Below are 52560 nucleotides of genomic sequence, written 5' to 3' on the forward strand. Positions count from 1 at the left end.
GCCCGCTTGCTCGAGCTTTCGGGCCGGGGAGATGTTGGCCTGCCCATCAAAGCGGGCTAGAACCCGGCTGCCGCCGTCGTATGCTGGTGAAAAGTACCGCTACTGCGCAGGCGCAGGCGCCGGGACCGGGAAGAAGACCCGGGGATCCTGAAGCAGTGCGGGGTAGTCGAAGTCGGTGCGCTTGATCACGTTGGTGACCTCGAAGTTGCGTGCGAAGCGGCCATCAACAGTGATGGGGCGGCCCTGAATCAGACCAACAGCGAAGATTTGGCCATCGTCAAAAGGCACAGCGAGTTCGGTCTTGCCAGGCAGGGTGTTGAAGGCCTGCTCCTGTGCCTGGCGCTTGCGCGTGGGCTTCTTTTCCTTCTGCACCACCGGGCGCTTCTTGGGTCCACCCACTTGTCGGCGGGACTTCTCCTCGGCGTACACAAACTGGTACTCGTCGGGGTCTGCCGGGGCCGCGGCACGTGCTTTGCCATGCGGCGGCATGGCGACGGTGGTGAGCTGCTCCGGGCGGAGGTCATCAACGTTGGCGCGCAGAATCAACAGGCGATCCTCTTCCGGGTCTTCCGGGTGGAACTCATGCTTGGGTTCCGGCCACACATACTCAAGCTTTTCCTCAGTGCCGGGAAAGAGCTGGGAGTAGTGCTTTGGATCCTTGGTGATCAGCTTGGAACGGTGGCTGAGGTGCAGGTCCTCGTGTCCAAGCCACGGCGGCATGATGATCCTGGAAGCGTAATCCGGGTGGGCAGCCTGAGGCGCGAACTCCGTGATGTTGGTGCGGGTGTTATCCGGGTGCCCACGCGCAATCCACTCATCAGCCATGGCCAGGCCGTACATGGTGAGCGCCGGGACGTGGCCCATCCACATGCGCACGGCGGGGTGGGACTGCCAACCGTACTCCGGGATCACCAACGCGCGGAGAACCTGGAGGGCTTCGACGCGCTGTTTGCCGAGCCTTGAAGTGTCGAGCGCCGCGGCACTCTCACGGAAATCGGCGAAAGGGAGGAAAGTCTGCATCCTTTCAGTTTGAGGGTGCCGGGCTTGAGAACCAAGTTGAGTGCTCCGGGACACGTGCAGGTGTTGGGGCCTAGAGTTGTCAGGTGGAAACTTTTGGCGAGAAAACTACACCCACGGCGCCCCCGGTTGCCGAACTGCACCTGCACATTGAAGGGACTCTCCAGCCAGAGCTGATCTTTGCCCTAGCCGAACGAAACGGCATTGACCTGCCGTACCAAGACATTGAGGAACTCCGGGAAAAGTACCAGTTCACTGACCTGCAATCTTTCCTGGACCTCTACTACGCCAATATGGCCGTCCTTCAGACCGAGCAGGATTTCACCGACATGACTCGTGCTTATCTGAAGCGGGCCGCCGCCGGGGGCGTGCGTCACGCGGAAATCATGATGGATCCCCAGGCACACACTTCCCGGGGTGTGGCGCTTGAAACCTGTGTCAACGGCGTAGCCAACGCCCTGGCTACCTCCGAGGAAGACTTCGGCATCTCCACCCTCCTCATCGCGGCATTCCTGCGCGACATGTCCGAGGATTCGGCGCTCGAAGTTCTGGACCAGCTCCAGGCGATGCACGCACCGATCGCAGGCATCGGCCTGGACTCCGCAGAGGTGGGCAATCCGCCGTCGAAATTTGAGCGACTGTACCAGCGCGCCGGCGAGGCGGGCTTGCGACGGATCGCGCACGCGGGCGAGGAAGGACCGTCCTCCTACATCACCGAAGCGCTGGATCTCCTCCATGTGGAACGGATCGATCACGGCATCCGCTGCATGGAAGACACAGACGTGGTGCAGCGGCTCGTTGCTGAGCAGGTTCCCCTGACGGTTTGTCCCCTCTCCAACGTGCGTCTCCGTGCGGTGGATAAGTTGGAGGACCACCCGTTGCCGGAGATGCTGGCGATCGGCCTGAACGTTTGCGTGAATTCTGACGACCCCGCCTACTTTGGTGGTTACGTGGACGAGAACTTCGAGCAGCTGGTGAAGGTACTGGAGTTCTCGGTTCCTGAGCAAGCCACCTTGGCAGCGAACTCCATCCGCTCCTCCTTCGCCAGCGACGCCCGGAAAGCGGTGCTGCTGGACGAGGTCACGGAGTGGGTCAAGGCGTCCGTCTCGGCGGCCTAAAGCACAGCAGCCGAGACCCGCACATCACTTGCGGCGTCCGGCATGTCACACTCAGTCACGACACACGGTGTTTACCTTCCGCAGTCGCGGGAATTAACAATTCATTGGCAAACTTCTATGGAGTATCCACCGTTGAAGGAGAAGCATGGGCGCGAATACCGCCGAAAACACCAACCTTCGTCTGAAGGCCGTACTGGACATCCTCGCTGAAAGCGTATGGTCCGGTGCAACGCTGAACGCCGGCGAGGTGCTGGCCGAGGCGATCGTCCGGGTACCTTTCAATGACCACGAGGCTGAGCTTCTCAGTGGCGGCATCCCCCGCGGACACAAGACCTTGACGTCGGCTTCGGCCAAACTGGTGAAGGCCGGTTGGTTGGTCAAGGGCCGTTCCGGCTGGACCATTCCGGAAGATGGTCTGCGTGCCACGGTCGCCTTCGCGGATGCCGAGGCATTTGGTGCAGCGCTCGACGCCGGAACTCCGGTTCCTGCCGACGTCGCCGTACCGACGGCCCCGCCCGTGAAGCCACAGGCCAAGAAGGCGGCGGCGACCAAGCGGGCCGCTGCGAAGAAGCTCACTGCGCCCAAAGTGGCAGCGGCCGATGTAGCTGAGCCGAAGGTCGCTGCGGCCAAGGTCTCCGCGCCGAGGGCCAAAGCTGCAACAGCCAAGGCTTCCTCCGCGGCGGCTGAACCCGCCGCTAAGAAGTCCCCCCGTAAGGTGACGGCCAAGACGAAGGCGGCCTCCGCCGTCGAGACCCTGCCGCAGCCGGACGCCGTGGCGATCGCGGGCGACTTCAACAAGATCCTTGGAGCACCCGAGGATTGGGCACCGCAGTACGACGAAGCCCAGATGGAGTTCAACCCCATCGTCCAGCTGTGGACGCTCACGGCTGAACTGCCTGCCGGTTTCTACACCTACAAGATCGCGCTGAACCGTTCTTGGGACGAGAATTATGGTGCGTTCGGTGCCCGGGACGGCGCGAACCACGAGTTGAACCACCACGGCGGACCCGTCACCATCACGTACAGCCACGCCACGCGGGACATCGTGATCGGCTAGTTCGTTCAAGGCACGAAACCCGCCCTTGTTCGCTCTCCTCTCCGTTCGACGGGGAGTGGGACGGACGAGGGCGGGTCTGCTTAAGGTGGTTCCATGACTGACGAAACCGTTCGCCTGACAGCCCGTATCACCGGCGTGGTCCAAGGGGTGGGATTCCGCTACTGGACAGCCCGGAAAGCTGATGAGCTGGATTTGAAGGGGACGGTGCGCAACAGCACGGACGGTTCCGTGGAGCTTGTGGCCGAAGGGGAAGTCGGGAACGTCAGCGACTTCACGGACTGGCTTCACTCGTCGCGCGTCCCGGGCCAGGTGGCGGACGTTGAGTTCCAGGTTTCCGAGGCCACCGGGGCTTTCGACGACTTCCGGATTATCGATTAGCGCTTGAGCCGCTGCTAAGCCCCGGGCGATGCGGTGGTTATCCCTGATTCGGTGGCGGCCAGAAGTAATTCGTGATCGTAGGCGACCAAGCTGTCGGTTTGCAGTCGAATGGCTGTTGCTAGGTGAATAGCATCCGCACTTTTCAGCTGTCCCGGAAGTGCTGCCGCGCACGCAGCGAAATCGCGGGAATGCTGCGAGTTCGCCGTCCCTCTCCGGCGATCACGCACCCTTCCCGCGACCTGGGCGGGCTGCCCGGGGCTACAGGTTGGAGCGCACAACCGCGCCCTGGGCGATCACGGTGCTCACCTTTTCCAAGGGCCGGTCTGCATCAAGGATTTGTTCACGCAGGATCTCCGCGTGCCCGCAGTGCTGCGCCAGTTCCCGCAGCATGTGGAGGTACACCCAACGGAGGGGCAGAGGGCCACGGCGGTTTCCCAGCAGGAAATCATCAAGGCTCAGCTTCGCAACCGCGCGCCGGGAGGCCGCGCAAGCTTCCAGATAAGCCGTCTGAATGCTGGCGATGGTGTCGTTGCTGTCCAGGATGAACGATTCGTCTGGTGACGCCGGGATACCAATCTCTGCGCGGGACCTTCGCGTGACGGCTTCGTCGAACCACACCTTCTCCACGAAAGTAGCGTGCTTCACCAAGCCCAGCAGCGTGGTCCGCGACGGAACCAGCCGGCGTCGTGCTTGTTCTTCCGTGAGTCCATCCAAACTGGCGCTCAGAGCTCTGCGGTGCTCGTCCAAAAACGTGTCGAACTGTACCCGGCCGCTGTGGTTGATGACGTCGTCGGCGACCGTCGGCGGGAGTGCGCTCATCCGAAAACCACCGTGCCGTCGTCGTTAATGCGCCAGCCGGGATTGTGCGCGATCTCCCAGACGATGCCGTTGGGGTCCTTGACGTGTCCGTGGAAAATTCCGCCAAACGCGCCGGCCTGGGCGGGTTTCAGCACAGTGGCCCCGGCCGCGACCAATGCGTCGATGGTACTGGCGACCTCCGCCGGGCTGCCTACGTTGTGTGAGAGCGTCACACCGCTGACTCCCTGTGTAGGAGCAGTGGCACCGAGGTCCTGATCGAACTTTTCGGCGTCGAACAGGCCGAGCATCAGCCCCGGCGCAATCTGGAAGAACAAGATCTCGCCGGGAACGTCCATGGCCGGATCCCAGCCAAGCCCTTCCTTATAGAAGGCGCGCGCGGCGTCCAGATCCTTGGTGGCGAACGTGAGGAAATGCAGTCGCTGGTCCATGAGGGAAGCCTAGCGGGATATGGTTGCCCGACTTGGCCAGTCTTGTTGAGACCCGGTCCGCGCCGGTGGGAGGATGGAGCAGTGGAACCCCTCTTCGACTTCCTTGGCAGTTACTGGTGGCTCATTTTCCCTATCGGCGGGATGGCTGGTGGCTGGGCGAGGTCGTGGTCCAAAGCCAGCGAAGAGCGGCACCGGCGCAAGGTGGAGTTGTTGAAGCTGCAGAACCAGCTGGCGGTGCACGAGGAAGCCAACCAAGCAGAGGTAGTCTCGCTCATTGCTGCGCACGATTCCGTGAACCACAGGTGGCTCGAGTACGAGCTGGACGTAGGTAACCTCATCGATTTCCCGCTCATGACGGACGTCCGCGAACCGCTCACGGTCGCGTTCCTGCGGGCCAAGAAAGAGGCCGACAGCTTACGTCCCGCCACACCTGAAGAAATTTCGACGCCGGCCAGGCTGGCTGAGTATCGGGCGGCTGTCCACAGCTACGAACTCGCTTTTGATGTTGCCGAACGGGAAGCCAGACGCATCAAGGACGGCAACTTCACCGGCCCGGAGCGCCAACGACTGGCGACTGCGAGGAAGCTCTTGCGCATCGCAGAGGACACAGCCGCCACTCCCGCCGAACGTCAAACGGCCTATAAGCGGGCCCGGAAGGAACTTGATGGCTTGATCGTCCTGCCGGAAGCAACCGTTGCCGCACTCGAGAGCAAGATCATCAGCATGCTGGACAGCCGCAAGGACCCGGACACGGACGTCCGATTCGCATGATGCCCAACGGAAGGCTGGCAGTCATTACGGGTGCCGGCCGTGGACTCGGAAGGTCGTTAGTAGACGAATTTTCCGAGGCCGGTTGGGCGGTAGTTTCGAAGGATCCACGGCAGGCGGCTCGCGAACTAAGGGAACTGGTTGATTCGCCGGACCGTACCTCGCCACGCTTCGTCTCGCTCGGAGCCGCCGACCTCAGCTGGTAGCACTCCAGTGCGCTTCACAGCCCGTGGCTGGCGCTTCACCACCTTCTTTGAACCAGGAAAGCCCGCAAAACAACCAGTTTTTGCTGATCTTGGACCTCCCAGCAGCCAAAGTCGGTGGTAGCGGCACACCTGACTAGCCCCCGGCTACCTCAGTTCGATGCCCATCACGGTCCGCACCATGGATCCGCCCATGTCGTCCTCGAGCTGCTGCATTCCCATCCGCTCAGCAACCCTCCGTGAAGCCACGTTGCCCGGGTGAATGATCGCAACAAGGAGGGGGACCCCCAGGACATCGCGTGCGAAGTCCCGGGACGCCAATGCTGCCTCCGAAGCATATCCGCGCCCCTGCACGTCCCGACGAACGTGGTAGCCCACCTCAAGTTCAGCCCGCCCGTTGACGTGTTGCCACGTCAGCCCGCAGTCGCCGACGAACTCGCCGTCGCGCGTTTCTACGATCCACAACCCGTATCCGTGGCGAGCGTAGTTGTTCTGGTTCCACTTGATCCAGGCTGCTGATTCATCCTGCGACTTAGGCGCCGGGTAGTACGTCATGACGTCGGGATCACCCAGCAAGGAGCTCATCAGATCGAGATCGGCGAGAGTCATCTCCCGGAAGCGCAGCCGGGCGGTCGAGTTGGGGAGCATTCCCGAAGCCTATCTGCCCTTGAGATGTACCGTCCTCACCTACTTTCGGCCCAAGAAGTCCCAAAAACAACCATTTTCGGCTGAATTTTGGCCCTTCAAGAATCAAAGTGGGTCGTGACGGTACAAGCTGGTGAGTCTTCCTAGCCACGGCCCATGCTCGTTGAGGGGTCGCCCCCGCTTTCCGAGGGATCTGCGCGCAGGTCATCGGGGTCTCCACTGGGCAGGCCGGCCGGTCCCGCTGCGTCACTTGAGCCGACAGCAGTGCCATCGTGCGGTTTGCGGCCCTGAGTGTCGCCGTCGGTTCCCGGCCTCGGTGAGGTGGTTCCGCCGTCGGGTTCTCCATCCGCACGGTGGCGGCCCTTTGCCCTGGTGTTGGGGGAGTGATCTTCGTCGATGGCGTTTGAGCCTTCGCTTATGGAGGAGTGGACCTGGATATCGTCGTCCTTCTCGCCGGGCGCTGGAACCTGCTGATCATTCACCGGCTTGGAGGTCCCGGCCAGGTCTTCCATAGCGTTTTCGGTGGCCTTACGGATGCTGTCTTCAACGCCCATCTGATGACTCCTTTGTACGAATAGTCCTTATGACGGATCTCAGATCCTTTTAGTAAGCCTACTTACTTTTGGGGACGCGTGAAACCCTTGCCTTAGTTGACAAAATGCCATATCCGGAGTCGCGTATCCGCAGGTCAAGCCGTTCCGTGCAGCACTTTGTACCGGTGATCGTTGGGCGATAAGGTATTGCCAGACCGTTTTGCAGAGGGCGGCAATTTTCGCTCCTTTGCTGTCTGCTGGGGACGCATTTCAGTCAGTAGGAACGTGCATGGTCAACCCCCGCCCCGAGCAGGAAGCTCTCAAGAACGGTTTTTTCTTGGATCTCGTCCTTGGCAGCGAAGACGTCGAGGCTTTTCTCGGCGAGCTCGCGGCTTTCTCCGCCGAAAGCCTCTCGCGCCCGGAACCCGTCTTCTGTGGCATCACCGTATTGCGTCGTAAGAAGTCGGCCACCACTGCCAGCAGTGATGATCGCGCCAGAGCAATGGACGAACTTCAAAACGATTTTGATGGTCCCTGCCTCACTGCCATGGATAAGCTCACCCCCGTGATGGTGCCGGATCTTCTCCAGGAACATCGTTGGCCCGAGTACGTGCAGGCTGCTTCGCACCAAGGCCTGCGATCCGTCCTGAGTGTCCCCCTTCTGGTTGAAGGCGATACACGTGCAGCGTTGAACCTCTACTCCGAGCAGCCGGACGCGTTCAGCGATGACGACGTAGAGAGTGCCGAGGAGTTCGCCTCCCACGCCTCCAAGTCGTTGCGCCTGGCCCTGAAGATCGCGCAGCTCAGCGACGCCCGGAATGATCTTGCCGCAGCAATGCAGACCCGCACTGTGATCGACCTTGCTGTGGGGGCCATCATGGCGCAGAACCACTGCAGCCAGGAGGAGGCCTTCACCATCCTCCGCACGGCGTCCAGCAACCGCAACATCAAGCTGCGCCACCTGGCCAAGTCCATCATTTCTGCCGTCTCCTCCGGGAAGATCACCACGCACTTCGAGGAGTAGCCGCCTCCGACGTTTGCCGCCGTCGGGGGACTTAAGACTCTGACGCGCCGCTCCTTGCGGGGGGATAGTGGAGGCCGGGAGCACGGACGTGCCCGCTGGTCTGAAGGAGTAGCCATGATGTATTGGGACGGAAACATGGGCGTCTGGGGATACGCACTCATGGCTGTGAGTTTCATACTGTTTTGGGGAGCGATCATCACAGCGATCGTCTTTCTTGCCCGGTCCATGAGTGCCGGCAGCCGGAGGTACGCTGGCGGGCCGCACCGTACGGGCGGAGCGGAGGAGCTTCTCGCGGAAAGGTTTGCCCGCGGTGAGATCGACGATACTGAGTACAACGCCCGCCTGAATGCCCTGCGGCGGAGCAACTTCGGTTAAGCCCCTGGCCCCTACCCGGCATGGATGGTTGGCCAGAGTTTGGGCGGAGGCGTCCGCTCTGTGACCCGGTGTGGTCACCCGGGTTCGTGACCCGAGGCAACCATGGAGCAGACTTGGACGGGTGACCGCCAACAAACCACGCCCCGGCCTTGCGATTGCTGCGCTGAGCCTCGGGACGGCGCTGAACCCGTTGAACTCGTCCATGATCGCCGTAGCGTTGGTGGTCTTGCGGGAGCATTTCGAGCTCGACGTCGCCACCGTCACCTGGGTGATCACCTCGTTCTATCTCGCGTCCGCGGCCGGTCAACCGCTGATGGGTCGACTCGCTGACCGCTTCGGCCCGCGGCGCCTGTTTATGTTCGGTATGGCGTTGGTGGCGGTGACGTGTGCGATCGCGCCGTTCCTGCCCAACTTCGCGCTGGTATGCGTGGCCCGCGCGCTCATGGCTGTAGGGACCGCGACGGCGTACCCGTCCGCCGTCGTGATGGTCACCGAGCTGAGCCGGCTGGCTAACTTGCCCTCAACACGGCCGTTGGGCCGGATCCAGATGGCCAACACCTCGGCAGCTGCCGTCGGACCCGTCGTGGGCGGGTTGCTGGTGAGTCTAGTCGGGTGGCAGGCGCTGTTCGCGATCAACGTTCCCATTGCTTTGTTGGCGTTGATTGTTGTCCGCCAGACCGCGCCCGCAGATGCCGGGCGCGAGACCGGCAAACTCGGCCAGCTGATCCGCGATTCCGACATCCCCGGCATCCTCGCCTTCGTGGTATCCCTCATGCTCGCCATGATGGCGCTGCTCAACGTGCTGCCCGGCTACCGCTGGTATCTGCTGGGTGCGGCCACGGTGATCGGAGCGCTGTTCGCCTGGCGTGAGCTGCGATTCCAGCCTCCGTTCCTGGACCTCCGCCTGCTGGGCCGGAACCGGCCGCTGCTGTTGGTGTACTTGCTGTTTGTGGTGTTCAGCGGCGTCTACTACTTTGCGTTCTTCGGCCTTCCGCAGTTGCTGCAGGAGGCAGGGAATTACGACGCCGGTGTGGTGGGCCTGCTGATGCTGCCCCTTGCGGCGTTGTCGGTTGTGGTGACGCCACTGACCGTGCGGTTCATTGAGCGGTTCGGCGTGCGACCCGTTCTGATCACCGGGGTGCTGATCCTGACAATTGCGGCAGGCACGCTCGGGTTCCTGACCCTGAGCTTGTGGGCGCCACTGGTGTTCGTGCTCACCGCTTTGATGGGTGTTCCGTACGGCGTGGTGAGTACGGCCTCAAATCAAGGCCTCTACGTTTCGGCCCGGCCCGAAGAGAGGGGAGTGGCTGCCGGTATTTTCCAGACATGCCGCTACCTCGGGGCCATCACCGCCACTGTACTGATCGGCGTCCTCTACGGCCCGGGCGTGAACCAGGCCAACTGGGGGATCATGGTCATGGTGATGCTGGGGCTCAGTGCTGTGGTGCTGGGGCTGGCTGTCATGTGGCGGAAGCCCGCGGTTTAGGGGAGGCGCGGCCCCGGTCGCCACAAGGCCCGGTATCGTCAGCTCCGGCGCCGCTGCTCCGCAGCCCAGGTGTGGTTCACAATGGCAGCCGCGAAGCTACTGGACAACATGGCGCGGTCAGGCCCCCGGTAGAGGTCTCTCCGAAAATAGGGAGATTCCTCAGTGTGGGGGCCGCTCTTATCGATTCGCTTGGCGAGGTCGGAGACGTAGTTGTGGCCACCGGTCCTATAGGCATCGGTTTCGGCCTGGTCCAGGCGAAGCAGGGCCGTTGAGTCCACCATCGTATTGATGCAGTACCTCGCTTCGAGAAAAAGAGATCCTTGCTGTTCAACCAGGAACCATGAGCCCGGCTGGTGGTCCACGTAATGCATGGCATCGCGATCCTTGGCTATCCTCAGGTGGTCTCCCCACTGCTCAACCGGCGGAATCGCTTCGAGTGGCCGTTGCCGGGCTTCGTTGAGCACCGCGTATTCAAACGTCGGGGATGATTCGCGGTAGAGCGTCAGGCAGATGATTCGCAGGCACGCCGAACAGCTAAGCTGGCTCTCCACCCGTTCCATCAGTTGTGACGCATGGAGTTGTTGGAGGTCTGCGAGCGGGACCCAGCTGGGGCTTTCAGTGATCAGGCCCGCCGCTGCGGCTGAGGAGAGTGCAGCGATGGTTTGTTCCACGTCCATCCCGCCGGTGTGGGCTCCGCGAACCAAGAGATCGCTGCATGTTGGACAATCGTCATCTTCGGGGCGGCAGGCATGCTGCGGAGCCTCCGCCCTGAAACTAAGGCTGAGAAGATTGCCGGGCTCGTTCCAGCCGCGGTTGTTCTTGAAGCGGGGTTCCACGTAGGCACCGTCCAGTACGAAGCCCATACCTCCGGGAGCGCGGGGAGCATCGAGGGCTCCCTTGAGGTCGCTGAGGGTAGCGTCCTTATCCAGGCCGGGGATCCATGAGGGCAGGTGAAACCCGCCAGGTGCAAAACCAGTAGGTGCTGCGTGCAGCACGACCGCCACCGTGACGCCGTCGTGCATGATCATTTGGCCGCCCGAGGCGAACTGCAGCCGTCGCGATCGGTACGCGGGTTCGCCCACCAGTTGATCCTTGGCCCTTGCCGCGGGCCCGCCGAAGGCATCGATCAACTGGCGCACGGCTGGCTCTTCTTCGGATCCCAGGAGGGCGTCCAGGATGAGTGGCAGCCGTGTGCTGGTCCGCCATGGTTCGTTCACGCCGTCATCGCTCCGCTGTCCCATCCGACCATTATCCAGCGGAGAACTCTTGCTAAATTTACTGAGTGCACTCATAATTGAGTTAAGTCAGTATTGGAGTCCAGGAGAACCCCCATGAAAGCCTTCGTCCTCAGCCAGTACAAGGAACCCCTTCAGCAGCAGGACGTCCCCGAACCCGTGCTCGGAGACCACGATGTTCTGGTGGAGGTTCACGCGGCAGGCCTGAACCAACTGGACGAGGAGATCAGGCAGGGGGAGTTCAAGCAGATCCTCCCGTACAAACTGCCGCAGATACTGGGCCACGACGTTGCCGGTGTGGTCCTGAAGATCGGATCGAAGGTGCGGTCCTTCAAGCCCGGCGACGAGGTGTTTGCGCGCCCCGGAAATGACAGCATTGGCACGTTTGCGGAACGGGTCGCCGTTGCCGAGGAAGACCTTGCCATCAAACCGGCCACCATCAGCATGGAAGAGGCCGGCTCGCTTCCATTGGTGGCATTGACTGCCTGGCAAGCGCTGGTGCAGCGGGGCAATGTTGGCCCCGGGCAGAAGGTACTCATCCATGCTGGAGCCGGGGGAGTGGGATCTATTGCCATCCAACTGGCCAAGTATCTCGGGGCGACGGTGGCAACTACGGTCAGCGCCGGAAACAAGGACTTTGTCCGGGACCTTGGCGCGGACGTGGTGATCGACTACCGGACTGAGGATTTCACGGAAATTCTCAATGACTATGACTTCGTTCTGGATAGCCTCGGCGGCGAAAACCTGGAGCGGTCCCTGAAAGTCCTGAAGAAGGGCGGCAAGGCCATTGGTATCGCCGGACCGCCGGATGCCGGTTTCGCCCGACAGCTGGGCGGAAACCCGGTTCTGCTGGGGTTGATGACCCTGCTCAGCTCGGGGATCCGGCGCAAAGCCCGCCGCCTGGGAGTCACGTACGAGTTCCTCTTCATGCGCGCTAATGGTGGCCAGTTGAGGGAAATCGCAGCACTCATCGACGCCGGAGACATCAAGCCAGTGGTGGGACGTGTGGTGCCTTTCGACCAGACGGCCGATGTACTTGCGGCCCTCGACAACGGCGGCGTCCGCGGTAAGACCGTTGTCAGCCATCTCTAACCACCCCTACCGACAGGACGAACATCATGAGCAGTGAACAGCAGTCGTATTTACAGGTGCCCGCGAAGACGCTGACAGCCAACGGCGTCAGCTACGCATACCGCGAAATGGGGCCTAAAGGTGGGGTTCCGGTAGTTTTCCTGATTCACCTCGCCGGGACCATGGACAACTGGGATCCGAGCATCATCGACCCCATTGCTGAGAAACACCACGTGATCACCTTCAGCAACCGCGGAGTCGGTGCAACCACGGGGTCGGTTCCGGACAGCATCGAAGCCATGGCGGATGATGCTGCCGCCTTTATCCAGGCCCTCGGCTATCCGGCAGTGGATCTCTTTGGATTCTCACTCGGCGGCATGATCGCCCAGTCGCTGGTGGTCAAACACCCCGGCCTTGTCCGCAAGCTCGTCCTGGCTGGCACGGGACCTGCCGGTGGTGAGGGCATCCAGAAGATCATGGGAACCACGTACTTTGACGTAGTTCGGGGCGCCCTCACCCGGCAGGACCCCAAGGAGTTCCTGTTCTTCAACCGGAATGCCGCCGGAAAACCCGCTGCGAGGGCATTCATGAATCGGCTCAACCGACGGACCACCAACCGCGAGGCACCCATCTCGCTCAAAGCGTTCCAGACGCAACTGAAGGCCATCAGGCGGTGGGGACTGTCGCCGTCGGCCGATCTGGGTGTTATCAACCAACCGACGCTCATCGCCAACGGCGACAACGACCGCATGGTGCCCTCGGTGCTTTCCAGCGACATGCACCGCCGGATTCCGGGCAGCGAGCTGGTCATCTACCCGGACTCCGGTCACGGTGGCATCTTCCAGTTCCATGACAGGTTCGTCCCGGTAGCGCTCGAGTTCCTGGGCCGCTGATACGGACGGCCCGCTGATGCATCGGCCCGCTGATACGGTAGCTAAATGCAGCCTGCGCCCCAGACACTTGGCCGACGTGAGCGGAATAAGCAGGAAAAGCTTGACCGCATCACCGCGGCCGCACGCGAACTTTTCACCCAGTACGGAGTGGACGAGGTCACCACCCAGCAGGTGGCGGAAAAGGCCGACGTCGGATCGGGAACCTTGTTCCTGTATGCCAAGACGAAGGCGGAGCTGCTTTTGTTGGTGCACAACGCCAAGTACGCCCAAGCGCTCGACGCGGGAGTCGAAGCGGCCGCCGCTGAAATCACGGTGCTGGACGCGGTGATGGCCATCATCCGGCCCATCATTGAGTGCAACCGTGTTCAGATCGAAAACGGCCGAACCTACCTGCGGGAGATCGTCTTCGGTGACCCTGCCGAACCTCACCATGCAGAGGCGTTGTCCCTCACGATGCGTACGGAAGAGGCCATTGCCGGAGTGCTGGGCCGCGACGGTCAGTTGTTGGCCCGCGACCCGGCGAAACTGGCTCGGATCGTCTCCGCCATCATGTTCGTCAGCATGGCATCCTCAGCGACTATTGACATGACAGACGCCCAGGTTGGCGACGAGATCCGGGATCAGATCAGCGTGCTCCTGGGCGCCTGACTTGGCAGTGAGCCTTAGCGTTTTGGTGAGACTTACCGTTTGAGGAATTCCTCGTGCTGACGGTGTGCCTCGGCCACTTGCTCGCGGATGGTCTCCACGTCCTTGGCCTTGTTCCGGTACTTCAGCGGCATCTGCACAATCTGCGCTTCCTCGGCGGTCAACGCGCGGTAGATGCGCTCGCGCTCGTTGGCGTCGGCGGTGTAGTCGAGGTCCAGATAATCGACGGCGTGACGGCGGGCGTTGTTGATGGCCGTCTGGGCCTTGCCCGCAGGGCTGATCAGGGAGAGCACCACGGTGATGATCAGGACGCCGATGATGACGCTGAGCGAGAGGCCCGTGGTGATTTCAATGACGTTGACGTGCTCGCCGTCGTTGATGAATGGAAGGTTGTTCTCATGCAGGGCGTGCAGGATCAGCTTGACGCCGATGAAAGCGAGAATGGCCGCCAAACCGTAGGAGAGGTAAATGAGGCGGTCCAGCAGTCCGTCGATCAGGAAGTACAGCTGGCGCAAGCCCATTAGTGAGAACGCGGTGGCGGTGAAGACGATGAACACGTTCTGCGTCAGGCCGAAGATTGCCGGGATGGAGTCCAGCGCAAAGAGGATGTCCGTGCCGCCAATGGCCACCATTACGAGGAGCATGGGAGTCAGGGCGCGCTTGCCGTTCACCACAGTGAAGAGCTTGTCGCCGTCGTACTTGTCCGTGGTGTGGAAGAGCTTTTTGGCGAGCCGGATGATGAAGTTGTTGGCCTGACCGTCACCGTGGTCGCCGGGCTTGAGCAGGTTGCCAGCCGTGAGGAGCAGGATCAGTCCGAAGATGTAGAACACCCACGCGAACGAGTTGATGAGTGCTGCGCCAAGGAAGATAAAACCTGTACGGGCGATCAAGGAGAACACGATGCCGAACAGGAGGACCTTCTGCTGATCCTCACGTGGCACCCTGAAGCTCGCCATGATGATGAGGAACACGAACAGGTTATCTACCGAGAGGGCCTTCTCCGTGATGTAGCCGGCGAAGTACTCGGACCCCATTTGGGCGCCGCCGAAAATCAGGACCAGGACGCCGAAAACTATTGCGAGTCCAACGTAAATGGAGGACCAGACGGCCGCTTCCTTGAGCGATGGGACGTGGGCCTTGCGGATGTGGAAGAAGTAGTCAAAGGCCAAGAGCGCCAAAATGACGACGATGGTGATACCCCAGATGAGGGGAGAGACGGTCATATGATCCTGCTTTCGTGAGGCGCGCGAGTGGTGTTGCTCACCGAGGGTCAAACTCTTGGAATCAAATTTACCGGGACTGGCGGGGTTGTTGGTAACTCGACTGCCATGGGAAAGTACTTGACAACTTGGAAAGTACTTTCTTAGGGTGGGGGTATCGATCCGCACAAACTTGGGGGACACCATGAACGAGACCACCGGCAATATGTCAGCAGCCGAAGCACGGGAACTCCTTGCACGGGCCGATTCACTGGGCGCCTCCTCCATCAACGCGGCAGCTTGGCCGGTGGCTGTAATGTTCACCAGCCTCGCGATTATGGGTTCGCTGCTGATGATCGGGATGCACATCGTTCTGGTCGGCGGCTACGGCGCGGCATTGTTGGCCTGTTCTGTGGGAGCCTGGGGCGCAATTACCGCGAGCATCTGGCCAATGTTCCAACGGTCCACCAAGGTCGGCTTCACCAAACGGTTCCTGACGTCTCTTCTGGGGTACTTCGCGCTGTACGTCGTGGCGCTCGTGGTTGGCGCCTACTTCTTCCGGGACGGCAACCTCTGGTTCTACATCCCCGCGGCCATTGCCCTGGCAGCCATTGGCCTTGCTGCTGCCTTCCGTGAGCTGCGCGCATGAGCGCCCCGGCGGAACACCCGCGTCACAGGCTCAACGAGCTCGTCCACTCACCGGTCCGGTTCTCCATCATGGCTGCGCTCGCGAAGGCTGAGTCGTTGGACTTCAAGGACCTGAGGGACGCCATTCAGGTCAGCGATTCGGTGTTGAGCAAGCAGCTGTCCATCCTGGAGAAGGCCGAGTTTGTGAAAGTCAAGAAGAGCTTCGCCGGGAAGTTTCCGAGGACTTCCGCGAGCCTGACGGGTACCGGACGGAACGTGTGGGCGGCGCACTTGCAGACGTTGCGGGAGATCGCGGGAGGCTAGGTCCTTTGGTGCCGGCTCAGTTCGAGTTGCCCTCGTGGAGTTTCCGCTTAAGCCACTCCGGCTGCTTGTGCTCATCTCGCGAAGGGTCGATCACGGTGGAGCTCGATCGTAAAGTCGGGTCCTCGGTCAGTGACAGAACGGCGCCGGTTCTTCCAGTCACAGCTTGAACTGGGAACTTAGCTCGCAGAACGGTCATTCGGGATGCCCTTATTGTCGGCTCTGAATGCGGCTTCGTATCTCCGTACAGCCTCAAAGGTCCAGTCCTTGAGGACCGCCAGGGTGCCGTTCTGTAGCTGGCGCAGTTCGACTAGTGGGTCTTCTGGGAGGACGTAGCCGCTGTCGTTAGCGAAATAGGTGACAACGCCAACTGGTGGGTAGATCGAAGAGTTCAACCAAGCGGGCTACGAAGGTTTCCCGACTCGGAATCATCGCCTGCTTGAAGGTGAGCTTGAGGGAGTTGTGGGAAGGGGCGTCACTCGCTCCGTCAGCAATCGATGCACGAAAGGGGCTCACACTGCGGTCGGTCCCGTTTAGAAAAGAGACTAACTGAACGAAGTAACCAGAGCCTTCATAGAACTTGCCCGCATCATCCTTGCGGGCCCCGGATTCCACTAGTGACGTTGCTTCATCAATGTTTCGGGGTAGGAAGTCGCCTCCCGCGGTGGCCGGAGCGGCTCTGGTGACCGTGATCCATTCCATAGGCCTTGGATCGAGCCGCTCCAGTACCGAAACGCTGGCAAGGATTGTCGCAGCAATCTCATGTGCCGAGTCGGCCCTTACACCCAATTGGAGCCTGAGATTCAGCGTATCCAAAGCTGGATCAACGATTGTGGGGCCGTCTTCTTTCACAGTGTCGCTCTTCTCTGATCAGTCTCCCCGCCGGAAACATAGTTCTATCCGGTCCCGGCAGCTCTGCGGGGGATGCCATCGTTGACAGCCCTGAAAGCCTCGCCGTACGCGAGGATGGCATCCAAGGTCCAGTCGTTCAGTATTGCCATCACGCCACTTCGTAACCGTCGCAGTTCAACCAGGGGGTTATCGGGTAAGACGTATCCGCTGTCTTCTGCAAAGTACGTCAGAACTCCAACGGGTGGATACCATGCGGGTTCCCCTCGGTGTAATCGGCTAACTTCGTAGCCGAAGACTCCGCCTCGCGTGGGCTGCCACACTTCTATCAGCGCACTGAAGCTGCTAACGACAGCTTCGCGGCCGGATACGAGCGCGTTTGCAAAAGTTAAGGAAAACGAATCGCTTGAAAATCCGCCGTGGGCTCCGTCGCTGACTGCAGCGTGGAAGGGGCTCGCAGCTCGATCCGACCCCTTGAGAAAGGAAATTAGTTGTACGAAGTAACCCCAACTTGGGTGAAAGCGTTCCGCATCATCCTTTCGGGCGCCAGCCATAACAAGAGTGCCCAGTTCCTCAATGGTGCGTCCTACTTTTTCATGTTCGAGGGTTTCCCCACCACTTCGCGGAATCCCGACCCACTCCATCGGGCGAGGATCCAGTCGCTCAAGAATCTCTAAGGTTGCCAAAATCCTAGCTGCGATATCTGGTGGTCCCGCCTCCCGACCGCCCAACTGTAGGTCGAGGTCTATATCGTCCAGAGCGGAGTCGAAGAGAGCCGCCGAATAGATTTCTGCCACGTTGGACTCCTCATTGTGAATCAAAACTAGCCCTTCATCGGAGCGACATTTACGTCCACTGTGAGTGTCTGCATGCTTCCAGGCATCAACGTAATCTTCCGGTCCAGATCGATACCTTTCCCTGCCGCTAGGCGTTTGCCTAGCCTCGGCGATGACCTTCATCTTCATCAGGATCTAAGGTTCGACGGCGGCGGGCAGGGTTTGGAGGTGGCAGGACTTTCGACTGGCTGCAGTGGCCTAACACCGCTGACCGGTCTCGGTCGTCTATGCTCCGAACAGCTTCTTGCTGATTTTGGCGAAAATGCCCGGCTCCAGCGAGGGGTCGATGACCGTTGGTTCAACCGAAAAGTCGGTTCCTTTGTCAGTGACGGGCCGACGGCGGTTCTTCCAATCCACGGACTGGAACTCCGGGTTGTAAAGGGGAGGAGTCATCTGTTCGGCTCGAAAAATGTCCCACATCCACGCGGGAATATTGTCTCTCGACCGAGGAAACGCGAGAAGCTGTTGCGCCCAGGCTCCTGCCCCGGACGGTCGTGCTCCAGGGTACCAATGCCCGTCTGGCATTCTCTCCAGAAGCTCCTCTTCAAAAAGATCAAGCCTTCCTGGCCTGTCCGGGTAAACGTGAACCTCGGCCGTCGTCCATGTGCCCATGCCTCGCTTATAGGCTCGGACATGGCACTCATCTAGCCACGTTGCCAAGGACTCGTCCGAGAAGTGTGAATCGCTTCCACGTGGGACGCGCACACCGTCGTGGTACATCTGCCCGCGCCAGAATGTGCCGCTGGTTCTGTGCACGAGGACATCGACCAGTTCACTGGCACCGTGAGCGAAGCCCGAATCTCCGAAAGCCTCGTCGTGGAGTCGGTTCAGTCCGCTTTCTACCCAAGGGTCCTGGGTCAGATCAAAGGTGGTCACGCTTTCCAAAGCTACTCGCTTATTTTCAGATTATTGAATCTTGCAATGACTGGGTCCATTGACCCGAAAGAATATTCCAATTTAACGGTCGAAGGAACGGCTGAGAGGTTGTTTCTCGTAAGAGTCATCTCCCAAGTAAGATCTATCGGTTTCCCCTCAGTCAGGTCACGTTTGACCTTGTTGATGACTTCCATTTCGGTGTCGTGAAAATTGTTCGTCTCGTCGATTTCGTTGGGTGTCCCTGCTTTGCGGTTCTGCCATTCGTGCTGGGGGATGCCACCGCCGCGTTCACCTATGAATCCGAAGAAGGATGGGGCTGCGTGGCCGCCGTCGTAGCCGGGGCCGCCGAGCCAGCCTGCTTTGCGCTGCTGGTAGCCGTTTCGGTTTATGTCGCTGGTCAGGGTGGATACGATGCGGCCCTTGGCTGATTCGAGGTGCCCGTTGCTGTCCATCTTGATTGTGAAGGTGTTTTGCAGTCCACCGTCGACTTGGGCCATACGTTGTAGGTGACGTTGGGCATGTGCTTGTTCAGCTCCACGGACCAAGCGCCTCTGACTCCGGCGTAGGTGTTGACGATGGTCACCGTGCCGTTCTCGTCGGTGTAGAACTTCTCCAGGGTATTGGCGTTGTGGCCCCCGTCCGCGTCCTTCATCTCGCGCAATAGGGGACGCGCGCACCGCGGCTGGCCGTCTAGAGGACTTATGGGTCGACGACGGCTGGCTAGGGTCTTGGGCCGGACGAGAGTTCTGACTACCTTCAGTTAGGCGAACACCGTTGAGTGGTCTCGTTGGTCTTACGCTCCGAAGAGCTTCTTGCTGATCTTGGCGAAAACACCTGGCTCCAGCGAAGGATCAATCACAGTTGGCTCGACTGTGAAATCGGTTCCCCTGTCAGTGACCGGCCGCCGCCGGTTGTCCCAGTCCACCGTCCGCAGTTCCGGATTGTATAACGGTGGTGCAATGTCTTCAGCCCTGAAGGCTGCCCACATCCACTCCGGGATGTTGTCAGCCGTCCGAGGAAAGTGGAGGAGTTCTTCTGCCCACACATTGGCATCCGATGGGTGTTCGCCGGGGTACCAATCCCCGTCGGGGTCGCGTTCGAGACGCTCCTCGTCGAATAGTTGCAGTTGGCCAGGGCGGTCAGGAAAGATTGCTACTTCAGCTGTTGTCCAGGTTCCAGCACCACGGCGATAGGCCAGTAAGCGGCACTCTTCCAACCAATCGTTCCAGGCCTCTCGGGAGAAGCGACGTTCGCCGGCCATGAAGCACATGCCTGATTCTGCCTGCATTGATCCGTGCCACGACGTACCCGAGACGTGATGAACAAATGTGGCCGAGGCCGAAGCCATTCCGACGGCAAACCCTGATGGCCCGAACGCCTCCTGCTGAAGTCTCGCCAATCCCTGAATGATCAATGGTGCGTCGGACATGTCGTAAGAGGTCAACTGCCTACACTCTCCACATCTGTCTAGTTGTTGAAAGTTCTGAACGTGGCACGACCTTGGCCAAAGCGATATTCAAGCTCCAGTTTACTAGGTAGGCCGGCTTTGATCCCCGGGAGCATACGCATCTCCCATGTCAGATCAACAGGTGAGCCAGCTCCAAGGGCTTTCTTGACCTTGTTGATCACTTCCATCTCGGTGTCATGGAAATTATTCTTCCTAAGGTCGTTGGGTGTCCCCGCCTTGCGGTTCTGCCATTCGTGCTGGGGAAATAGGCCTCCGCGTTCGCCGATAAATCCTAAGAAGGAGGGGCCTGCGTGGCCGCCGTCGTAGCCGGGACCTCCGAGCCAGCCGGCTTTGCGTTGTTGCCATCCGTTGCGGTTCGCGTCCCCGACGAGGGTGGAGACGATGTGGCCTTTGGCTGATTCGAGGTGCCCGTTGCTGTCCATCTTGAGCGTGAACGTGTTCTGCAGTCCGCCGTCGACCTGGGCGACGACGTTGTAGGTGATGTTGGGCATGGGTTTGTTCAGTTCGGGGGACCACGCGCCCTTGACCCCTGCGTATGTGTCTACCCGGGTGACTGTGCCGGTGTCATCGGTGTAGTACTTCTCTATGGTGTTTTCCTTGAGCGCACCGGTGCTGTCCCTCATAACACCGCGGTGTTCGATGATGTATTCGGTGTTTGGTTTGAGTGTGGTGCGTGCGGCGAAGTTCTCTTTGCGGTGGATCGGGAAGGCGCTGTCGCCGTGCCGATAGACGACAGTGTTGGTAACGTTGTCCGGTTTCGGAAAGCGTTCGGCCATGGTCGTGGCAGCTGTGGGTACTGATGTGTCAGCGGCGGGGGCCTTGGGCGGCGTGACGGCCGGTGGATTGTTTTGGCGGATACCGGCGGCGGTGTTGTCGAGCCGGTCGGGAAAACCGGTGTCGATGGTGGTGCGGGTCATGACGCCGCTGGGATCTGGCGTGAGAACTGCGGGGATGCCGGATTCGACCGACCGGACTCCGTCGGCAAGGCGTTCGAGCCCACCGGCCACAACCCGTTTGACGCCGCCGGCTGCCTCCACGGTGGTGGTTGTTGCAACTGTGATCGCGGTCCAGGCCGCGTGGCGGGCCTGGGCTGTGGTGTTGATGACTTTGGCCGTGGTGTTTGGCATGAGGATGTCAGAGATCTTCAGGGTGAGGGAGCCGGGTTTGGCCAGGAACACTGCGGTCGTGTTGAGGCCATTCGCGGTGGTGCCGAGCATGGCCGAGAGATTCCCGAGGCCTGTTCTCTGCACGGTGGCAACGCTGAGACGTTCGGCCAGGGACCCGGCTTTGCTGGCCAACGCCCCGGATTTCACGGCCGCACCGGCACCGTAGGAAGCGGCGATGCTGGCGATGTTGAAGACTGTGGCACCGGCGGCCCAGTTGGCGTTGGTGTCGGCCTCATCGGCGTGGATGAACGCAGGCCCCATGGATCCGAACAGGTCCAAAGCTTTTTGGACGTCTGGGGCTTCGCGTTGCTTTCGTTCTTCGTCCCAGAGGGACAAGGGCGTCATGGCCAGTGTGCCGAGCGCTCCCACGGTGGCGCCCATACCGGCCCATGCCTGTTGTTCCTTGAGGTCATTGCCGCTCAAGCCGGAGATTGTCAGGACGCCGTCGATGAGTTCGATGGCTCCGGCACCGAACCCCTGCAGCAGTCCCAGGGTCCCGTTCGGGCGGTAGGGGACTGTTGCTTTGCCCCAGGGTTGTTCTTCCTGAGGGTGTTCTATTCCCAGGAAGGTCCCGGCGTTCCAGAGGGCCTCATCCACCGGGTTCCCGGATTTGAGGTCAGGACCGGTAGGCCGTGAGGCGGAGTATGTTTCCCCGCCGGAGACCGACGACAGTGCCCCTGCGCAGGCGTTCTGCGCTGCGAGATAGTCGTCATGAATGGCTTTGACCTCGGCGGCGAGCGTGTCGTGGCGGGCGGTGAGGTCGGCTTCGCCGGACCAATGCTGACTCACGCGGGTCGTGATCACTTCGTCTTTGACGACGCTGACTTTCTCCACCGACGTCGGAAAGGCGCCGATGTCAGCGTTTAGTGCATGAACCTTCCGGGCGTAAGCCTCGAGGCGTAGCTTCAAGTCCCGGCACGTGGAGGAAAAAGCCGTCAAGGCGGCAGAGGTCGACACAGCCGTGCCCTGCACGCGCTGGGCTGAGGGCATGATGGTCCCGAACGCGGCGAGCACGGTGTGGGACTCGTCCGAGGAGTACGAGGACGACAAACCACGCCATACCGCCGTCGAGGTCGCTACCCCGGAGAGGAAATCATCGGCGTGCTGCCTCAGCGACTTTGCCGCAGCGTCCAGGGCGTCAACGTCAGGTAGTGCGAACCCGCCGGTGGGATTCAACCCGCAGGGGCCAACGTCCGAACTATTCGACATGTTCTTAGTCCCTTAAGTTCTTCGCGGGGCCGCCATGGGAGGCAGCCACGGCGCCGTGGTCCACTTGGCCTGCGCTCCGCTGTGCCGCGGTGGCCATGGTCAGGTCACCTTGTTGATAGAAGTTCAGGGCATGGGCGGTGGCCGTGATGACGTTTTCCGAGCGGCTCACCACCTCATTTGCCGACGGCGTGAGTCCGAGGACCACCACATCGTTCAGCGCAGCAAGGACCACAGCCGCGTCGCCGGGAAGCGCGGCCGCGGCCTGTTCCAAGGCCTTGCCCATGCCTTCAAGACAGGGCTGGACGCCCTCCACCTGGGTTGCGGTTGCCTTGATGGTCGAAGTCGCGGCAGCCACGTCTATGTTCCACACAGCCATACCAGTCACCTTGTCTCTGGTTGCTGGCGGGTTAGCCGATGCTCTGCACGGCGTTGCGGGCAGAGGTTGCGGCGGTGGTGGCGGTCTCGTCGTTGGTGCCCAGGGTGGTGCGGACCAGGGCGATGATGGCTTTGACTTCGTCGGCGGCTGCGGTCCAGCGGGTTTCGACTGCCTGGTATTCGGTGTCGACGCCGTCGGCGCGGAAGTCGGTCATGGCCTGGTTCACGTCGGCTTGGCGGGCGGCGATGAGGGTTTCGAGGTGCGCGGCGAGGGCTTGGATGTCGGATTGGACCTGGGCGGAGACGTTGGTGTCGTAGGCGATGCGGTTGGTGGTCATGGTTTAGGCCCGTCCTTGGAATCGTGCGGCGTCGAAGTTCGCGGCTCCTTCGGAGCGGCGTGCGTTGTCCGAGGCTGCCAGGTCGCCTTGGGTGAAGGCGGTGTTCATCCCGGATTGGCCGGTTACGATGCCGGCCAGGGCGGTGTTCAGTTCGGAGGCGACGAGGTCGGACCGGTTTTTGAAGGAGTCGAACGCGGCTTTGCCCGCGCCGCTGAATTTTCCTTCGAGCGGGGTGACGGCGTCCACGAAACGGCGGACGAGGGCGCCGAGGTCCTGGTGGGACGCGTCGGTTTGTTTGTTCAGGTTCCCGAGTGTTTCGGCGCCCATGTCGAAGATGGCCATTGGTTCCCCCAAAGGTAGATGGTTGTGCTGGAGCACTTTAACAGCATGGTGAACACGGTGTGTTATGTCCAGTCGATGCACTAACAAGAAACGCGTGCCTTGTGACGGCTTAGTCATAAACCGGGAAGGTTACCGAACGAAGCCCCACGGCCTCCACACTGCACCACGAAAAGCACACACAGGCCCGGAAGGGCCCATCTAGGTGCTGTTTCGGGCCTGTCTAGGTGCTGAAAACACCAAAAATGAGTGCTCCCGGCGACCGTCTAGGTACTCCGATGCGGACGCGTGGCCAAATCCGGCATCCCTCCACGCAGCCGAGATTTTGTACGCCAGCCGGCCAGCCGTCGTCGTGCTCTCACCGGAATCACGACGGCGGAGGGTGACTTTGGTGCCGACTTCTTAGCTGACGCTGACCAAGACTTGATCGATAAGAGCGAGGAAGCCGGGCCAGCCGGGTGTTTCTGACGAGGTAGAACGGCTTAGCTTCAGGCGCCCGGGTGCGTTCGCCCTCAGAGGTTCTTCTGGGAAGCTGTCGAGGACGGGGCGGCACCTAGATGAGGCTGGCGGCCACTCATTTTTAGGGTTTTTGGCACCTATTTCTGTTCAAGCGGCACCTAGTTTGGCGGTTTTCGGCACCTAGTCCCAGATTCGTGGCGCAGACTGTGCGAGTCAAAGCAAGATGGTTCTTCGCTAGGGGCAGTCATGATTCGGAATCGCATCAGCAAGACGTTTCTTCAATGGCAGGAGGAGCAGTGAGCAAAATTCCGCATCCATTTCAGGTTGTGGCGTTTGTTCTTCTGGCCGTCAATTTCGCGTTGTGGCAGCCGTTCGTGTGGTGGCGTGCCGGTGCCGCGGTTCTCATGCTGGGGTTCGGTTGCTACGGCGTTTATGTGTTGCGGCGGGGCAAGCGTAAGGAGTCCAGCCCGAAGCCTCGCGAGCCTGATTGATGATGGCCTGTGGAGTGACGTCTGCGGGCCATCTCTTTGTCAATGGGTGTTTTCGTTGGGGCGAGGGCGATTTTGCAAGTCGGGGTCCCCTTGGCCAGCCACGAAACCGAAGTCGTACTTTCCGTTCTCCGGAGGGAGCTCGCGCTCCAGTTTCAGTGCCGTCGTCGGCGTGAACATCGTTCTCGCGATCCCACTGGCCGTGTCAAAGGTGAAGGACCCAAAGATCGTGGGGTCCACGCTGTTCCTCAGCAGGAGTGTTGTGTCCGGGCCGTGTACTTCGGAAGCGACCGGGTGATAGTCGTCCAGGTCTCGGCCCCAGATGGGCAGGGAAAGAGGGAAGGAGAGCTGGACTGCTTCAGGAAAGGAAAACGGGATGCGTTCAATGGAGAGAGTGTAGGGATCATCTACGCCGTCGGTCTGGATGATGAGTTTTCGGGGGTTGAAGGTTCGGGAGCGTCCGTCCGGCAACTCCTTGGCAGACCACATGAAGGCCCTCGGGTGCACCGAGACGGAGTAGCTCTTCTGATGGTTGTGGCCTTGGCAGAAAGCTGTGCCGTTATAGGCGCTTGGTTGCCCACCGCCCAGCGCTTTCCCGATGGCGATCGCCAGCTGCTCAGAGGAAGTGTACACGCCTCATCCTTGCATGGGCCCGCTTAGGAGGGGGGCACCGTCGTTGTTTGTCAGAAGGAACTTGCGCAAAAGGTTGGCGAGCTGTGTCCGCTCGGTCTTGGACAGTCCTTCGAGCATCTTGTGTTGGTTCTCTACGTGGTGCTCCACCACCTCATCCACCAGGGCTAGTCCCTCAGGGGTGAGGCTGATCAGTAGTTGCCTGCGGTTGTCCGGGTTGGTCTCGCGATGAACCAGCCCGCGGTTGACGAGTCGGTCCACGCGGTTGGTCATACATTGGGCTGTTCGGCTTCCTTCTGTTCTTCACCGCATACCAACTGCCGGGTGGGCTCGCTGCACTGGTCATGTCCATTCAGCCCCTGTTCGTGCTCTTCCTTGGAGTGCTGTTGCTGGGTAGAAGATCCGCTTTACGCACGTGGTTGCCTGCGCGGTGGGTGCGGCGGGTGTCGGCTTGCTCGTCCTGCGATCCGACGCGTCGCTGACTTTTGTGGGCGTGCTCGCCGGGTGGCCGGTGCGCTGAGCATGGCGGTTGGGATGGTGCTCACCAAACGCTGGGGAAGGCCCGACGGCGTGGGGCTGCTTGGGTTTACCGGCCTGCAGTTAGCGATGGGTGGCGTGATGCTGCTGCCCGTGACGTTGGTGGTTGAGGGGCTGCCGGGGTCGGTCCTTTGCCTAACCTTGCGGGTTTTGCGTACCTCAGCGTTATCGGTGCGTTGGCGGCTTACGCGGTCTGGTTCCGGGGGATCCAGCGACTACCGACAATGGTGGTCTCGTTCCTGGGATTCCTGAGCCCGCTTGTGGCTACTGTGCTGGGGTTCGTGTTCCTGGGGGAGTCGTTGTCGGGGTGGCAGATTGTGGGGGCGGTGTTGGTGTTGGGGGCGGTGGGGTTGGTGCAGGGGAGGGCGCGGACGGTCACATTCGCCGTCGAAAGTAGAAGCTCTGTCATTACCGGACTTGAAGCTTCTTTGTATTCAACAGAGGTGCCGCCAACCCGTAGTTTTCGCTATGACCACAGCGTAGTTGGGGCTCTCCCGAGGAGGGTCTACCCTATTCTTGGTCTGTGTTCTAGGCCAGGAGCCGGAAGTCCGTAGGGACGCCCCGAGTTCCTATATCTCGCTGGGGCTCGGAGCGTCCTGAAGGGGCGATGGCTAAACGTACGAAATTGGGTTCTGTGCCCGGTTCAACTCGACTGTCGTCCCCACCCGGGGATCGCCAGTTAGGAGATCCCCGACAACTTCGAGGCGGTTTCCGTGCTTGATGAGTCCTCGGATTTTGGCAACGGCGAGGATGGTGCCTGACGGATTCACAATGCGTACTTCGTCTTCGTCGATAGCACGACTGGCCTTCATGACCCAGCATCCGCGCCCGGCTTCCCAAGCCTCTCGCTCGGACATGCCAGGCGTCGCTCCGACCGTTGAGCGTCCAAGGGGATCCTCGGTGGGGTCAACTTTACGCTGTTCAGCCAACTTGATTTGAAGCATGGAGTACCTTTCTCTTTGACAAGAAACCTAGATAACTAGATATCTTGATGTCTTGTTATCAAGATGCAAAGAGCTCGGTCATAAAGCAAGAGCAATTCGAGAACTGGTTTTGCCTTGCAGTGCTCGCAGCAGAGTCGAGCAATGCGGCCTGGCCGTCTCGACGGTACTCGTGATGGCGCGCAGTTGCGCCGGATCAGATGCTGCACTTGCTACCGCAGCTGGCCACTCGCTATTGGAGTATGGCGCTCCCACCCAATACCCTGGCGCAGTGAACACATTCAATGGGGGATCTGCAGGAACTAACCTGCCCGAAGGGTTGTACGAACTCCTTCACACAACGGCCATCGCAAACGACCTCGAGGCGGTTCCGGAGCTACAAGCCTCAGTGATCACAGTCGAGGCTGAGGACACTGCGGAAGTTCTCTCCCGCCACGTCGCCAATGCCGTTCGAATTGCGCTCGCGGACGCGAAACCCGAAGATCGAGTTGACCTGGCCAACCGTTTGCTCGCCGAGATACAAACCAACGATCAGATCACACCAGGCCCCCAGCAACTGCTTTCGCTGCATCGCCCGGATGCCCTGAAACGGCGACAGCTCAGGCGCCCCACAACCAAGCTCAGCGATTCGGCACTTCTGACAAACAATAGGGACGAGCCAAATCTGGCGGCCGAGCTTCGAACAGAAATCGAGTCAGCCAACACTGTCGACCTCCTCTGCGCATTCGTGCGGTGGACCGGTCTGCGGCTTCTTGAACCAGCGCTTGAACAGCTGCGTGGGCGGGGTGTGAAATTCAGGGTCATCACCACTACGTATATGGGGGCGACTGAACGCCGGGCCATCGATGAACTGGTGCGTCGCTACGACGCTGAAGTGAAAATCAGCTACGAAACCCAAGCCACCCGGCTCCATGCAAAGGCTTGGCTTTTTCGGCGGGACACCGGCTTTGACACAGCGTACGTGGGTAGCTCCAATCTCAGTCAGGCAGCTCTTCTGGACGGTCTTGAGTGGAATGTGCGGCTCAGTTCTGTAGCGACGCCCGACCTGCTCAAGAAGTTTGAGGTCACTTTCGACAGCTACTGGGAACAACGCGCATTCCAGAGTTATGACCCGGATCGTGACGGCGAGAAGCTGGACGCAGCCCTTCGACGAAACGGTGGCAAACGAACTTCTGCCCCGGATGCTTTCACCGGCTTGGAGGTCGTGCCATTTCTTCATCAGGAAGAAATGCTCGAAGACCTGGAAGCGGAACGATCGAAAGGGCACAACCGGAATCTGCTGGTCGCGGCCACCGGTACCGGTAAAACGGTCATTGCAGCTATGGACTACAAGCGTCTCTCAGAAGCGGCTGGTAAGCCCCTGACGCTGCTTTTCGTGGCCCATCGGCAAGAGATATTGAAGCAGTCCATCCGCACGTACCGGAATGTAATGCAGGATGGCTCTTTCGGTGAGCTCTATGTGGGTGATCACAAACCAAAGTATTGGACCCATGTCTTCGCCTCAGTGCAGTCGCTGGCATCGCGGGGCGTGCAGACGCTGGAGCCCGATCAATTCGACGTAGTTGTCATCGATGAGTTCCACCACGCAATGGCGCCCACATATCGCCAACTCCTGGACCACTTGAAACCCCAGCAGTTTGTTGGGCTCACTGCTACACCAGAGCGGGGTGACGGTGGCAATGTCGCCAATGAGTATTTCGGCGGCCGCACTGCCAGCGAACTTCGACTTTGGGATGCATTGGATGCTGACCTTTTGGTTCCGTTCCACTATTTCGGGGTTTCGGATGATGTGGATCTGAGCCAACTGGAATGGAAGCGTGGAAACTACGACACAGGCCAGTTGGATCGCCTCTACACGGGTAATGATGCCCGCGCCGCCAAGGTCATCCGCGAACTCCGAGACAAAGTCACTGGTACCGAACACATGCGCGCCCTGGGCTTCTGCGTCTCAGTCCAGCATGCGCATTACATGGCCAAAGTGTTCAATGCGGCAGGCATTGCGGCAGCGGCCGTGGACGGTGGCGCCGACGAAGCCGAACGAGCGCGCGCCCTTGAACAGTTGCGTAACCGTGAAGTCAACTGCATATTTGCCGTGGATTTGTTCAATGAGGGTCTGGATATCCCGCAGGTGGACACCATACTGATGCTGCGGCCCACCCAGAGTGCCACGATCTTCCTCCAGCAACTGGGACGCGGCCTGCGCCGAGCGGATGACAAGGCTGTTCTCACAGTCCTGGATTTCATTGGCCAACAGCGCCGTGAATTCCGATTCGATCTCCGTTACCGGGCTCTGACAGGCTACGGGCGGACGCAGTTGAAGAAGGCAATTGAGGACGAGTTTCCGTTTCTTCCCTCGGGCTCGCAGATTGTGCTTGACCGGGTAGCGCAGAACGTGGTCCTTGAGAACGTCAAGGCTCAGTTGCGATTCAACCGTGCGCAGTTGGTCCGGGATATAGCTTCCTACGCGGAAACTGAGTTGGCCGCGTATCTACGCGAGTCGGGGAGCGACGTCAAGTCGATCTACCGCTCAACGAAGGATTCGTGGACTGGCTACCTCCGTCAAGCACAATTGATTGGCGGTTTTTCCGGCTTTGAGTCGGTGCTCAAGGGGGATCATCACAATCGTTCCGATATTGAGGAGAAGAAACTCCTGGGACGCATGGCGGCTCTCATTCATGTGGATGATCCCGAGCGTGCTGAGGCGTACGCGAAGCTTGTAAGGGTGGATGCGCCCCGCTACGCGGATCTCGGCCCTCGGGAGCAAACGTTCGCGCGGATGCTGTTTTTCACGCTGTGGGCTGATGGCGGCGGTTTCAAAACGTACGACGACGGACTCGACCACCTGCGCGGCTACTCATTTGTGTGCAGCGAGATCAAGCAGATTGTCAGTCTGGGAGTTGCGGCATCGAAACACGCTGCGAAGGGTCTCGGTGCCGGACTCCAGCACATTCCACTGCTCTCTCATGCAACCTACCGACGCGAGGAGGTTCTTGCCGCGCTCGAATATGGCTCGATCGAACGCGGGAGGAATGTGCAGCATCGCGAGGGCGTCGCTTGGTGTCCAACAACGGCGACCGACGCCTTCTTCGTCACGTTGAACAAAGACGATAAGAAGCACTCCGCGACGACCATGTACAAGGACTACGCCATCAGTCCTGACTTGTTCCACTGGGAATCTCAGAACACCACGTCTCCCGACAGCCCGGTTGGTAGACGCTACTTGGACCGGACTGCCAACGGCTCGCGAATCCTGCTGTTTACGCGAGAATCCGCTGAGGACGAGACCGGCCTGACGGTTCCTTACACGTGTCTCGGACAGGTGGACTACGTTCAACATACCGGCGATAAGCCGATCGCGATTACTTGGAGGCTGCAACGCCCCATGCCCGCAGATGTATTCGGGGTGGCCGCGGCTGCGCAGTAGATAAACACTCGGAGTGGCTCTGTCGATGCCAACCCCGGAACCTTCGCCGCCTCGTTGTTATTGAAACCAGCAGTGCCGGTACATACCCACGTTTACAAGAACTACTTGGTGGACGACATCGTCGGGGAATGGGCGAGTTCGGCTTAGTCTGACCGCTGACAAAAGGTCGAATCAGCTGTCGTGAGGCGGTTGGGGAGGTCGTCGCTGAAGGTGATGTCACCGTCGTCGAGTGTCTCCAGGTGCCCGTGCAGGTGCATGCCGCGCTGGCCGAGTTCTCGGAGGTGGATGGCGTGGCCGCTGTCGGCACCCAAAAGCAGCGGGTTGGGCGCGAAGCGCAGCGCGGGGGAGGGGAGCGCTTCGGAGGTGAGGGCGTTGACGCCGTGGTCGGGGCCGTGTTTGCCGGTTTCAGCATCCAGTAGATGAGGTCTTGGCTGCGATATCGGGGGGTGTTGCTGGAACGGTGGAGACGGAGAGTCGGACGCCGCGGCCGGTGGTGTGCAGTTCCTCGGCGATCTGGCCGCTCGACTGGCCGGTTCCGACGATGAGTACGGCCCCCTCGGGCAGCTGCACCGGATTGCGGTCTGTATGGGTATGCAGCTGTGTCGCGTCGGCATGGAGCATGACGGCCAGGTGTGGGCACTTGGGGACTTGGCAGGCGGCTGTTGCCAGGACGACGGACGTCTGCCCGTCCAGCTCGGGAATTGGTTCAAACGCGGCGTCGTCCGCCATGGTTGCGCCTCCTTCAGATCGGCTCAGACCACCTTATTTGGGCGCGGCCATGCGTCCGGGAATGTGCGGCCGGCGGATGCTGCGTGTGTTCAAAGGACGTAGGCTTTCGGGAAAAGAATCTGGGGGGATTTGGATATGAAGACCGCAACCTTGCTTCGGGTGCTCGATATCGCAACGCCGGTGGTGGCTGCACTAAGCCTGGTTCTGTTGGTAACAGGACTATTGGACAACTTCTGGGCAACAGTGTGCCTTATAGCTACTGCAGCTCCGGCAATCACCAGTTGGGTGATCAAGGACAGGCTCCAAGGCACAGCCAAGGGTGATGAACCCCAGTAGCGCCCACGGCGAAATAGCGTCTCCCGACGCCAAAAATGTCAGTGGCGACGCAACGATCTCTGGGCGCTAAAGACCTGGAACTGCCTCCATGGGACACATCCGATGGATAAATATTTCCCAGCACTAGCTATCTGCTCAGATGTATGTAGACTTGACGGTGTTGTTGTGTTTGGCATTTGGTAGTTCAGGCAGTCCCCACGATCCTTCCGGATCGTGACCTTCTGAAGTAACGGTGGAGAACACCCCACACCCGGAGACCCGAAAGTCGGGACAATCTCCACCTTCAGTAAGGACTGAAAAAATGGCTACAGGTACCGTGAAATGGTTCAACTCCGAAAAGGGCTTCGGCTTCATCTCTCCTGAAGATGGCAGCCAGGACGTTTTCGCTCACTACTCTGCGATCAACTCCTCGGGCTACCGCTCCCTCGAAGAGAACCAGAAGGTTTCCTTCGACGTCGAGCAGGGCCCCAAGGGTCCCCAGGCAGTAAACATCCAGGCTATCTAGTCTTCGGATAACTAATGAGCAGGGCCGGTCACTGACCGGCCCTGCTTTTTTGTCTGCTCTCATATAGAAGATATCTTCTACAGCTCTCGTTGCCTGTAGAACACATATCCACATAGCGAATTACACCCATGTAATTCGATTCCAGTTCTCCGTAGCGTGGAACGTAATCCACCCGGCGAGCTGAGGAAGTACCCCATGTATCAGTCAACCTCCGAAGGCCTCGTATACCTAGACGAGGCCCGCGAGCACCTAATTTGGCCCAAATCACCACCTAGACCGCCCCGAAACTGCCTGTGCAAGGCAGTTTTGCCACCTAGTCCCGTTTTCACGTTCTAGCCTGCGAAGTGAGCCGCATGTCGGACAACCACAGGAACAGGAGGCGAGGTCACGTGTTCGATTCAGAGGTGCAACGAATCCTGGACTTCGTCGCACGCGGAATCGGAGTGAGGGTGGTCGGCGGACCGGGCGGCGGCAAAACGACCGTATTGCGCAACGTCATGAGCAACTTGGAGAAATCCGGAGTCTCCGTGCACTTCGTCAGTGGTCTCCGCACACATAGATCCATCCCATATTCGGCCATCAAAGGGCTGGGGCTTGACGTGAGGCCGGGACGCAGCAGTGTGTTGGACATCGCCGACGTATTCTCGAGCCAGTTGGCCAAGCCTGGCAAGCACTTGCTGGTAGTTGACGATCTCCACCTCCTGGACAGCGAGTCGCTGGCTGTACTGGAGGCTGTCAGGCGAAGGTCGGATTGCCCTATGGTGGCAACGGCCCCCGAAACGTGGGCGTTTTCCAGAGGTCAGTTGGCCGTGCTCAACCTTGGCCGGGAGGCGCATCTGCAATTGGATCCGCTTCACTACGAGCAAGTTCACCTCCTCATCGCACAGGTTCTGGGCGCGCCGGCCGACGCAGACACAACTGCGCGCATTCTCACCAAATCCGCCGGCAACCCGCGGCTGGTAGTACGGATCGCAGAGACCGCAGCCCTGAGCAACCTCTTGGTTATGGAGGACAAGCAATGGACCATGTCTGCCGAGACCCTATGGAACGAGCACCTGCGCGGCACACTGGAGGCGCTCCTGGCCGAACTAAGTGCTGATGAGTTCACAGCCCTGCACATCATGGCGATTCTGGGCACGGCACGGGTGGATGTGCTCCTCAAGGTCATCCACCAGGACGCCCTGGAAGGTCTGGAACGCAGAGGATTCCTTTCCGTACTGGCCGATCATCAAGGTGGCTCTATCGCCGCCATCAGCCCACCAGTCATCGCCGATTACTTCCGCGACAGCAAGAAGCTGCGCGATAGCAGACTGCTCCGCACGAAGATCGCCGGCGTCCTTGAGGCCGCGCCTCACGCGGTCCCGGAAAAGCGCACCGCAGACTGCCTTTCCCGTGCCCTATCAGCCCTCCGGCTTGAGAAGGCTGACGACGACGCCATTACCTCCAGACAAATTCACGAGTACAACGCGGACCGTGAACAGATCCGCTTCGAACGCTGGCAGGCCAATAAGTCAGCAGCCAACGGCGCGGCAGTCCTTCGCATCTACTGGGGAGCGCCCGTGGACGTGGAGCGTGCCGGCAGTATCTGCGCGGAAACCACAAACTTCGACGCCGAAACCCAGGACCTACTGTTTGTCGCCGTCACTGAGGCCATGCTTGCGATCCACACCCGACGCGGCCCGAGAGCCGCCGTCGAGATCCTCCAAAAGTTTGCAGGAGATAATCCGCAGTTGCTGACGGAAGTTAGCGACGCCATCTTATTCATCAATGTCTCCCATGGCAGGGGGCGACTGGACACCGGCGACTTGCCAGCGGCGTTTGAGAGCAGCAAGACAGGATTGGGGTGCTTGGTTCAAGGACTCTTGGAGCTCTACCGCTGTAGACCGGCGGCGGCTTTGGACGCAGTGGAAGGCGCAGGCGACGACGACGCCATCCCGCATCTGCGCCCATTCGTCCGCAGTTTCGCCCTGTTCGCGGCTGGCCGGGTGGAGGAGTCTCTGGTGATGGCGTTGGACTGGCGAGCCGAGTCCCGGAAGAACCTGGACCAGTTCGGTGTGATCACCAGCAGCTATGTAGCTGCACATGGCCTCCTATACCGTGGACACTTCGAAGAGGCTGAATACCTCATGAGCAGCGTGTTCGCTATGGGCCGTCCGGGGTTCGTTGTGGATTCCCTCTACGATGCCATGCTCAGGCTCGCGGGGCTCCGGCACGCCACCACCGCACTGCTGCCAACGCTGTCCATAGCCGCGCAGGCGCGAACCGACGTGGCCGACGTTGGCCCCCTTCCCGGCATCGGCAAGGGAGCCTACGAACTCATTGCTCACAACAGCACTCAGCCTTCCACCTTCGACCGGAAAGCCACCAAACTCATCAAGCAGCAGTTGAAAAGCGGCTACGTCCTGGAAGCCTTGATGACAGCGTTGCTTTGTACGTGCCTGATTCCTGGCCGGCAGGTCCTGGATCTATTGCAAAAGATCCTGCAGGAGAGCGGCCTCACGGTTCACCACCAGCTCGTCGCCATTGCATGCGCAGTGGTGGAGGGCGACCACAAGCTACTAGGCCTCCTCCTCAAACACTATGAACCTGACATCGACACGTACCAGGTGGGGATGCTCCTCCGGGGAGCTCTCAAACGCCACGTCATCGAAGGAGACGCGGCCGCAGCTGACGCCATGGCACAAGCTTCCTCTGTCTTTGCTGTCCGGTTCCCGTCAGCAAACGAGCAGCTCTCCTTCAATTCCTTCAGGGCAACACCGCTGACCGAAAGGGAGATCGAGGTAGCTATCTTGGCCGGTCACCTCACCAATGTGGAGATCGGTGAACAACTGGGCATCAGCGCCAGGACAGTGGAGAACCACATCTCCAACGCCTTGCGGAAGTCCGGTGCAACGTCCCGCAATAGCCTCTTCATGCTGGTGGGTAATTCACTTCCGCCACGTTGACCCGGGATAGGCTGGATCATCGTGAGCAACTCTCGGGCTTTGGCGCGCCGACTAGGCACGTTCGACGCATCGCTGATTGGGCTGGGGTCCATGATCGGTGCAGGTGTTTTCGCGGCGTTCACCCCAGCCGCCGCAGCCGCGGGATCAGGGCTGCTCATCGGTTTGGTGGTGGCTGCCTTCGTGGCCTTCTGCAATGCCACGTCGTCAGCTCAGCTCGCTGCTGCCTACCCAACATCCGGCGGCACGTACGTCTATGGTCGTGAACGACTCGGCCCGTGGCCCGGGTTCCTGGCCGGATGGGGATTCGTCATTGGCAAGACGGCGAGTGCCGCAGCCATGGCCATGACCTTCGCCGCCTATGCCGCACCCCAAGGTTGGGAGCGCCCGGTGGCGATTGCCGCCGTCGTGGTTTTAACTGCGGTGAACTATCACGGGGTGACCCGCACCGCCGGGCTGACGCGTGTGCTGGTGGTCGCTGTGCTTGCTGCTCTGACGATTGCAATCGCTGCTGTGTGGGGTGGCTCAGGTCCTGACTTTGGCAGCTTTGTGGGCGACGGACTGTTGGCCAGCGGCTGGTACGGGATTCTGCAATCGGCGGGGCTACTGTTCTTCACGTTTGCCGGGTACGCACGGATTGCGACGATGGGCGAAGAAGTACGCGAACCCAAGCGCACTATTCCACGGGCGATCAGCATTGCCTTGGGTATCACCATCCTCATCTACGCCGTCATAGCAGTGACCTTGCTCGCGGCCCTTGGCCCCGACGGGGTGGCTGCCACGCCAACGCCGTTGGCCGATGCTGTGAATGCCGGTACCTTGGCATGGGCTGCACCCGTGGTACGCGTCGGTGCCGCCGTGGCGTCGCTGGGTGCGCTATTGGCCCTCATCGCAGGCCTCGGACGGACGAGCCTGGCCATGGCCCGGGAACACGACCTGCCCCCTTGGCTCTCCGCAGTGCACCCTCGGTATAAGGTCCCGCATCGTGCGGAGATGGCGCTGGCCGCGGTGATCTGCATCATCATCGCAGTGGCCGATCTTCGCGGGGCCATCGGCTTCTCGTCATTCGGAGTTCTGCTGTACTACTTGGTGGCCAACATCGCCGCCTACACCCAGCCAGCAGAAGACCGCCGATATCCGAAGTTCCTGCAGGTTGCGGGAGCGGTTGCCTGCGTGGTTCTCGTTGCCACGCTGCCGCCGATATCTGCCGGCGTGGGTGTGTTGATGTTCGCGGTTGGGATCGTCTATCGCTTGGTGCGTTTGCGGCTTAGCCGTTCAGCCCGCTAACGCTCCGGCTGGGCACGGCCCCACCAGGGGGTGGTCGGTGGAGCCGCGCCGTCGTGCCTCCTACGCCAGGGCGGATGGGACTCCCTCCGGACATCGGGATCCGCCCCGAAGGCACAAGAAGAGACTATGGGCGATTTCCGGCACTAGGTGTTCGAAAGAGGAAAATAGGTGCCAATTTGGAGCAAATTAGGGGTGGAAAGGACCGAAAATAGGTGCTGAAATCGAGCGCCTAGGTGTTGGCCCGCCGTCGAGCGTTTCTGCGTTCAACAGATTCCATGTACGTAATGATGCTCGCAATAGTCAGGGCTACCGAGCAGATAACCGCCAGCATGGTGGATGTTTCCTGAAAAGGAACCACCACAAGCGGGCTCAGCATCATGGCATTGCCGAAACCCGACGCTGCGAAGACCCCAGCTTTTAGCAGAAGGCACTTGAGGGAGCCGGCAATCAACATCCCTACTGGCGCCACAACTCCCAAGGCCATTGTGAGAACCACCGTGGTGGTCCGCACGTCCGAGGGGTCAAGGATGTCCAAACCTTCCGGGGGAGGTGCTGCCCCCAGCAAGGTGGCGGACACAGCAGAACACACAGCTATGACGCATGTGACGACGCGAAGTACCGCTGGGTAGAAGTGTGTGATCACTGGCAAGTCCTAGTCTTCGTCGATTTAGCCCCGTCCAAAGGTGTAGTAGGCCAAATCAAGGACACGTGACGCGAAACGCGTCCCGGGCACTGGAAGAATGGCGGTCATGGAATCATCCACAAATGTCCCGGCCGTCGAGCTGCGTATTTCCATCAGTGAGACTGAGCCGCTGATCTGGCGGCAACTCGTCCTCCCCGAAACCGCCACGGTGGCTGAACTTCACGGGGCCATCCAGTGCGCGTTCGGCTGGAAGGATTCGCATCTCTACGCCATTGCGGGCCATGACCGCGCAGGTAAGAAGCGCATCATCATGGCGGTAGACGACGGCGATCTCCCCGCGGGTAGCGAGGTAGCGGCTGGCGTGCGGCTACTTGAGCTCTTTGACGCGAAGGTCCCCGGCCGGTCGGGCCTCGAGTACGACTATGACTTCGGGGACAACTGGACCCACGAGATCGACGTGGTTGGGCCTGCCGTGCTTGAGGGCAATGCGATCACGTGCACCGGCGGCGCAATGCGGGGACCCCTGGAGGATTCCGGGGGAGTCCACGGCTACGCCAACGTGGTGGCAGTGGTTTCCAACCCCAAGCACCCTGAGCACCAGGAAGCTGTTGAGTGGCTCGAGTTCGTGACCCAGGAGAGCCTGGCAAAGTTCGATCCGATCGCTTTTGACATCAACGACGCGAACGATCAACTGCGACTATTGGCTCGTCGGTTGTGGCCGGGGAACGTTTCCGATGAAGAGGTGGAGTTCGTCCTGGGCCCCGTCCTTTGGTTCCTCAACCAGGCCGGCCCAGATGGATTGCCTCTGACAGGGGCGGGCTATCTCAAACCCGCAGTCGTTAAGCGTGCAATGACGGAACTCGAGTGGATCGAACCTTGGAATGCGAACGTCTCCACAGAAAGCCACGCAGCACCTGTCCGCGTCGTCCGCGAACGGCTTCAGGAGTGGAAACTCCTTCGCAAGAATAAAGACAGGCTGCTCCTAACACCGGCAGCCAGAAAGCTCATCAAAAGGCCGACCATGCTTTGGCACTATGTGGCTGATCGATTAGCATCACCCGGACACGAGGGCGTAAAGCTCGCCACTCAGCTCGTGGTGCACTGGGAGCTTACGGGAAGCAAGCCGACTTGGAAACTGGTGGACGAGGTGGTGCAGCTCGCGCTCCACGATCGCGGCTTACGAACCACGACAGGTGCCGATATTCCGCTGGACTGGGCACGTGGCTTGAGGATAGATGTCCATCAAAGCTTGATCTGCCTGAGGCTTTGGGGCTCCACCAAGTGGGGTTCAGGTGAGCTGGAACTATCTGATGCCGGCATCAAGTTCCTGCTCGACGTGCAGAGCCGTTCGCGAGATTAGCGCTATGCCTTAGTGAGCGGCGTGCTTCTTCCTGTTCGCGTGCTTGGCACCGTCGCCCTCCGCACCAACCACCGACGCCCCCGTCCCCAACCCGCGGACCGTCCACCCCGCACTCCGCCAGGCCTCAGCGTCCAGTACGTTCCGAGCGTCAAGCACCATCCGGCGTCGTACCAATGCTCCTGCAACAACAGGCGACAGCGATACGTATTCGTCCCATTCGGTGAGCAGCAGCACCAGCTCGGCGCCTTCCAGGGCACGTTTGGTGGAGGCCTCGAAACGGATTTGAGGGTAGCGGATCCAGGCGTTGTTGATGGCCTTGGGGTCGGTGACGGTGACGTGCGCGCCGGCGTCGGCTAGTTGCTGGGCGACGTCCAGGGCGGGGGAGTCGCGGATGTCGTCGGTGTCGGGTTTGAACGCCGCACCAAGGATGGTCACCGTCCGGCCGGACAGGAAACCACGGCACATCTCGCGTGCCACCTCCACGGCGCGGGAGCGCTGATCCAGGTTCACCGAGTCAACCAAGCCCATCCACGCATCCACGGACGGCACGGAAAGATCGCGCGCCTGTGCACGGAAGGACCTGATGTCCTTGGGCAGGCAGCCGCCGCCGAACCCGAGCCCGGCGTGCAGGTAGCGGTTGCCGATGCGCGGATCCAGGCCCATCGCTTCGCTGAGCTCGCTCACGTCAGCGCCCGACGCGTCGCACAGCTCGGCCATCGCATTGATGAAGCTGACCTTTGTGGCCAGGAACGCGTTCGACGCCGACTTGATCAGTTCCGCCGTCGCGAAATTGCAGACCAGCCGCGGGATGCCAGCGCAGATCAGCGGCTCGTACACCGCATCCAGCACCGCAGTAACCGGGGCGCCGGCAGCGGCACCCTTCCCGCCCGGGACGCCGTAAACCAGACGATCGGGCACCAGCGAATCCTTCACTGCCGTGCCCTGCCGAAGGAACTCCGGGTTCCAGCCGAGCAGCACGTCCGAGCGACGGGCCAGGATCGCGCGGAGCGTCTCCACCGTGCCTACCGGCACTGTTGATTTACCGACGACGGCGGCACCCTTGGCCAGGTGCGGCAGGAGGCTCTTCGTGGCGCTCATCAGGTAGGAAAGGTCGGCCGTGTCGGAGGTTTTGGACTGCGGGGTACCGACGCAAAGGAAGTGCGCCTGGGAATCTGCGGCTGCAGCGAAATCCGTGGTGAACACGAGGCGGCCAGTGGTGCGGCCGTCCTTGAGGAGCTCGTCCAAGCCGGGTTCATGGAAGGGCGCCATCGCCTTGTTGAGCTGCTCAACCTTGGAAGAGTCGACGTCGATACCCACCACAGTGTGGCCCATCGAAGCGAGCGTCGCGGCGTGGACTGCGCCTAGGTAGCCGCAGCCGATCACGGAGATCTTCATGAGGAGGGTCCTTTGCTTGAGGTGAACTCGCTGGGCCCGGACGTTCCGCTGGGCACACCGGAAATGACTTCGTCGTAGTGGCGAACCAGGTCCGCGCTGAGAACAGGCCACGTCCGCCCCTGAACCGAAGCGGTTGCAGCCGTTGCGAACGCGCGGCGCTTGGCGTCGTCGCCGATCAGGTCCTGCACGTAGCCGCGCAGCTGGGTGAGGTTCCCGGGCTCGTAGAGCCAGCCGGTGCGTGAGTTCTCTACGAGGTCCAGGGGCCCGCCACGGCCCGTCGCCACCACGGGAACGCCGGATGCCATGGCTTCCTGAATGGTTTGGCAGAAAGTCTCAAACTCGCCGGGATGGACGAAGAGGTCGAAACCTGCGACGGCCTGAGCCAGTGCCTCGCCGCCGAGGAAACCGGCGAAGTGGGCGTCTGGGAGCGCGGCTTGTAGTGCTTCTTTCTGGGGACCGTCACCAACGATGACCAGCTTCGTGTTCGGCAGGTCAGACAGCACCGCAAGATCCTCAACCTGCTTCTCGACGGCGAGCCGGCCGACGTAGCCGATGATGCGGTGACCATCGGGCGCTACTGAGCTGCGCCACGCCGTCGAGCGTTTTGCGGGGTTGAAGCGCGCGGTATCCACACCGCGACGCCACATGTCCACGCGCAGGATGCCGCGTCCGCGCAACTGGTTGAGCGCGAACGTGGACGGCACCAGGGTTCGGGTTGCCAAGAGGTGGATGTTGTCCACGCGGTTCCAGGCCCAGTTCTCCAGGAACGGCACACCATAGCGGGCGGCGTAGCTGGGAACCTCGGTTTGGTAGATCGCCACAGTGGGGATGCCCAGCTGATGGGCGGCCTGCACGGCGCGCCAGCCGAGGACGAAAGGAGAAGCGAGATGAACGACGTCGGGGGAGAAATCGGCAAGGATTCGCTTGACCCGATTCACACCACCCAACGCAACCCGCACATTCGTGTAACCGGCCAGCGGCACAGAAGGAAGCCGGTGCACGTACGCACCCTTCTCGACGTTCGAAACATCAGTGTCCGACGTCGACGGCGCGATCACCATCACCTCATCCCCGCGCTCCTGCAGATGCTCCAGCACCCGCAGTATCGAATGGGTTACCCCATTCATCAGTGGCAGGAATGATTCGGCGACGATTGCGATCCTCACGCCTCCAACGGTGGTCGCGGCGGTTGGCGGGGCGGGTTCGAACGGGTGGCTTGTGGGGGAAGAGTTGGTTAACAGGTGGGTTGGGTTGCTCGGCGCAAGCTTGTAATACTTGGGCGGAACAATAGTTGCATCGACCACGCTGGTATCTTGAACTCTTAGCGAATCCTCGGGAAGTATCTGGCAAGTTCGCCCTTCCCGCATGCCCGGACTCGCTTCAAAAAGGGGACATTTTGAAAAGAACACTCGCACTAGTTGTGCTCACCGGTCTTATGCTCACGGGCTGCGCGACAAAACAGGCCTCAAGTCAAACGCCGGCGACGGCGGCGGCGTCTGCCGTGGCTGAGCGAACTGTCGAGGTGCCGGACGTCGTCGGGCTAACCCTCGACAAGGCCACCGATCAGCTCAAGGCTCTTGGACTCAAGGCCGAAGCCAAAGATGTAAACGATGACAAATCAATCATCGTCAAGAAGAACTGGCAGGTGGTCAGCGAAGATCCTGTCGGTAAGACCAATGTGGCCGAGGGGTCGACCATAAAGCTGGGGGTCAAACATCTCACTGATGAGACGCCCACCCCGACACCCACTCCGACGCAGGCGCCGGTTCCCTTGGTTGCGCCAGTGGCTCCGGTAGTGGAGGCGCCGCCAGTCGTGGTGGCGCCGGTGGCTCCGCCGGCCCCGCCCGTGGTTGAGGCGCAACCGGCTCCTGTGGCCCCGCCGGTTGTGGAGGCACCGCCTGTTGAGGCTCCGCCCGCAGCTGTCTACTACCAGAACTGCACAGCCGTCCGAAATGCAGGGGCGGCGCCGATTCATAGCAGCCAGCCAGGTTATGGACGTCACCTTGATAAAGACGGTGATGGCTGGGGCTGCGACAAATAGAGCTCAGCAGCACGTTTAGCAATGGCCACTCCGTTTCGGGGTGGCCATTGCTGTGCGTGGCGCCTAACAGACTGCAAGTTACTCGTCGACGCCGGTAGTCCCCCGCGCCCGCTTCAAATCCTTCCGCAACCCGCGGTTGTCCGCCCGCAGCTCCTCGTTGTGCTCCGTCAGCCCACGGTTATGCTCCACCAACCCCCGGTTGTCCTCCGACAGCCCACGGTTCTCGGCCTCCAGCTCCAGCACTAGTTTCACCCCGGCCAGGTTGAGCCCCTCATCCAGCAACACCCCGATCCGTCGCAGCGTCGCAAGGTCGCTTTCGCTGTACCGGCGAGTGCCGCCGTCGGTCCTGTCCGGGGTGAGCAGGCCCTTGCGCTCGTACTGCCGGATGTTCTGCTGCCCGGTGCCAACCAGCTCCGCCGCCACCGAGATTGCGTAGACGCCGCGCGAGTCCGAGCCGCCACCAGAGGTGCCGTCCGCACCAGAAGCCGCCAGACCGCCGTCGTACTCTTCAGCGGCAGTCTCACCATCCGAAGCTGCCATCAAGAACCTCCAAAAATCTTCCGGAAAACCACTTGCATCTACTTTGTCACTGGTGCTATAAAAAATCTATACCAACCAATACAGATCCAACAGGCTGGTACCAACAACAGAATCAGCATCAAGACCAAAGGAGTGAGAACCACATGCTGATGCGCACTGACCCGTTCCGCGATTTCGACAGGCTCGCCCAACAGGTTTTTGGCACAACAGCACGCCCGGCCGGAATGCCGATGGATGCATGGCAGGAGGACGGACAATTCGTTGTTGCCTTCGATCTGCCAGGGGTGGATCCGCAGACCGTTGACCTCGACGTCGAGCGCAATGTCCTCACCGTCAAGGCCGAACGCAAGTCGCCCGCAGGCGAGAACACCGAAATGATCGCCGCCGAACGCCCCCAAGGCGTCTTCAGCCGCCAACTCATCCTCGGTGACACCTTGGATACCGACGGCGTCCAGGCAAGCTACGACGCCGGGGTGCTCACACTCCGCATCCCCGTCGCCGAGAAGGCCAAGCCGCGGCGCATCGAGATCCAATCCAATGGGCAGAGGCAGGAAATCAACGCCTAATCCCGTCCGCCCTGCCGGAAGGCTCACCCGGGGGTGGCCGAACGGCAGGGCGACAGCCGGGAACAACGGAGGCGGCCGCATCGGAATAGTTGGGCGCAGGCTTCGCGCCACGTCACAGCGTTTTTTAGCGCACATGAAAGCGACCCCCGCCCGTCGTCTCCCGAGTTGATGGCCCCCGGCCCACGCCGGGGGCCATCTCCCAGTCCGCAGCAGGAATCGGAGCAGCAGGTGAGCACACAACCTGACCACTACGCCACGCTTCACGTGTCGCCGGACGCGACGGCCCGTGAGATCACCCGCGCCTACCGTGCACTGCTGCGGACTCACCACCCGGACACACGCCAAAGGGTCGACGACGGCGACACCACCTCCGCGGCCGACCTTCAGGAACTGCACGCCATCATGCAGGCGTACGTCGTTTTGTCGGACCCAGGGAAGCGGGCGGCTTACGACAGTGCGCGCAGAACACCTGGCGGTACGGGCGGGACGCCCGTAAAAGTGCGCTTCCACCGGTCCGGATCCACGGCTCCCCAACGCGAGCAGTCTCCACTGTCGTTCGGACCGTCACGTTGGGATCCTTCACCCCGCAATCTGAGATCACCCAGGAGTAATCCATGAGCGCTTGGCGTCCCTACGATGGCCACATCATTCCCGCGTTCTACGAGCGGTTCGAGAAACGCTGGGGGAGAGGGACGGCACCGTTCCTGGACCCCGAAGTCCACGAACAACCCATGCCCCGTGCTCAATGGCTCAACCCGGACACCGGCGCTGCCGTGGCCGTGGTCCCCATCTGGACTGACGATCCCGAGCACCGCTCCTTCGGCGTCTTCTACCTCCCGCCGGCCGGGGATATCTGGATGCTCCGCCCAGGACCGACGACGTTCCTGGAACCCAGTGCGGGAGCCAGCCGCGAGCAGGTGACACTCCGCAACGACGCCTTCAAGAAGGCCGTCAACCACGCCAAGGAGTTCATCTACGGGCCACAGCTCTAGCCAGGTGTGTGCGAGGGGTTAGATACAAAAGAAGGCTGGTGCAGCCTAGGGAACGAAATCCAAGGCGGCTGCACCAGCTGCTAGTACGACTTTCTGTTATGAGTTGTGACACCTATCCATTGGCCGCTCCTAGTTCCCGGCTTCGATTGTTTCCGGGCCTTTCAAAGTCTGTGCAGGGCGGGGAAGAGCTGAGGTGGTCTTTGAGGGCTCCGTCCCCGGGAGAACACCTACCATTTTACGGCCGCCCTCTGGAAAAAGCGCTGGAATTCGCGGTATTTCAGGGGAGTCTGCCGGGGGAGTGCGGCGTACCGTGGCACGATAGATCACGATGAAACTGCGCGCTGATCAGACCGGAAACCGTGGCCTCCCGATGCCCCTTTGGCTACAGGGTGGTTTGGAAGCGGCTCAGGCAGCGTTCATTTCCGCCATTGTTGTGATCCTTCCCTTGGTGGGGGTGTGGGCCACCGACGGGTTCCAGGACCGGAACGTGGACTCCCTGGCACGATTGGCGGGCCAAGCCTGGCTGCTGATCCACGGTGTTCCGCTGGAGCTGGCGCACGTCAACCTCGGCACCGCGGCCCAACCCGGCTCCGGGCTGTTGTCCCTCATTCCCCTTGGCCTGACGCTGATTCCGTTCCTGCTTGCCTGGCGTGCAGGCCGTCGACTGGCCCGGGCGTCCTACACAGACCAGTTGTGGCAGGCATTTCTTGGCGCGTTCGTGGTGTACGCGTCTTTCGGGACGGCCACCGGTTTCGTGTGCCGAACACCGGAAGTTGTCATCAACCTTTGGTTCGCCATGACCATCTCGCTGATCTCCTTTGGCTTGGGCATGATCGTGGGCGCCCGGCGCGAGGCAGGCTCGTGGAGCCGGCTGATCGGCGTCGACGCCGTCGCTTGGCTCGCGAGGACCAGCCAGCATTCACGCTGGGCTGGCTCCTATGTGGGCTCGGCGTTGAAGGCGGGATTCGTAGCCGCGATGGCCGCAGTTTGCCTGGCCGCACTGCTCCTGGCCGTGACTATTGTGTGGCATTGGACGGACATTATTGCCGTCTACGAGGGTTTGAAAGCTGGGGCCCTTGGCGGTGCCGTGCTCACCATCGCACAGCTCGGCTACCTGCCCAACCTCGTCATTTTCGCGCTGTCCTGGTCCACCGGCGCAGGCTTCTCGCTCGGCGTCGGTTCAACGGCGGGTCCGCTGGGCACCGCCGTCGGACCTCTTCCGGCTGTCCCGGTACTTGGTGCCCTTCCCGCCGGGCAGTTCGACGCCGGAGCCATGGCCTTGGCGCTGCCGGTGGTGGCCGGGATCCTGGCGGGTTGGTGGTTCCTGCGCGAAGGCGAGAACCATTTTGACGAGTGGCTCTCCATCAAGATCAAGGCCCGATGGTTCACTGCCACCGTTTCCACCCTTTTCCTGGGCGCCTTTGTCGGCGCTGTCGCGGGGCTCCTGGGTGGGGCGTTGGCTTGGATCGCCCGCGGTTCAGCAGGCGTCGGACGGCTCACGGAAATTGGACCGCACCCGCTGTGGATGGCAGTCTGGCTGGCCGCCGAAGTGGGCATCGGCGTCGTGATTGGCTACGCAGTGGGGCCGTGGCTGGAACGCAGCCAGAAGCAGCGCGAAGCGAACCTGGACGAAGCAGCGTACGACGACGAACACGCCTGAGCGGGTCCGCTCAGTAGCGCCGTGGTTCTTAACGCAACGGCCCCGGCATCGAGTTCTCCAGCTGGGTCAGGCACTGCGTCTTGGCGGATTCCGTCAGCGCACTGCGTGAGCAGTCCTGGTACGTGCTGACCTGATTGAAGAACAGCGCGGACGTCAGGATCAGCAGGCACATGACTGCCGTGACAACCAGGCCCGAAATGGTCCCGAACAGCATCAGTTTCGGATGCTTGTGCTTGAGCGTCCGCACCAACACCACGACCCCCAACACCAACGCCGCAAGCGTCAGGATGGCGCTCAACCACACGTAATCCACGTTCAGGGAGAACACGAAGAACGCACCCAAAGCCGCCAAGAGGAAGGCACGGAAGAGGTTCTGGCTCACGCCAAGGGCAGATTTCTCGGCCTCGGAGCGGGGTTGTTGGTTCGGCTTGGAACCGACGTCGGGATTCATGTTTTCCAGCCTACGCGAGCCGCCCATAAGCTAGTGCAATGCGCATTGTTGTCCTCGTCTCCGGTACCGGTTCAAATCTTCAGGCTGTCATCGACGCCGTGAAGTCGGGTGAACTGGATGTCGAGATCGCCGCTGTGGGCGCCGACCGGCCCGATACCTACGGCGTGGAGCGCTCCGACGAAGCCGGAATTGAGACCTTCGTGGTCAACTTCAACTCGTTCGAAACCCGCGCCGAATGGGATGCAGCCCTGCGCGACAAAGTCCTGTCCTACAAGCCGGACGTGGTGGTTTCCTCCGGTTTCATGAGGATCGTCAGCGCCGACTTCATCGATGCCTTCGGCGGCAAATACGTCAACACACACCCCGCGCTGCTGCCCTCATTCCCCGGCTCCCACGGAGTGCGCGACGCCATCGCGTACGGCGTGAAAGTCACCGGCTGCACCGTTCACTGGGCCGACGCCGGCGTGGACACAGGCCCCATCATTGCCCAGGAAGCCGTGACTATTCTTCCCGAGGACTCCGAGGAATCCCTGCACGAGCGCATCAAGGTAGTGGAGCGCCGCCTGTTGGTCCAGACCCTGGCAGACCTCGCCGCCGTCGCTAAGTAGCCCACCGCCCCCAACTGGGAGCGGGTTACTCGAGGACGCGCTGCTTCGTCTCGGGGGCGAAGAACGCCATCCACAGCACGGACAGCAGCACCAGCCCACCAGCCATCGCGAACGACTGCGCCAACCCGAACTCAGGCCAGAAGAACGAGGCAAACACCAAGGGGCCAAAGCCTGCGCCGATGCGCGAGAACGTCGAAGCCCAGCCGAAGCCAGAGCCGCGAAGTTCCGTCGGGTACAGCTCGGAGACGTAGGCGTAAAGCACCGGAATGGCCACCTGGACCACGAAGCCAAACACCAGCAGCCAGAACACGGCAGCCGAGGGCACGTCCACCACAAAGGCCACGATCACCAGCGTCAGAGCGGACAGGGGACCGGTGATGGCCAGGATCCACTTGCGGCCCACACGCTCCACCAGGAGCGCCGCTACCACCACGCCCAGAAGTCCGACGGCGGCCATGCTCGCCGTCGTGACGAACGCCTTGTACTCCTCGAACCCGGCGCCGATGAGAATGCGGGGCATCCAAGTGAGCGACAAGTAATAGACCAACAAGACGCTGAAGAACAACGCCCAAGCCGCGGTGGTGATCTTCCAGTTGAACTGCCAGATTCCCCGCAACTGGGCCCAAGCGCTGCCGGGGGAGAGCCGGGGTGCCGCCTGCGGTTCGGGCAAGCTGTACGCCCGCGGTGAAGCGCCGGTTGCCTCCACCAGACCATCGATCACCGCCGCAGCTTCGGCACGGCGGCCCGCCCGAATCAGGAACAGCGGCGACTCAGGAACAGATCGGCGAACCCAGAAGACTAACAACGCGGGCAGCACCATGATCAGCATGGTGAGCCGCCAGTCGCCAAAGGCAGCAACCAGCCCGGCGGAAATGAAACCGCACAGCGCTGCGCCAACAGGCCACCAGCCGTCCATGGCCGTGAGCACCTTGCCCCTTTGCTTGCGGGGCGTGAATTCACCCACCAGCGCATAGTCCACGGGGATGCAGCCGCCCAAGCCGAAGCCGGCCATGAAGCGGAAGATGCAGAACCACACGATGTCCGGGGCGAAAGCACCCAGAACCGTGAAGATGCTGAAAATCAGGAGGGTGGCCGTGAAGGCTTTCTTGCGCCCAATGGTGTCCGCAATGGTTCCCCACGCGAACGCGCCCACAGCCATGCCGATCAGGTTGGCCGTACCGATCCACGCGGCGTCAGCCGGTTGCAAGGACCAGTGCTTGGACAGCAGAGGGATCAGGATGCCGTTGAGCGTGACATCCCAGGCATCGAACATGAACCCGAGCCCGCCGATCAGGAAAATCCGCCCTTGGACTTTCCACCGCCACGGCAGTTCCTGCACAACTTGTTCGCCGCTGGGCACGGCTGTGTATGTATTCATTTGCCCTCCTGCATGCAACTTTATGCGCTGGGGCGGGCACCGCCGTCCGCGTTACTTCCGGTTCTCGATGGCCCTCCGCAGGAAACCACCGGCTTCTTCCAAAGCACCCTTGGCCTGACCAGCGTCGATGCCTGTCAGAAGTACCAAAATAGCTGCCTTCACCGAACCGCCAACAGAATCCAAAGCAGCAGCCGCCTCCGCAGCAGACACGCCGGTTGCGTGCTGAACAGTCCGTTGCGAGCGGGCCAGCAATTTCTCGTTCGTGGCACGCAGGTCCACCATGAGGTTCCCGTACGTCTTGCCGAGCTTCACCATCACCAAGGTGCTGATCATGTTGAGGACAAGTTTCTGGGCCGTGCCGGAGTTCAGCCTGGTGGAGCCCGCGATGAACTCCGGACCCACCACAACCTCAATGGCGGCATCGGCCAGATGACTCACGGCCGAGCCCTTGTTGCACGCCAGCGACGCCGTAAACGCTCCGCGCTTCCGTGCTTCTTCCAGCGCCCCGATCACATACGGCGTCCGGCCCGAGGCCGTAATACCGACGACGGCGTCAGCTTCAGTCACGTTGATATCGTGCAGGTCGCGCGCGCCGGCAGTTGCGTTGTCCTCGGCGTACTCCACCGGCTGCTGGATCGCTTTGGTTCCGCCGGCGATAAGTCCGACGACGAGTCCCGGCGGGGTGCCGAAGGTCGGCGGGCACTCGCTGGCGTCGAGCACGCCAAGTCGGCCGGCCGTTCCGGCTCCCACATACAAAAGGCGGCCCCCGCGCTGGAGTCGCTCCGCAACGGCGTCGACCGTTTGAACAATTGCCGGGCTCGCAGCCTCAACGGCCGCGTGTACTCCTGCACTGTGGGCAAGCATCGCAGCTACGAGTTCTTCAGTGCCCAGGATGTCCAGGTTTTCCAGGCCCTCGGCCGTGGCCTCGGTCTGCAACCCGGCGAGTTCCGTGCGCAGGCCCGCAAGTTTGTCGTCAGTCGGGCCAGTTTGTTCCGTCACGGTGGATATACCTTTCCTGGATGAGCCCGCGGCGCGTCGCAGCGAGGGCAGCCCCGTCCAAGCCATCGCCCAGCGGGACCACCACCTCAATCCCAGCCGAAGCGAGGGACTTGCGCAAGAGCGCCGAGAAGAAGTCCGATCCCACCACTCCACCAAGGAGCGCCACGCGGGGTGTGCCGGGTTCGGTGCCGCTCGCGCGCTTAACGGTATTGGTCAGGATGCGGCACGCCTCGCCCACAATGTCATGTGCGACGGCGTCACCGGCCTCCGCTGCCTGTAGAACCAGCGGCGCGAAACGGGCCATCGCCCGGTAGGGGTTCTCTGTTTCTGCCAGCCAACCCGGAAGCAGCTCGGGCGACTCGACCAGTGCGCCAGCCGCCGCCGACAACGAGGTGGCAGCGCCGCCGTCGTGCGCTTCAAGAACTGCCTGCAGACCCTGTTGGCCGATCCACCTGCCGCTGCCGCGATCACCAAGGTAGGGACCCCAGCCGTCGGCCCGGTGGAGGACGCCGGCTTCGTCGAAGCGGAAGGCCACGGCGCCTGTGCCCACAATGAGCGTGGTGCCGGGGGCTCCTTGGAGAGCGCCGAGTTGGGCGGCCGTGGCGTCCGAGAGCACGGCCGAGGGGACACTGAATCTTTGGGACAACATGCTGGCGAGTTCCTGCGACTTCTCCGCGGACGCCTCAACACCGGCAACGGCTGCGCCAATGCTGGTGATGCTGCCAACTGGAAGCCCGGGCGGGAGCAGCCTGACGGTCTCGAGGAGGAGTTCGAATGCGAGGGTGGGTCCGTTGTCCACGTGCACACCGGGGAAGCCATGCTGGTCGGCGGCGCCAAGCAACTCATTGCCGCTGCGCAACTCCACGCGGCTACGGCTCTTCCCAACATCGGCAACAAGAACAACCTCGGTGGCTTCCATGGCTCAACCCTATGTTGTGAGGCCTGCTCTGCGTGTGTGGTTGGTGGTTTGGGGGCGCGGAGTGGGCCTCGCAACGGGTGGGCTTTGGGTTGCGGGGCCTGCTTTGCGTGTGTGGTTGGTGGTTTGGGCCGCGGAGTGGGCCTCACAAGGGGTGGGCTTTGGGTTGCGGGGCCTGCTTTGCGTGTGTGGTTGGTGGTTTGGGCCGCAGAGTGGGCCTCACAAGGGGTGTGGAGGAACAGTCAAGAGCCCCCGAAGGGCGATTTCTGTGGATAACCGAATGCGAGCCATCGTTTCCGGCAAGCATGAATCCATGCGGAATCTCACTCCTTTGCCCTCGAATGTAGACACTAGGGGCTTTCTCGTCGCCGATGCCTATGCTGCCGGAGTGCCGCGCTGGCGACTCCAGACGAAAGACCTTGTGACGCCGAGTCGTGGCATTCGCTTGGCAAGAGCAAGCGAATTGGACCTCGCATTGCTGGGCCGACTTCATACCGCTGTGACACAGCGCTGTGCAGTCAGCCATGTCACTGCAGCGCTGTTGTGGTCCATGCCGCTCCCCATCTATCTCGAGGAAGAGGGCAGGAGCGGGCTAATCCATGTGACCCGACGGCAAGAGATCGGGAGGGTCAAGCGTCGGGGCGTAATCGGGCATCGGGCTCCACTGCTTGCTCGGGACGTTCGTATGTTGAACGGAGTTCAATTGACGTCGCCCGAGTGGACCTGGATGGATTTGGCGAGGCATATGGGGCGGTCTTCGCTTGTGGCCGCCGGAGACTTTCTGTTGGCGCGGGAGAATCCGTTGTCCTCGATCGCGGCGATCCAGGAAGTCATTGACCGCCGACCCAAGGTCAAGAGGATCAGGATGGCCCGGGAGGTTCTGCCGTTGCTGCGCGTTGGGGTCGACTCGCCGCAGGAATCCCGTCTGCGGTTGAAAATCGTCGATGCCGGGCTGCCGGAGCCAGCGGTTACCGCGCCGATCTTCGACGAGCGCGGGAGATACATATCGACGCCCGATCTCCAATACAAGGAGTACAAAACTGCCATGGAATATGAGGGCGACCATCACCGCTCCGACCCTGTGCAGTGGGGGAAGGACATCGAACGTGACGATAGGCTTCGCGCGTTGGGGTGGATCGTCCTGAAATTCTCCGATGTCCAGATGAAGGGCGGGTGGGCTCATGCCGAACGTAAGATACGCGATGCGTTGGTGTCGCGCGGGTGGCGTGGGCCGTCGTCGTAATGTCTTGTCTGCCCTGAGTTGTGGGGCCTGGTGTGCGCCTTTCGCGCCCTTGGTGGCACGCAGAGTGGCCTCGCAATGTAGGGGGTGTTTTTGTGGGGCCTGGTGTGCGCCTTTCGCGCCCTTGGTGGGACGCAGAGTGGGCCTCGCAATGTAGGGGTGTTTTTGTGGGGCCGGGTGTGCGTCCCGCGAGCGGGATGTGGCACGCAGAGTGGGCCTCGCAACGTAGGGGTGTTTTTGTGGGGCCGGGTGTGCCTCCCGCGAGCGGGAGGTGGCACGCATGGTGGGCCTTGCAACGCAGGGCAGAAACGACGCAAAACCGGGGCAGCAACGAAACACGATAAACTCTCCGTATCCCCACACCCGCGAATCCACCCGCGACATCTACGCGAACTAAGACGGAGACTTTTGTGAGCTTGACGCAGCTTGACCGTGTTCCCATCCGCCGTGCACTGATCTCGGTTTACGACAAGACGGGACTGGAGGAGCTCGCGAAGGGCCTGCACGCAGCCGGCGTCGCAATCGTCTCCACCGGATCCACCGCCAAGAAGATCGCCGCCGCAGGCATCCCGGTCAAGGAAGTCGAAGAAGTCACCGGCTCCCCGGAAATGCTGGACGGCCGCGTCAAAACCCTGCACCCGCGCGTTCACGGTGGCATCCTGGCCGACCGTCGCGTCCCGGCGCACATGGACACCCTGGCCGGCATGGAGATCGAAACCTTCGACCTCGTGGTGGTGAACCTTTACCCGTTCGTGGAGACCGTGAAGTCCGGCGCAGCCCAGGATGACGTGGTTGAGCAGATCGACATCGGAGGCCCCGCCATGGTGCGTTCGGCTGCGAAGAACCACGCCGCCGTCGCCATCGTCACGGATCCCAACTTCTACGGCGCAGTAGTCGAGGCCGCTGCACACGGCGGGTTCGACCTGAACACCCGTCGCCGCCTGGCCGCCAAGGCGTTCGCTCACACGGCCAGCTACGACAACGCTGTGGCTTCCTGGACGGCCAGCCAGTTCCTGGACGAAGACGGCGACGGCATCATCGACTGGCCCGCCTACGCCGGCCTGTCCCTGGAACGCTCCGAGGTCCTTCGCTACGGCGAAAACCCGCATCAGCAGGCCGCACTCTACGTGGACAAGGCCGCCCCGGCAGGCATCGCCCAGGCGGACCAGCTGCACGGTAAGGCCATGAGCTACAACAACTTCGTTGACGCCGATGCCGCCCTCCGCGCTGCTTTCGACTTCGCCGAGCCCGCGGTCGCGATCATCAAGCACGCCAACCCGTGCGGTGTGGCCGTCGGTTCCGCAGACGCTGCCGATCCGATCGCGGACGCCCACGCCAAGGCCCACGCCTGCGACCCCGTCTCCGCATTTGGTGGCGTGATTGCTGCGAACCGAACCGTCACCGCAGGCATGGCCCGCACGGTTGCCGACATCTTCACCGAGGTTGTCATCGCCCCGGACTTCGAGCCAGAAGCTGTGGAGATCCTCTCCAAGAAGAAGAACATCCGCCTCCTCGCACTGCCCGAGGGCTACGGCCGCTACCCCTCCGAGATGCGCCAGGTCTCCGGCGGCGTCCTGGTCCAGATGAGCGACAAGGTGGACGCCGACGGCGACAACCCCGCCAACTGGACCCTCGCTGCCGGCGAAGCCGCCGACGAAGCAACCCTTGCGGACCTGGCTTTCGCCTGGACCGCTTGCCGCGCGGCAAAGTCCAACGCCATCCTGCTGGCCAACCACGGTGCCGCCGTGGGCATCGGCATGGGCCAGGTCAACCGCCTGGACTCCTGCCGCCTGGCCGTCGAGCGCGCCAACACGCTGGGCGTGAAGGTGGAGTCCGACGTCGACGGTGCTGGCGGTGCGTCCAACGCCGACGCGAGCGACGCACCTGAGCGTGCGCGCGGTGCCGTTGCTTCCTCGGACGCGTTCTTCCCGTTCGCCGACGGCCTGCAGATCCTGATCGACGCCGGTGTCCGCGCCGTGGTCCAGCCGGGCGGTTCCGTTCGTGACGAGGAAGTCATCGCCGCAGCCAACGCTGCCGGCATCACGATGTACTTCACGGGTGCACGCCACTTCTTCCACTAGAAGAGGAACCAGCTAGGGCCCAAGAAGCCCAACGCAACGGCGGCCGCCCCCGGAAGGGGACGGGCGCCGTCGTAGTTAACAGGGGAGTGCCTATATAAGAGGGGTCGCTACCAA

Annotated in this window: 57 protein-coding genes; 29 read left to right on the forward strand and 28 right to left on the reverse strand. The window is 61.3% G+C overall.

The annotated features are described in order from the left end of the window. Positions 1-99: 99 nt before the first annotated feature. On the reverse strand, positions 100-1020 hold the full coding sequence (locus tag MOD31_RS20025; protein WP_142940014.1) for an MSMEG_6728 family protein: 921 nt from the start codon (positions 1018-1020) through the stop codon (positions 100-102). Between the two features lie 83 nt (positions 1021-1103). Here MOD31_RS20025 and MOD31_RS20030 point away from each other — a divergent pair, with 83 nt between their 5' ends. The 3 genes from MOD31_RS20030 to MOD31_RS20040 all read left to right on the forward strand — a co-directional run bounded on the left by MOD31_RS20030 (position 1104) and on the right by MOD31_RS20040 (position 3570). Next, a complete protein-coding gene (locus MOD31_RS20030) occupies positions 1104-2135 on the forward strand; it encodes an adenosine deaminase (RefSeq protein WP_250821497.1) in 1032 nt (343 codons plus the stop codon). Positions 2136-2280: 145 nt separating this feature from the next. Beyond that, positions 2281-3192 carry a glycosidase gene (locus tag MOD31_RS20035; protein WP_166841544.1) on the forward strand — a complete coding sequence of 304 codons (912 nt, stop codon included), beginning with the start codon at positions 2281-2283 and terminating at the stop codon, positions 3190-3192. Between the two features lie 93 nt (positions 3193-3285). After that, positions 3286-3570: an acylphosphatase gene (locus MOD31_RS20040; protein WP_250821498.1), complete on the forward strand. Its 285-nt coding sequence runs from the start codon at positions 3286-3288 to the stop codon at positions 3568-3570. A gap of 258 nt (positions 3571-3828) precedes the next feature. Here MOD31_RS20040 and MOD31_RS20045 read toward each other — a convergent pair whose 3' ends face one another. Both MOD31_RS20045 and MOD31_RS20050 read right to left on the reverse strand, forming a co-directional pair. Next, positions 3829-4389, reverse strand: coding sequence for a DinB family protein (locus MOD31_RS20045; protein WP_250821499.1), 561 nt, complete (start codon positions 4387-4389; stop codon positions 3829-3831). Further along, entirely contained in the window at positions 4386-4817 is a 432-nt protein-coding gene (locus MOD31_RS20050) for a VOC family protein (RefSeq protein ID WP_250821500.1), read from the reverse strand. The genes MOD31_RS20045 and MOD31_RS20050 overlap by 4 nt, the downstream gene beginning before the upstream one ends. An 81-nt stretch (positions 4818-4898) precedes the next feature. Between MOD31_RS20050 and MOD31_RS20055 the strand changes: the two genes are divergently transcribed. After that, on the forward strand, positions 4899-5588 hold the full coding sequence (locus MOD31_RS20055) for a hypothetical protein (RefSeq protein WP_223942008.1): 690 nt from the start codon (positions 4899-4901) through the stop codon (positions 5586-5588). Positions 5589-5935: 347 nt separating this feature from the next. Here the strand turns inward: MOD31_RS20055 and MOD31_RS20060 are convergent, their stop codons facing one another. Next, a complete protein-coding gene (locus MOD31_RS20060) occupies positions 5936-6436 on the reverse strand; it encodes a GNAT family N-acetyltransferase (RefSeq protein ID WP_250821501.1) in 501 nt (166 codons plus the stop codon). Between the two features lie 140 nt (positions 6437-6576). Then, entirely contained in the window at positions 6577-6987 is a 411-nt protein-coding gene (locus tag MOD31_RS20065; RefSeq protein ID WP_223942011.1) for a hypothetical protein, read from the reverse strand. Positions 6988-7255: 268 nt separating this feature from the next. Here MOD31_RS20065 and MOD31_RS20070 point away from each other — a divergent pair, with 268 nt between their 5' ends. From MOD31_RS20070 to MOD31_RS20080, 3 genes are all read left to right on the forward strand, one after another. Next, a complete protein-coding gene (locus MOD31_RS20070) occupies positions 7256-7990 on the forward strand; it encodes an ANTAR domain-containing response regulator (RefSeq protein ID WP_166841538.1) in 735 nt (244 codons plus the stop codon). A 114-nt stretch (positions 7991-8104) separates the two neighbouring features. After that, positions 8105-8365 (forward strand): SHOCT domain-containing protein, encoded by a 261-nt coding sequence (locus MOD31_RS20075; RefSeq protein WP_250821502.1) that lies wholly within the window; start codon positions 8105-8107, stop codon positions 8363-8365. A 121-nt stretch (positions 8366-8486) separates the two neighbouring features. Continuing rightward, entirely contained in the window at positions 8487-9851 is a 1365-nt protein-coding gene (locus MOD31_RS20080) for an MFS transporter (RefSeq protein ID WP_250821503.1), read from the forward strand. A 38-nt stretch (positions 9852-9889) separates the two neighbouring features. Here MOD31_RS20080 and MOD31_RS20085 read toward each other — a convergent pair whose 3' ends face one another. Continuing rightward, a complete protein-coding gene (locus tag MOD31_RS20085; protein WP_250821504.1) occupies positions 9890-11092 on the reverse strand; it encodes a hypothetical protein in 1203 nt (400 codons plus the stop codon). A 90-nt stretch (positions 11093-11182) separates the two neighbouring features. Between MOD31_RS20085 and MOD31_RS20090 the strand changes: the two genes are divergently transcribed. Genes MOD31_RS20090 through MOD31_RS20100 form a run of 3 tightly spaced genes read left to right on the forward strand, consistent with a single transcriptional unit; the run spans position 11183 to position 13698 of the window. Next, a complete protein-coding gene (locus MOD31_RS20090) occupies positions 11183-12178 on the forward strand; it encodes an NADP-dependent oxidoreductase (RefSeq protein WP_250821505.1) in 996 nt (331 codons plus the stop codon). 26 nt (positions 12179-12204) lie between these two features. Beyond that, positions 12205-13050: an alpha/beta fold hydrolase gene (locus MOD31_RS20095; RefSeq protein ID WP_250821506.1), complete on the forward strand. Its 846-nt coding sequence runs from the start codon at positions 12205-12207 to the stop codon at positions 13048-13050. A 45-nt stretch (positions 13051-13095) separates the two neighbouring features. Then, positions 13096-13698, forward strand: coding sequence for a TetR/AcrR family transcriptional regulator (locus tag MOD31_RS20100; protein ID WP_142940000.1), 603 nt, complete (start codon positions 13096-13098; stop codon positions 13696-13698). Between the two features lie 32 nt (positions 13699-13730). Here MOD31_RS20100 and MOD31_RS20105 read toward each other — a convergent pair whose 3' ends face one another. Continuing rightward, a complete protein-coding gene (locus MOD31_RS20105) occupies positions 13731-14918 on the reverse strand; it encodes a TerC/Alx family metal homeostasis membrane protein (RefSeq protein ID WP_142939999.1) in 1188 nt (395 codons plus the stop codon). A gap of 181 nt (positions 14919-15099) precedes the next feature. Here MOD31_RS20105 and MOD31_RS20110 point away from each other — a divergent pair, with 181 nt between their 5' ends. Both MOD31_RS20110 and MOD31_RS20115 read left to right on the forward strand, forming a co-directional pair. Then, positions 15100-15543 (forward strand): hypothetical protein, encoded by a 444-nt coding sequence (locus MOD31_RS20110; protein ID WP_142939998.1) that lies wholly within the window; start codon positions 15100-15102, stop codon positions 15541-15543. Next, positions 15540-15845: a transcriptional regulator gene (locus tag MOD31_RS20115; RefSeq protein WP_250821507.1), complete on the forward strand. Its 306-nt coding sequence runs from the start codon at positions 15540-15542 to the stop codon at positions 15843-15845. The genes MOD31_RS20110 and MOD31_RS20115 overlap by 4 nt, the downstream gene beginning before the upstream one ends. A gap of 342 nt (positions 15846-16187) precedes the next feature. Here MOD31_RS20115 and MOD31_RS20120 read toward each other — a convergent pair whose 3' ends face one another. The 9 genes from MOD31_RS20120 to MOD31_RS20160 form a co-directional block, all read right to left on the reverse strand. After that, positions 16188-16694: a hypothetical protein gene (locus tag MOD31_RS20120; RefSeq protein ID WP_250821508.1), complete on the reverse strand. Its 507-nt coding sequence runs from the start codon at positions 16692-16694 to the stop codon at positions 16188-16190. A gap of 44 nt (positions 16695-16738) precedes the next feature. Next, positions 16739-17488 carry a hypothetical protein gene (locus tag MOD31_RS20125; RefSeq protein ID WP_250821509.1) on the reverse strand — a complete coding sequence of 250 codons (750 nt, stop codon included), beginning with the start codon at positions 17486-17488 and terminating at the stop codon, positions 16739-16741. Positions 17489-17752: 264 nt separating this feature from the next. After that, positions 17753-17920 (reverse strand): hypothetical protein, encoded by a 168-nt coding sequence (locus tag MOD31_RS20130; RefSeq protein ID WP_243753201.1) that lies wholly within the window; start codon positions 17918-17920, stop codon positions 17753-17755. A gap of 494 nt (positions 17921-18414) precedes the next feature. Beyond that, on the reverse strand, positions 18415-18900 hold the full coding sequence (locus MOD31_RS20135; RefSeq protein ID WP_250821510.1) for a DNA/RNA non-specific endonuclease: 486 nt from the start codon (positions 18898-18900) through the stop codon (positions 18415-18417). Between the two features lie 296 nt (positions 18901-19196). Then, positions 19197-19832 (reverse strand): hypothetical protein, encoded by a 636-nt coding sequence (locus MOD31_RS20140; RefSeq protein ID WP_250821511.1) that lies wholly within the window; start codon positions 19830-19832, stop codon positions 19197-19199. A 38-nt stretch (positions 19833-19870) separates the two neighbouring features. Continuing rightward, the gene (locus tag MOD31_RS20145; protein WP_250821512.1) at positions 19871-22246 is read right to left on the reverse strand and encodes a DNA/RNA non-specific endonuclease; all 2376 of its coding nucleotides are present in this window, start codon (positions 22244-22246) and stop codon (positions 19871-19873) included. A gap of 4 nt (positions 22247-22250) precedes the next feature. Further along, a complete protein-coding gene (locus MOD31_RS20150) occupies positions 22251-22622 on the reverse strand; it encodes a DUF6507 family protein (protein WP_166841528.1) in 372 nt (123 codons plus the stop codon). Positions 22623-22653: 31 nt separating this feature from the next. After that, positions 22654-22959, reverse strand: a complete 306-nt coding sequence (locus MOD31_RS20155) for a pore-forming ESAT-6 family protein (RefSeq protein ID WP_250821513.1) — start codon at positions 22957-22959, stop codon at positions 22654-22656. Between the two features lie 3 nt (positions 22960-22962). After that, positions 22963-23301 (reverse strand): hypothetical protein, encoded by a 339-nt coding sequence (locus tag MOD31_RS20160; RefSeq protein ID WP_166841526.1) that lies wholly within the window; start codon positions 23299-23301, stop codon positions 22963-22965. A 752-nt stretch (positions 23302-24053) separates the two neighbouring features. Here MOD31_RS20160 and MOD31_RS20165 point away from each other — a divergent pair. After that, on the forward strand, positions 24054-24248 hold the full coding sequence (locus MOD31_RS20165) for a hypothetical protein (RefSeq protein WP_250821514.1): 195 nt from the start codon (positions 24054-24056) through the stop codon (positions 24246-24248). Between the two features lie 39 nt (positions 24249-24287). On the opposite strand, the gene MOD31_RS20170 is transcribed toward MOD31_RS20165, so the two are convergent. Together MOD31_RS20170 and MOD31_RS20175 are read right to left on the reverse strand one after the other, a co-directional pair. Next, positions 24288-24878 (reverse strand): hypothetical protein, encoded by a 591-nt coding sequence (locus MOD31_RS20170; protein WP_250821515.1) that lies wholly within the window; start codon positions 24876-24878, stop codon positions 24288-24290. A 3-nt stretch (positions 24879-24881) separates the two neighbouring features. After that, positions 24882-25148: a MarR family winged helix-turn-helix transcriptional regulator gene (locus MOD31_RS20175; RefSeq protein WP_250821516.1), complete on the reverse strand. Its 267-nt coding sequence runs from the start codon at positions 25146-25148 to the stop codon at positions 24882-24884. 440 nt (positions 25149-25588) lie between these two features. On the opposite strand from MOD31_RS20175, the gene MOD31_RS20180 reads away from it, so the two are divergent. Then, a complete protein-coding gene (locus MOD31_RS20180; RefSeq protein WP_250821533.1) occupies positions 25589-25966 on the forward strand; it encodes an EamA family transporter in 378 nt (125 codons plus the stop codon). Positions 25967-26023: 57 nt separating this feature from the next. Here the strand turns inward: MOD31_RS20180 and MOD31_RS20185 are convergent, their stop codons facing one another. Next, entirely contained in the window at positions 26024-26356 is a 333-nt protein-coding gene (locus MOD31_RS20185; protein ID WP_250821517.1) for a hypothetical protein, read from the reverse strand. A gap of 304 nt (positions 26357-26660) precedes the next feature. Between MOD31_RS20185 and MOD31_RS20190 the strand changes: the two genes are divergently transcribed. Next, a complete protein-coding gene (locus MOD31_RS20190) occupies positions 26661-29777 on the forward strand; it encodes a DEAD/DEAH box helicase (protein WP_284705551.1) in 3117 nt (1038 codons plus the stop codon). Between the two features lie 239 nt (positions 29778-30016). Beyond that, complete coding sequence (locus tag MOD31_RS20195) at positions 30017-30196, forward strand: hypothetical protein (RefSeq protein WP_238703472.1); 180 nt, start codon at positions 30017-30019, stop codon at positions 30194-30196. Here the strand turns inward: MOD31_RS20195 and MOD31_RS20200 are convergent. Continuing rightward, positions 30183-30506, reverse strand: a complete 324-nt coding sequence (locus tag MOD31_RS20200) for a hypothetical protein (protein WP_250821519.1) — start codon at positions 30504-30506, stop codon at positions 30183-30185. The genes MOD31_RS20195 and MOD31_RS20200 overlap by 14 nt on opposite strands. Before the next feature lie 135 nt (positions 30507-30641). On the opposite strand from MOD31_RS20200, the gene MOD31_RS20205 reads away from it, so the two are divergent. From MOD31_RS20205 to MOD31_RS20220, 4 genes are all read left to right on the forward strand, one after another. After that, on the forward strand, positions 30642-30842 hold the full coding sequence (locus MOD31_RS20205) for a hypothetical protein (protein ID WP_142939985.1): 201 nt from the start codon (positions 30642-30644) through the stop codon (positions 30840-30842). A 301-nt stretch (positions 30843-31143) separates the two neighbouring features. Further along, on the forward strand, positions 31144-31347 hold the full coding sequence (locus MOD31_RS20210; RefSeq protein WP_011773907.1) for a cold-shock protein: 204 nt from the start codon (positions 31144-31146) through the stop codon (positions 31345-31347). A gap of 389 nt (positions 31348-31736) precedes the next feature. Further along, a complete protein-coding gene (locus MOD31_RS20215) occupies positions 31737-34292 on the forward strand; it encodes a helix-turn-helix transcriptional regulator (protein ID WP_250821520.1) in 2556 nt (851 codons plus the stop codon). A gap of 21 nt (positions 34293-34313) precedes the next feature. Beyond that, positions 34314-35576, forward strand: a complete 1263-nt coding sequence (locus MOD31_RS20220; RefSeq protein ID WP_250821521.1) for an APC family permease — start codon at positions 34314-34316, stop codon at positions 35574-35576. 229 nt (positions 35577-35805) lie between these two features. On the opposite strand, the gene MOD31_RS20225 is transcribed toward MOD31_RS20220, so the two are convergent. Further along, complete coding sequence (locus MOD31_RS20225) at positions 35806-36219, reverse strand: hypothetical protein (protein WP_142939983.1); 414 nt, start codon at positions 36217-36219, stop codon at positions 35806-35808. A gap of 106 nt (positions 36220-36325) precedes the next feature. Between MOD31_RS20225 and MOD31_RS20230 the strand changes: the two genes are divergently transcribed. Continuing rightward, positions 36326-37579 (forward strand): plasmid pRiA4b ORF-3 family protein, encoded by a 1254-nt coding sequence (locus MOD31_RS20230; protein ID WP_250821522.1) that lies wholly within the window; start codon positions 36326-36328, stop codon positions 37577-37579. Between the two features lie 9 nt (positions 37580-37588). Here the strand turns inward: MOD31_RS20230 and MOD31_RS20235 are convergent, their stop codons facing one another. Continuing rightward, entirely contained in the window at positions 37589-38974 is a 1386-nt protein-coding gene (locus tag MOD31_RS20235; RefSeq protein WP_250821523.1) for a UDP-glucose/GDP-mannose dehydrogenase family protein, read from the reverse strand. Next, positions 38971-40140 (reverse strand): glycosyltransferase family 1 protein, encoded by a 1170-nt coding sequence (locus tag MOD31_RS20240; RefSeq protein ID WP_250821534.1) that lies wholly within the window; start codon positions 40138-40140, stop codon positions 38971-38973. Before MOD31_RS20240 ends, MOD31_RS20235 begins: the two co-directional genes overlap by 4 nt. 335 nt (positions 40141-40475) lie before the next feature. On the opposite strand from MOD31_RS20240, the gene MOD31_RS20245 reads away from it, so the two are divergent. Next, complete coding sequence (locus MOD31_RS20245) at positions 40476-41015, forward strand: excalibur calcium-binding domain-containing protein (protein WP_250821524.1); 540 nt, start codon at positions 40476-40478, stop codon at positions 41013-41015. Between the two features lie 78 nt (positions 41016-41093). On the opposite strand, the gene MOD31_RS20250 is transcribed toward MOD31_RS20245, so the two are convergent. Next, entirely contained in the window at positions 41094-41555 is a 462-nt protein-coding gene (locus MOD31_RS20250; protein ID WP_223942041.1) for a MerR family transcriptional regulator, read from the reverse strand. Positions 41556-41698: 143 nt separating this feature from the next. Between MOD31_RS20250 and MOD31_RS20255 the strand changes: the two genes are divergently transcribed. The 4 genes from MOD31_RS20255 to MOD31_RS20270 all read left to right on the forward strand — a co-directional run bounded on the left by MOD31_RS20255 (position 41699) and on the right by MOD31_RS20270 (position 44773). After that, complete coding sequence (locus MOD31_RS20255; RefSeq protein ID WP_142939967.1) at positions 41699-42121, forward strand: Hsp20/alpha crystallin family protein; 423 nt, start codon at positions 41699-41701, stop codon at positions 42119-42121. Positions 42122-42349: 228 nt separating this feature from the next. Further along, entirely contained in the window at positions 42350-42739 is a 390-nt protein-coding gene (locus MOD31_RS20260) for a J domain-containing protein (RefSeq protein WP_250821525.1), read from the forward strand. Continuing rightward, positions 42736-43113, forward strand: a complete 378-nt coding sequence (locus MOD31_RS20265) for a hypothetical protein (RefSeq protein ID WP_250821526.1) — start codon at positions 42736-42738, stop codon at positions 43111-43113. The genes MOD31_RS20260 and MOD31_RS20265 overlap by 4 nt, the downstream gene beginning before the upstream one ends. 328 nt (positions 43114-43441) lie before the next feature. Next, positions 43442-44773, forward strand: a complete 1332-nt coding sequence (locus MOD31_RS20270; RefSeq protein ID WP_250821527.1) for a DUF6350 family protein — start codon at positions 43442-43444, stop codon at positions 44771-44773. 28 nt (positions 44774-44801) lie between these two features. Here the strand turns inward: MOD31_RS20270 and MOD31_RS20275 are convergent, their stop codons facing one another. Next, on the reverse strand, positions 44802-45251 hold the full coding sequence (locus MOD31_RS20275) for a hypothetical protein (protein ID WP_142939963.1): 450 nt from the start codon (positions 45249-45251) through the stop codon (positions 44802-44804). Between the two features lie 11 nt (positions 45252-45262). On the opposite strand from MOD31_RS20275, the gene purN reads away from it, so the two are divergent. Further along, positions 45263-45832, forward strand: a complete 570-nt coding sequence (gene purN, locus MOD31_RS20280; protein ID WP_250821528.1) for a phosphoribosylglycinamide formyltransferase — start codon at positions 45263-45265, stop codon at positions 45830-45832. 25 nt (positions 45833-45857) lie between these two features. Here purN and MOD31_RS20285 read toward each other — a convergent pair whose 3' ends face one another. The 3 genes from MOD31_RS20285 to MOD31_RS20295 are packed head-to-tail and all read right to left on the reverse strand — an operon-like array spanning position 45858 to position 49128. Beyond that, positions 45858-47210, reverse strand: coding sequence for an MFS transporter (locus MOD31_RS20285; protein WP_250821529.1), 1353 nt, complete (start codon positions 47208-47210; stop codon positions 45858-45860). A 51-nt stretch (positions 47211-47261) separates the two neighbouring features. After that, complete coding sequence (murQ, locus tag MOD31_RS20290) at positions 47262-48209, reverse strand: N-acetylmuramic acid 6-phosphate etherase (RefSeq protein ID WP_142939960.1); 948 nt, start codon at positions 48207-48209, stop codon at positions 47262-47264. Continuing rightward, complete coding sequence (locus MOD31_RS20295) at positions 48184-49128, reverse strand: N-acetylglucosamine kinase (RefSeq protein WP_250821530.1); 945 nt, start codon at positions 49126-49128, stop codon at positions 48184-48186. Before MOD31_RS20295 ends, murQ begins: the two co-directional genes overlap by 26 nt. 700 nt (positions 49129-49828) lie before the next feature. Here MOD31_RS20295 and MOD31_RS20300 point away from each other — a divergent pair. Continuing rightward, positions 49829-50368 (forward strand): endonuclease domain-containing protein, encoded by a 540-nt coding sequence (locus MOD31_RS20300; protein ID WP_250821531.1) that lies wholly within the window; start codon positions 49829-49831, stop codon positions 50366-50368. Positions 50369-50775: 407 nt separating this feature from the next. Beyond that, on the forward strand, positions 50776-52446 hold the full coding sequence (purH, locus tag MOD31_RS20305) for a bifunctional phosphoribosylaminoimidazolecarboxamide formyltransferase/IMP cyclohydrolase (RefSeq protein ID WP_250821532.1): 1671 nt from the start codon (positions 50776-50778) through the stop codon (positions 52444-52446). The last annotated feature ends 114 nt before the right edge of the window (positions 52447-52560 follow it).

Origin of the sequence: Paenarthrobacter sp. TYUT067, from assembly GCF_023656375.1 — a bacterium.
Classification (GTDB): Bacteria; Actinomycetota; Actinomycetes; order Actinomycetales; family Micrococcaceae; genus Arthrobacter.

Bases quoted from the DNA above. Each gene is read 5' to 3' on its own strand.
- MOD31_RS20100 (WP_142940000.1), top strand. From the start codon at position 13,096: ATGCAGCCTGCGCCCCAGACACTTGGCCGACGTGAGCGGAATAAGCAG.
- MOD31_RS20185 (WP_250821517.1), bottom strand. From the start codon at position 26,356: ATGCTTCAAATCAAGTTGGCTGAACAGCGTAAAGTTGACCCCACCGAG.
- MOD31_RS20035 (WP_166841544.1), top strand. From the start codon at position 2,281: ATGGGCGCGAATACCGCCGAAAACACCAACCTTCGTCTGAAGGCCGTA.
- MOD31_RS20275 (WP_142939963.1), bottom strand. From the start codon at position 45,251: ATGGGCGGCTCGCGTAGGCTGGAAAACATGAATCCCGACGTCGGTTCC.
- MOD31_RS20095 (WP_250821506.1), top strand. From the start codon at position 12,205: ATGAGCAGTGAACAGCAGTCGTATTTACAGGTGCCCGCGAAGACGCTG.
- MOD31_RS20155 (WP_250821513.1), bottom strand. From the start codon at position 22,959: ATGACCACCAACCGCATCGCCTACGACACCAACGTCTCCGCCCAGGTC.
- MOD31_RS20210 (WP_011773907.1), top strand. From the start codon at position 31,144: ATGGCTACAGGTACCGTGAAATGGTTCAACTCCGAAAAGGGCTTCGGC.
- MOD31_RS20040 (WP_250821498.1), top strand. From the start codon at position 3,286: ATGACTGACGAAACCGTTCGCCTGACAGCCCGTATCACCGGCGTGGTC.
- MOD31_RS20025 (WP_142940014.1), bottom strand. From the start codon at position 1,020: ATGCAGACTTTCCTCCCTTTCGCCGATTTCCGTGAGAGTGCCGCGGCG.
- MOD31_RS20295 (WP_250821530.1), bottom strand. From the start codon at position 49,128: ATGGAAGCCACCGAGGTTGTTCTTGTTGCCGATGTTGGGAAGAGCCGT.
- MOD31_RS20140 (WP_250821511.1), bottom strand. From the start codon at position 19,832: ATGTCCGACGCACCATTGATCATTCAGGGATTGGCGAGACTTCAGCAG.
- purN (WP_250821528.1), top strand. From the start codon at position 45,263: ATGCGCATTGTTGTCCTCGTCTCCGGTACCGGTTCAAATCTTCAGGCT.
- MOD31_RS20160 (WP_166841526.1), bottom strand. From the start codon at position 23,301: ATGGCCATCTTCGACATGGGCGCCGAAACACTCGGGAACCTGAACAAA.
- MOD31_RS20270 (WP_250821527.1), top strand. From the start codon at position 43,442: ATGAAACTGCGCGCTGATCAGACCGGAAACCGTGGCCTCCCGATGCCC.
- MOD31_RS20175 (WP_250821516.1), bottom strand. From the start codon at position 25,148: ATGACCAACCGCGTGGACCGACTCGTCAACCGCGGGCTGGTTCATCGC.
- MOD31_RS20235 (WP_250821523.1), bottom strand. From the start codon at position 38,974: ATGAAGATCTCCGTGATCGGCTGCGGCTACCTAGGCGCAGTCCACGCC.
- MOD31_RS20075 (WP_250821502.1), top strand. From the start codon at position 8,105: ATGATGTATTGGGACGGAAACATGGGCGTCTGGGGATACGCACTCATG.
- MOD31_RS20115 (WP_250821507.1), top strand. From the start codon at position 15,540: ATGAGCGCCCCGGCGGAACACCCGCGTCACAGGCTCAACGAGCTCGTC.
- MOD31_RS20085 (WP_250821504.1), bottom strand. From the start codon at position 11,092: ATGGGACAGCGGAGCGATGACGGCGTGAACGAACCATGGCGGACCAGC.
- MOD31_RS20050 (WP_250821500.1), bottom strand. From the start codon at position 4,817: ATGGACCAGCGACTGCATTTCCTCACGTTCGCCACCAAGGATCTGGAC.
- MOD31_RS20145 (WP_250821512.1), bottom strand. From the start codon at position 22,246: ATGTCGAATAGTTCGGACGTTGGCCCCTGCGGGTTGAATCCCACCGGC.
- MOD31_RS20150 (WP_166841528.1), bottom strand. From the start codon at position 22,622: ATGGCTGTGTGGAACATAGACGTGGCTGCCGCGACTTCGACCATCAAG.
- MOD31_RS20250 (WP_223942041.1), bottom strand. From the start codon at position 41,555: ATGGCAGCTTCGGATGGTGAGACTGCCGCTGAAGAGTACGACGGCGGT.
- MOD31_RS20105 (WP_142939999.1), bottom strand. From the start codon at position 14,918: ATGACCGTCTCTCCCCTCATCTGGGGTATCACCATCGTCGTCATTTTG.
- MOD31_RS20070 (WP_166841538.1), top strand. From the start codon at position 7,256: ATGGTCAACCCCCGCCCCGAGCAGGAAGCTCTCAAGAACGGTTTTTTC.
- MOD31_RS20205 (WP_142939985.1), top strand. From the start codon at position 30,642: ATGAAGACCGCAACCTTGCTTCGGGTGCTCGATATCGCAACGCCGGTG.
- MOD31_RS20060 (WP_250821501.1), bottom strand. From the start codon at position 6,436: ATGCTCCCCAACTCGACCGCCCGGCTGCGCTTCCGGGAGATGACTCTC.
- MOD31_RS20135 (WP_250821510.1), bottom strand. From the start codon at position 18,900: ATGGCCCAAGTCGACGGTGGACTGCAAAACACCTTCACAATCAAGATG.
- MOD31_RS20230 (WP_250821522.1), top strand. From the start codon at position 36,326: ATGGAATCATCCACAAATGTCCCGGCCGTCGAGCTGCGTATTTCCATC.
- MOD31_RS20200 (WP_250821519.1), bottom strand. From the start codon at position 30,506: ATGGCGGACGACGCCGCGTTTGAACCAATTCCCGAGCTGGACGGGCAG.
- MOD31_RS20110 (WP_142939998.1), top strand. From the start codon at position 15,100: ATGAACGAGACCACCGGCAATATGTCAGCAGCCGAAGCACGGGAACTC.
- MOD31_RS20285 (WP_250821529.1), bottom strand. From the start codon at position 47,210: ATGAATACATACACAGCCGTGCCCAGCGGCGAACAAGTTGTGCAGGAA.
- MOD31_RS20090 (WP_250821505.1), top strand. From the start codon at position 11,183: ATGAAAGCCTTCGTCCTCAGCCAGTACAAGGAACCCCTTCAGCAGCAG.
- MOD31_RS20265 (WP_250821526.1), top strand. From the start codon at position 42,736: ATGAGCGCTTGGCGTCCCTACGATGGCCACATCATTCCCGCGTTCTAC.
- MOD31_RS20045 (WP_250821499.1), bottom strand. From the start codon at position 4,389: ATGAGCGCACTCCCGCCGACGGTCGCCGACGACGTCATCAACCACAGC.
- MOD31_RS20255 (WP_142939967.1), top strand. From the start codon at position 41,699: ATGCTGATGCGCACTGACCCGTTCCGCGATTTCGACAGGCTCGCCCAA.
- MOD31_RS20065 (WP_223942011.1), bottom strand. From the start codon at position 6,987: ATGGGCGTTGAAGACAGCATCCGTAAGGCCACCGAAAACGCTATGGAA.
- MOD31_RS20130 (WP_243753201.1), bottom strand. From the start codon at position 17,920: ATGACTCCTCCCCTTTACAACCCGGAGTTCCAGTCCGTGGATTGGAAG.